Annotated in this window: 53 protein-coding genes, 6 tRNA genes, 1 pseudogene and 1 riboswitch; of the genes and pseudogenes, 23 read left to right on the top strand and 37 right to left on the bottom strand. The window is 63.5% G+C overall.

Annotation, left to right across the window (positions count from 1 at the left end):
* Positions 1–35: 35 nt before the first annotated feature.
* The gene (pheA, locus tag QMC81_00325; GenBank protein ID MDI6905916.1) at positions 36–1,202 is read right to left on the bottom strand and encodes a prephenate dehydratase; all 1,167 of its coding nucleotides are present in this window, start codon (positions 1,200–1,202) and stop codon (positions 36–38) included.
* A gap of 17 nt (positions 1,203–1,219) precedes the next feature.
* On the bottom strand, positions 1,220–2,086 hold the full coding sequence (gene aroF, locus QMC81_00320; GenBank protein MDI6905915.1) for a 3-deoxy-7-phosphoheptulonate synthase: 867 nt from the start codon (positions 2,084–2,086) through the stop codon (positions 1,220–1,222).
* Between the two features lie 669 nt (positions 2,087–2,755).
* Here aroF and QMC81_00315 point away from each other — a divergent pair.
* From QMC81_00315 to QMC81_00265, 11 genes are all read left to right on the top strand, one after another.
* Positions 2,756–3,019, top strand: coding sequence for a hypothetical protein (locus tag QMC81_00315; protein ID MDI6905914.1), 264 nt, complete (start codon positions 2,756–2,758; stop codon positions 3,017–3,019).
* A gap of 155 nt (positions 3,020–3,174) precedes the next feature.
* The gene (locus QMC81_00310) at positions 3,175–3,609 is read left to right on the top strand and encodes a hypothetical protein (protein MDI6905913.1); all 435 of its coding nucleotides are present in this window, start codon (positions 3,175–3,177) and stop codon (positions 3,607–3,609) included.
* Between the two features lie 92 nt (positions 3,610–3,701).
* Positions 3,702–5,048, top strand: coding sequence for a TrkH family potassium uptake protein (locus tag QMC81_00305; protein MDI6905912.1), 1,347 nt, complete (start codon positions 3,702–3,704; stop codon positions 5,046–5,048).
* Between the two features lie 342 nt (positions 5,049–5,390).
* The gene (locus QMC81_00300) at positions 5,391–7,259 is read left to right on the top strand and encodes a spore germination protein (GenBank protein MDI6905911.1); all 1,869 of its coding nucleotides are present in this window, start codon (positions 5,391–5,393) and stop codon (positions 7,257–7,259) included.
* Positions 7,252–8,364 carry a GerAB/ArcD/ProY family transporter gene (locus tag QMC81_00295; GenBank protein MDI6905910.1) on the top strand — a complete coding sequence of 371 codons (1,113 nt, stop codon included), beginning with the start codon at positions 7,252–7,254 and terminating at the stop codon, positions 8,362–8,364. The genes QMC81_00300 and QMC81_00295 overlap by 8 nt, the downstream gene beginning before the upstream one ends.
* A complete protein-coding gene (locus QMC81_00290; protein MDI6905909.1) occupies positions 8,345–9,598 on the top strand; it encodes a Ger(x)C family spore germination protein in 1,254 nt (417 codons plus the stop codon). The genes QMC81_00295 and QMC81_00290 overlap by 20 nt, the downstream gene beginning before the upstream one ends.
* A gap of 6 nt (positions 9,599–9,604) precedes the next feature.
* Entirely contained in the window at positions 9,605–9,784 is a 180-nt protein-coding gene (locus tag QMC81_00285) for a hypothetical protein (GenBank protein MDI6905908.1), read from the top strand.
* Between the two features lie 444 nt (positions 9,785–10,228).
* Positions 10,229–10,510 (top strand): MoaD/ThiS family protein, encoded by a 282-nt coding sequence (locus QMC81_00280; GenBank protein MDI6905907.1) that lies wholly within the window; start codon positions 10,229–10,231, stop codon positions 10,508–10,510.
* Between the two features lie 33 nt (positions 10,511–10,543).
* Positions 10,544–11,611 (top strand): hypothetical protein, encoded by a 1,068-nt coding sequence (locus QMC81_00275; protein MDI6905906.1) that lies wholly within the window; start codon positions 10,544–10,546, stop codon positions 11,609–11,611.
* Between the two features lie 157 nt (positions 11,612–11,768).
* A complete protein-coding gene (locus tag QMC81_00270; protein ID MDI6905905.1) occupies positions 11,769–13,706 on the top strand; it encodes a DUF294 nucleotidyltransferase-like domain-containing protein in 1,938 nt (645 codons plus the stop codon).
* Positions 13,707–13,802: 96 nt separating this feature from the next.
* Positions 13,803–14,414 (top strand): PilZ domain-containing protein, encoded by a 612-nt coding sequence (locus QMC81_00265; GenBank protein ID MDI6905904.1) that lies wholly within the window; start codon positions 13,803–13,805, stop codon positions 14,412–14,414.
* Between the two features lie 348 nt (positions 14,415–14,762).
* Here QMC81_00265 and QMC81_00260 read toward each other — a convergent pair.
* The 8 genes from QMC81_00260 to QMC81_00225 all read right to left on the bottom strand — a co-directional run bounded on the left by QMC81_00260 (position 14,763) and on the right by QMC81_00225 (position 20,487).
* Positions 14,763–14,851 (bottom strand) — tRNA-Leu (locus tag QMC81_00260).
* 110 nt (positions 14,852–14,961) lie between these two features.
* Complete coding sequence (locus QMC81_00255) at positions 14,962–15,993, bottom strand: cation diffusion facilitator family transporter (protein MDI6905903.1); 1,032 nt, start codon at positions 15,991–15,993, stop codon at positions 14,962–14,964.
* Between the two features lie 59 nt (positions 15,994–16,052).
* On the bottom strand, positions 16,053–16,376 hold the full coding sequence (locus QMC81_00250) for a metalloregulator ArsR/SmtB family transcription factor (protein ID MDI6905902.1): 324 nt from the start codon (positions 16,374–16,376) through the stop codon (positions 16,053–16,055).
* A 20-nt stretch (positions 16,377–16,396) separates the two neighbouring features.
* Positions 16,397–16,852 (bottom strand): DsrE/DsrF/DrsH-like family protein, encoded by a 456-nt coding sequence (locus QMC81_00245; GenBank protein ID MDI6905901.1) that lies wholly within the window; start codon positions 16,850–16,852, stop codon positions 16,397–16,399.
* 147 nt (positions 16,853–16,999) lie between these two features.
* Positions 17,000–17,338, bottom strand: coding sequence for a hypothetical protein (locus QMC81_00240; GenBank protein MDI6905900.1), 339 nt, complete (start codon positions 17,336–17,338; stop codon positions 17,000–17,002).
* A gap of 16 nt (positions 17,339–17,354) precedes the next feature.
* Positions 17,355–19,049, bottom strand: coding sequence for an NADH-ubiquinone oxidoreductase-F iron-sulfur binding region domain-containing protein (locus tag QMC81_00235; protein MDI6905899.1), 1,695 nt, complete (start codon positions 19,047–19,049; stop codon positions 17,355–17,357).
* Positions 18,988–19,578, bottom strand: a complete 591-nt coding sequence (locus tag QMC81_00230) for an NAD(P)H-dependent oxidoreductase subunit E (GenBank protein MDI6905898.1) — start codon at positions 19,576–19,578, stop codon at positions 18,988–18,990. Before QMC81_00230 ends, QMC81_00235 begins: the two co-directional genes overlap by 62 nt.
* Before the next feature lie 9 nt (positions 19,579–19,587).
* Entirely contained in the window at positions 19,588–20,487 is a 900-nt protein-coding gene (locus tag QMC81_00225; protein ID MDI6905897.1) for a mechanosensitive ion channel family protein, read from the bottom strand.
* A 96-nt stretch (positions 20,488–20,583) separates the two neighbouring features.
* Here QMC81_00225 and QMC81_00220 point away from each other — a divergent pair, with 96 nt between their 5' ends.
* Positions 20,584–21,309 carry a DUF4013 domain-containing protein gene (locus QMC81_00220; GenBank protein MDI6905896.1) on the top strand — a complete coding sequence of 242 codons (726 nt, stop codon included), beginning with the start codon at positions 20,584–20,586 and terminating at the stop codon, positions 21,307–21,309.
* Between the two features lie 324 nt (positions 21,310–21,633).
* Here QMC81_00220 and QMC81_00215 read toward each other — a convergent pair.
* From QMC81_00215 to QMC81_00205, 3 genes and pseudogenes are all read right to left on the bottom strand, one after another.
* Positions 21,634–22,341, bottom strand: a pseudogene (locus QMC81_00215) (amino acid ABC transporter ATP-binding protein).
* A 13-nt stretch (positions 22,342–22,354) separates the two neighbouring features.
* A complete protein-coding gene (locus QMC81_00210) occupies positions 22,355–22,990 on the bottom strand; it encodes an amino acid ABC transporter permease (protein ID MDI6905895.1) in 636 nt (211 codons plus the stop codon).
* A 97-nt stretch (positions 22,991–23,087) separates the two neighbouring features.
* A complete protein-coding gene (locus QMC81_00205) occupies positions 23,088–23,894 on the bottom strand; it encodes an ABC transporter substrate-binding protein (GenBank protein MDI6905894.1) in 807 nt (268 codons plus the stop codon).
* Positions 23,895–24,043: 149 nt separating this feature from the next.
* A riboswitch (cyclic di-AMP (ydaO/yuaA leader) is annotated at positions 24,044–24,195 on the bottom strand.
* Positions 24,196–24,460: 265 nt separating this feature from the next.
* Between QMC81_00205 and QMC81_00200 the strand changes: the two genes are divergently transcribed.
* Together QMC81_00200 and QMC81_00195 are read left to right on the top strand one after the other, a co-directional pair.
* Positions 24,461–25,681, top strand: a complete 1,221-nt coding sequence (locus tag QMC81_00200; GenBank protein ID MDI6905893.1) for an ATP-binding protein — start codon at positions 24,461–24,463, stop codon at positions 25,679–25,681.
* 49 nt (positions 25,682–25,730) lie between these two features.
* Positions 25,731–25,925: a hypothetical protein gene (locus QMC81_00195; protein ID MDI6905892.1), complete on the top strand. Its 195-nt coding sequence runs from the start codon at positions 25,731–25,733 to the stop codon at positions 25,923–25,925.
* A 20-nt stretch (positions 25,926–25,945) separates the two neighbouring features.
* On the opposite strand, the gene QMC81_00190 is transcribed toward QMC81_00195, so the two are convergent.
* Complete coding sequence (locus tag QMC81_00190; protein MDI6905891.1) at positions 25,946–28,717, bottom strand: cation-transporting P-type ATPase; 2,772 nt, start codon at positions 28,715–28,717, stop codon at positions 25,946–25,948.
* A gap of 174 nt (positions 28,718–28,891) precedes the next feature.
* On the opposite strand from QMC81_00190, the gene QMC81_00185 reads away from it, so the two are divergent.
* The 3 genes from QMC81_00185 (at position 28,892) to ppdK (ending at position 33,597) form a co-directional block, all read left to right on the top strand.
* The gene (locus tag QMC81_00185; protein MDI6905890.1) at positions 28,892–29,620 is read left to right on the top strand and encodes a sigma-70 family RNA polymerase sigma factor; all 729 of its coding nucleotides are present in this window, start codon (positions 28,892–28,894) and stop codon (positions 29,618–29,620) included.
* Positions 29,595–30,716 (top strand): anti-sigma factor domain-containing protein, encoded by a 1,122-nt coding sequence (locus QMC81_00180; GenBank protein MDI6905889.1) that lies wholly within the window; start codon positions 29,595–29,597, stop codon positions 30,714–30,716. Before QMC81_00185 ends, QMC81_00180 begins: the two co-directional genes overlap by 26 nt.
* A 211-nt stretch (positions 30,717–30,927) precedes the next feature.
* Positions 30,928–33,597, top strand: a complete 2,670-nt coding sequence (gene ppdK / locus QMC81_00175; protein ID MDI6905888.1) for a pyruvate, phosphate dikinase — start codon at positions 30,928–30,930, stop codon at positions 33,595–33,597.
* A 260-nt stretch (positions 33,598–33,857) separates the two neighbouring features.
* Here ppdK and QMC81_00170 read toward each other — a convergent pair whose 3' ends face one another.
* The 23 genes from QMC81_00170 to QMC81_00060 form a co-directional block, all read right to left on the bottom strand.
* Positions 33,858–34,937: an AIR synthase family protein gene (locus QMC81_00170; GenBank protein ID MDI6905887.1), complete on the bottom strand. Its 1,080-nt coding sequence runs from the start codon at positions 34,935–34,937 to the stop codon at positions 33,858–33,860.
* Between the two features lie 4 nt (positions 34,938–34,941).
* A complete protein-coding gene (locus tag QMC81_00165) occupies positions 34,942–35,379 on the bottom strand; it encodes an Rrf2 family transcriptional regulator (protein ID MDI6905886.1) in 438 nt (145 codons plus the stop codon).
* 61 nt (positions 35,380–35,440) lie between these two features.
* Entirely contained in the window at positions 35,441–36,226 is a 786-nt protein-coding gene (fdhD, locus tag QMC81_00160; protein MDI6905885.1) for a formate dehydrogenase accessory sulfurtransferase FdhD, read from the bottom strand.
* A 15-nt stretch (positions 36,227–36,241) separates the two neighbouring features.
* Positions 36,242–37,411, bottom strand: coding sequence for a SufD family Fe-S cluster assembly protein (locus tag QMC81_00155; GenBank protein ID MDI6905884.1), 1,170 nt, complete (start codon positions 37,409–37,411; stop codon positions 36,242–36,244).
* A complete protein-coding gene (locus QMC81_00150) occupies positions 37,408–38,184 on the bottom strand; it encodes an ABC transporter ATP-binding protein (protein MDI6905883.1) in 777 nt (258 codons plus the stop codon). Before QMC81_00150 ends, QMC81_00155 begins: the two co-directional genes overlap by 4 nt.
* Positions 38,185–38,436: 252 nt before the next feature.
* Positions 38,437–39,741, bottom strand: a complete 1,305-nt coding sequence (locus QMC81_00145; GenBank protein ID MDI6905882.1) for a double-cubane-cluster-containing anaerobic reductase — start codon at positions 39,739–39,741, stop codon at positions 38,437–38,439.
* 145 nt (positions 39,742–39,886) lie between these two features.
* Entirely contained in the window at positions 39,887–40,714 is an 828-nt protein-coding gene (gene cdaA, locus QMC81_00140) for a diadenylate cyclase CdaA (GenBank protein MDI6905881.1), read from the bottom strand.
* 169 nt (positions 40,715–40,883) lie between these two features.
* Positions 40,884–41,657, bottom strand: coding sequence for a copper amine oxidase N-terminal domain-containing protein (locus QMC81_00135; GenBank protein ID MDI6905880.1), 774 nt, complete (start codon positions 41,655–41,657; stop codon positions 40,884–40,886).
* Positions 41,658–42,608: 951 nt separating this feature from the next.
* Positions 42,609–42,684: transfer RNA gene (locus tag QMC81_00130), tRNA-Cys, on the bottom strand.
* A 72-nt stretch (positions 42,685–42,756) separates the two neighbouring features.
* On the bottom strand, positions 42,757–43,644 hold the full coding sequence (gene pstA / locus QMC81_00125) for a phosphate ABC transporter permease PstA (protein MDI6905879.1): 888 nt from the start codon (positions 43,642–43,644) through the stop codon (positions 42,757–42,759).
* Positions 43,641–44,600 carry a phosphate ABC transporter permease subunit PstC gene (pstC, locus tag QMC81_00120; protein MDI6905878.1) on the bottom strand — a complete coding sequence of 320 codons (960 nt, stop codon included), beginning with the start codon at positions 44,598–44,600 and terminating at the stop codon, positions 43,641–43,643. Before pstC ends, pstA begins: the two co-directional genes overlap by 4 nt.
* 47 nt (positions 44,601–44,647) lie before the next feature.
* Entirely contained in the window at positions 44,648–45,517 is an 870-nt protein-coding gene (locus tag QMC81_00115) for a phosphate ABC transporter substrate-binding protein (GenBank protein MDI6905877.1), read from the bottom strand.
* Between the two features lie 159 nt (positions 45,518–45,676).
* Entirely contained in the window at positions 45,677–46,945 is a 1,269-nt protein-coding gene (locus QMC81_00110; GenBank protein MDI6905876.1) for a 2-hydroxyacyl-CoA dehydratase family protein, read from the bottom strand.
* A 14-nt stretch (positions 46,946–46,959) separates the two neighbouring features.
* Complete coding sequence (locus QMC81_00105) at positions 46,960–47,904, bottom strand: 2-hydroxyacyl-CoA dehydratase family protein (protein MDI6905875.1); 945 nt, start codon at positions 47,902–47,904, stop codon at positions 46,960–46,962.
* 108 nt (positions 47,905–48,012) lie between these two features.
* Complete coding sequence (locus QMC81_00100; GenBank protein MDI6905874.1) at positions 48,013–48,225, bottom strand: hypothetical protein; 213 nt, start codon at positions 48,223–48,225, stop codon at positions 48,013–48,015.
* Between the two features lie 40 nt (positions 48,226–48,265).
* On the bottom strand, positions 48,266–48,964 hold the full coding sequence (locus tag QMC81_00095) for a response regulator transcription factor (GenBank protein MDI6905873.1): 699 nt from the start codon (positions 48,962–48,964) through the stop codon (positions 48,266–48,268).
* Between the two features lie 88 nt (positions 48,965–49,052).
* Positions 49,053–49,127 (bottom strand) — tRNA-Gly (locus tag QMC81_00090).
* A gap of 16 nt (positions 49,128–49,143) precedes the next feature.
* A tRNA-Phe gene (locus QMC81_00085) sits at positions 49,144–49,219 on the bottom strand.
* Between the two features lie 18 nt (positions 49,220–49,237).
* Positions 49,238–49,316 (bottom strand) — tRNA-Asp (locus QMC81_00080).
* Positions 49,317–49,355: 39 nt separating this feature from the next.
* A complete protein-coding gene (gene speB, locus QMC81_00075; GenBank protein MDI6905872.1) occupies positions 49,356–50,282 on the bottom strand; it encodes an agmatinase in 927 nt (308 codons plus the stop codon).
* Positions 50,275–51,123: a polyamine aminopropyltransferase gene (speE, locus tag QMC81_00070; GenBank protein ID MDI6905871.1), complete on the bottom strand. Its 849-nt coding sequence runs from the start codon at positions 51,121–51,123 to the stop codon at positions 50,275–50,277. The genes speB and speE overlap by 8 nt, the downstream gene beginning before the upstream one ends.
* Positions 51,124–51,151: 28 nt before the next feature.
* Entirely contained in the window at positions 51,152–51,619 is a 468-nt protein-coding gene (locus tag QMC81_00065; GenBank protein ID MDI6905870.1) for an arginine decarboxylase, pyruvoyl-dependent, read from the bottom strand.
* Between the two features lie 81 nt (positions 51,620–51,700).
* Positions 51,701–52,552, bottom strand: coding sequence for a TIM barrel protein (locus QMC81_00060; protein MDI6905869.1), 852 nt, complete (start codon positions 52,550–52,552; stop codon positions 51,701–51,703).
* A gap of 134 nt (positions 52,553–52,686) precedes the next feature.
* On the opposite strand from QMC81_00060, the gene QMC81_00055 reads away from it, so the two are divergent.
* From QMC81_00055 to QMC81_00030, 6 genes are all read left to right on the top strand, one after another.
* Positions 52,687–54,213 carry an ABC transporter substrate-binding protein gene (locus QMC81_00055; GenBank protein MDI6905868.1) on the top strand — a complete coding sequence of 509 codons (1,527 nt, stop codon included), beginning with the start codon at positions 52,687–52,689 and terminating at the stop codon, positions 54,211–54,213.
* A 107-nt stretch (positions 54,214–54,320) separates the two neighbouring features.
* On the top strand, positions 54,321–54,962 hold the full coding sequence (locus QMC81_00050) for a hypothetical protein (GenBank protein MDI6905867.1): 642 nt from the start codon (positions 54,321–54,323) through the stop codon (positions 54,960–54,962).
* Between the two features lie 111 nt (positions 54,963–55,073).
* Positions 55,074–55,328: a hypothetical protein gene (locus tag QMC81_00045; GenBank protein ID MDI6905866.1), complete on the top strand. Its 255-nt coding sequence runs from the start codon at positions 55,074–55,076 to the stop codon at positions 55,326–55,328.
* A gap of 137 nt (positions 55,329–55,465) precedes the next feature.
* On the top strand, positions 55,466–56,023 hold the full coding sequence (locus tag QMC81_00040; protein MDI6905865.1) for a nitroreductase family protein: 558 nt from the start codon (positions 55,466–55,468) through the stop codon (positions 56,021–56,023).
* Between the two features lie 234 nt (positions 56,024–56,257).
* Positions 56,258–56,938 carry a cell wall hydrolase gene (locus QMC81_00035; protein ID MDI6905864.1) on the top strand — a complete coding sequence of 227 codons (681 nt, stop codon included), beginning with the start codon at positions 56,258–56,260 and terminating at the stop codon, positions 56,936–56,938.
* Positions 56,939–56,982: 44 nt separating this feature from the next.
* Positions 56,983–57,057, top strand: a tRNA-Ala gene (locus QMC81_00030).
* Positions 57,058–57,671 lie beyond the last annotated feature (614 nt).

Raw genomic sequence — 57,671 nt, 5'->3', positions numbered from 1 at the left:
GTAGCACGGGGGAGATGAGCCTTGAAACCTGTAAGTTATGGGGCTCCTGGCGGATTGGGACAGGCCTGGAGGAATATGCCCCGCTGTGCGGTCTGTACCATGACCGAGTGGGTCAGGATGAGGCGAAAGACACCCTCCGTCGTCTCGGGGTCCAGGCCGTACCCGGCGGCCAGGCGGCGTACCCGGGCAATGACCTCCCGTTCCCGGCGCGGGTCGCGCACGGGTCCCCGCTTGAGCCGCCCGATTTCCCGCGCGAGGGCCGTCCGGCGTGCCAGAAGCTCAACCAGCCGGCCGTCAAGAGCATCGATGGATTCCCGCAAGGCGGGGATGCTCGGTACGGCCGCGTCCGGTGATGAACCCCGCTCAAACACATCGTATGAACCGAGGACGCGCAGGCTGGTGCAAAGGGCCCGTGCGCCGTCCAGCGCCTGGGCCAGGGCCCGCGCCTCCGGGCTCCCCTCGATATCGATCAAGAAAAGGTATTCCCCCAGGCGCGTGCGGGCCGGACGGGATTCGATGCGCGAGAGGTTTATCCCCCGCCGGGCGAACTCACCGAGAAGGTCGTAGAGCGCGCCGGGGCGGTCGGCAAGGGCGGTCACCAGTGAGGTCTTGCGGCCGCCGCCGGCTCCCGGCCCCCGCGCGAGGACAAGGAAACGGGTGGCATTGCGGGAGAGGTCGGCGATGTCGCCGGCCAGGACGGTCAGGCCGTGCAGCGCCGCGGCGCGGGGGGCGGCCACGGCCGCCAAGGCTTCTCCGGAGCGCGCCACCCGGGCCGCGGCCTGGGCCGTGCTCGCCGTCTCCTCCAGCACGGCGCCCGGAAGGTGACGGGCAAGCCAGCCGCGGCATTGACCCAGGGCCTGGGGGTGCGACAATACGCGGGTGACCTGCTCGAGCCGCACCCCGGGGCGGGCGGCCAGGGAGTGGCGGACGGGGAGCACCATCTCCGCCTGAATGCCCAGGTCGTCGGTCTCGTAAACCAGGAGATCCAGGGTGGCGGTCACCGCTCCCTCCCCGGCGTTCTCGGCCGGCAACACCGCCTCGTCAAGGTCGCCCGCGCGCAGGGCGCGGATAACGTCCTCCAGGGACGGCAGCGGCACCAGTTCGGCGGCCGGCCAGGCGCGCGCGCGCCCGCGGGCCGCCTCCTCGGAAAAGGTTCCCTCCGGACCCAAGTACCCGATCCGGACGGGCGGCTGATCTGTCATCAGGCGATCCCCCCCTCTCACAGCTCGCGCCCCACGGCGGGGCATACGGCGCGCACCTGGCGCACCATGTCCGCCAACGCCTCGGGCGTCAGGGACTGTTTTCCGTCGCAGAGCGCCTTCTCCGGCCGCGGGTGCATCTCCACGATCAGGCCGTCGGCGCCGGCGGCGACGGCCGCGCAGGACATCGGGGCTATCAGGTCCGGGTTGCCCGTGGCGTGGCTCGGGTCGGCGATCACCGGCAGGTGGCTGAGGCGCTTCACGAGAGCCACCGCGGAGAGGTCCAGGGTGTTCCGTGTGGCGGTCTCGAAGGTCCTGATACCCCGCTCGCAGAGCACCACCTGGTCGTTGCCCTCGGCGAGGATGTACTCGGCGGCCATCAGCCACTCCTTAACCGTCGCCGCCAGGCCGCGTTTCAAGAGCACGGGTTTTCCGGCCCGCCCGACGGCGCGCAGAAGGCGGAAGTTCTGCATGTTCCGGGAACCGATCTGAAGCATATCCACGTATTCGAGGGCCAGGGCCAGGCTTTCCTCGTCCACGACCTCGCTGACCGTAGGCAGCCCGGCCTCCCGCCCCGCTTCGGCCAGGAGTTCATACCCCCGCCGCTCCAGCCCCTGGAAACTGTAGGGCGACGTGCGCGGCTTGTAGGCGCCCCCGCGGAGCATCATCGCTCCCGCCTCGGCCGCGGCCCGCGCCGCATCCCGCATTTGCACCGGGTCTTCGACGGCACAGGGCCCGGCGATAACCACCACCCGGCGCTCACCGAAAGCCACCTGCGCCCCCACGCGGACGACGGACGCCGGCCGGTCCCCCCGCCCGGTCAGCGGGTATGGACCGGGGGTGATGGGCGCCGCCGCAGCGGCGGCCCCGGAAGTGATCACCTGCATGAAGCATCCCCTCCTCTGTGATTAAGGAATAAAAAGGCCCGGCTTTCCGTCGCCTGGGACGAAAGCCGGGCTTTAAGCTTCCGCGGTACCACCCAAATTGGCCGTAAAAGGCCCTCTCAACAGGATACGGGAAACCGTCCCCTCAAACAAAAAGCCTTCCGTCCTAAGGGACGAAAGGCATTGCGCCCTCCGCGGTACCACCCTGGTTGGTCGTAAGACCCGCTTCGGCAAGGTACGGGACGAATCCGATACCCCCTCCCGGGTAACGGCGGGAGATTCCGGCGCGACCTACTCAAAAGAAGTCAGAAGCAAGAGATCATTATCGAAAGAGGTGGAAAGAATCAGAGCATTCTGCTCTCCGACTTCCGGCCTCTGGCTTCTCTTTCAGCCGGCAACTCCGGGGAGAACTTCAGCCGGTCATGCCTGGACGCGCTCGCAGTCGGTGACGCACCCTCCCTGTGAGGCTGGGGCGGGCCTACTTTTCCCCTTCACGGTCTTTACCTTTTTGAAATTAGAAAAATGATACCAGAACGAGACCGTCCATGTCAAGGGTTTTTCCCGGTGCCGGCGGATGAAGTTGCCCCGGCAACAACGGCGCAACAATGGTATAATGAAAGGCGATACGCCTGTCCTAATTCTTCGCGGGGAACAGAGAGAGGAGGTTAGGCAATGCTCCTGGAGTGTCCGAAGTGCGGCTCGACAAAGGTGGTCAAGATCGGGCAGTACGGCAAGTTCCTGGGCTGGGGTTTCGGCGGGACCGTCTTCCTGGGACTGATCGGTATCGCTTACTTCATTTTTATGACGATCATCCCCCTCTGGTGGCTCCTCTGCCTGGGCTGGTACCTGAAACACCCCCTGCTGGAGTGCGACAAGTGCCACCTGGAGTGGGATCCCCACCGGCCGCCGTCGGTGGCCGGCGGCGCCCGTTCCTGAACGGGGATCCTAAAAAACGGCGGGAGAGACTTGGCGTTGGTTATCGACCGGCCACCCTTTGGGTGGCCGTTTCCTTCCCTCAACTGTGGATCTTTACCCGGCGATTCGTTATGATAGGGAATAAGGTTTTGCACTGTAAGAGGGGAGCGCACCCGGTGAAGGTTGAAGTCGACCTCGATCTCCTGAAAAGCCTTGTGGACCGCCTGGCCGTCCTGGAACAGGAATTAAAGGTCATCAAGACCCAGATCCATAACCTTTACAGCGAGGGAGGCAAGGAGATCCTGGTGGGGACCATCCGCTGGGTGGCTCCCCTGGCCGAGGTCGCACGCGCCGGGGGATTGGTCACACCCGTCGAACTTTCCTGGTTCTGCCGCAAGTACGGCAAGAACCCTAAGGGCGCCGCCGGTTACTTTACCGGAACGCGCCCGAGTTTGCGTTCCCTGGACGACGACAAGCGGGCCATCACCGAGGACGGCCGCGCCCGGGTGCTGCAGATGGAGATCGAGTACGGCCCGGACTGGCTGGAGCGGGTGCCTCTTGATCTGGTGGGGAACCCGGAAGTCGAGGGGGACACGGTAATCTACCTTTAGGCGCCGCCAGGGCATAATCGCCTCTCGCTCTAACCCATTCTAAGTAAGAATGAACGGTAACCGCTTTACCATCATCGCCGGGGGGCACAAACTTGACCGCAGGGTTGCGTAAAGGTCTTTTCCAGCGGCTCACCCCTCCCCAAATCGTCGCCCTCGGATTCGCCTCGGCCATCTTTGCCGGGAGCCTGCTCCTTTCCCTGCCCTGGGCCACCCGCCCAGGCGAAGAGACGACGTACCTGACAGCCCTCTTCACCGCGACATCGGCCGTTTGCGTCACCGGGCTGGTGGTCGTCGACACGGCGACGCACTGGTCCACCTTCGGCCAGGTGGTCATCCTTTCCCTGATCCAGATCGGCGGGCTGGGAATAATGACCATGGCCGCCTTGCTCTATATCCTCCTGGGCTATCGCATCGGCCTGCGGCAACGCATCCTGATCCGCGAAAGCCTGAACGTCAATGACATGGCCGGAGTAGTCCGCCTGGCACGCTACATCATCCTCTTAACCCTGGCCATCGAACTCTCCTTCGCCGTCATCCTGGGTCTACGCTGGACACTGGAATTCGGCTTCCCCAAAGGAGCCTGGTTCGGCCTGTTCCATGCCGTATCGGCCTTCAACAACGCCGGGTTTGACCTCTTCGGAGAGTTCCGTTCCCTGACCGCGTATGCGGCCGACCCGACGGTCAGCCTCTCGGTCGCCGCTCTTATCATCCTGGGCGGGCTGGGATTCCCGGTAATCCTGAACATCTACCAACGGCGAAGCTTCGCCGCCCTGATTCTCCACGCCAAGCTCGTACTCGTCACCACGGTGCTGCTGCTTGCCCTCGGCACCGTGCTCTTCCTGGCCCTGGAGCACGACCATGCCCTGGCGTCGCTTACCCCGGGCGCCCAAATCCTGGCTGCCTTCTTTCAGTCCGTCACCCCCAGGACGGCCGGGTTCAATACCGTCGACCTCACGAGCCTGAACGTGGCGACCCAGTTCCTCATTATCATCCTGATGTTCATCGGCGCCTCGCCGGCTTCCACCGGGGGTGGCATCAAGACTACGACCTTCGCCGCCATCGCCCTCTCGGTGGTCGCTTCCCTCCAGGGCAAAGAGAGCCCCGAGGTCTTCGGGCGGCGTCTTCCCCATCGCCAGGTAACCCGCGCCCTGACCCTGGCCGTTTTGGCCGCGACCCTGGTCATAACGGTAACCCTCCTGCTCACCGTCACCGAGCCCGGGAAGAACTTCCTCGCCCTGTTTTTTGAAACCGTCTCCGCGTTCGGCACCGTCGGCCTCTCCCTCGGGGTAACCCCCGACCTCTCCCCGGCCGGCCGTATCCTGATCATCCTCACTATGTTCCTGGGCCGCATCGGTCCGCTGACCGCCGCCTACGCCCTGGCCGAAAAGGCGCGGCGGGGCCTGTTGCGGATGCCGGAGGAGAAAATCCTGGTCGGCTAGGTCAGTCGTCGGGCGTCGGGCGTCAGACTCGAAGGGATTCACTGCGTGAATCCCTGATCCATTGGTTGTCGGGCGTCGGTCGTCCGGAGTGGATGGAAATCATGTGGTACAGAATAACACCAGGTCCGGGCGGGAGGTGACGCGCTATGAAGAGCTTGCTCGCCGGCCTGCTGATCCTGGCGGGCGTCGGCGGCCTGCTGGGCCTGGCCATCTATTATGTCGCCCTCAAGAAGATGTTCCGGATGTAGCTATCTCCGCCATTTATCCCCTCGCATATCCCCCCCCTGACTTCAAAAGCTAGACATGGATATAGAACGGGCGGGGGATTGCGCCTTGGGCCTTGTGCGATTTCTGCAGCGTACGCTGCTTTTCAAAGAGCCGGAGGAACCATCCGGCAGGTTCGAATCCGGGGGCGAAGACCGTCAAAGCTCCCGGACGCCCCCTTCACAGGATAACGGCAACGAAGACGCGCTGACCGGCAAGGGACGCCAACACCTCGCCGAGGCCGAACGATTAAACTCCATCATCCGTGAAAGGGCCCGCCTCTCGGACAGCCTGGACGCCAACAAGGAGGTCTTAAAGAACCTCTTCCGCGCCGAGGTCAATAACGACGCCATCCTGCGCGAGTTCAGCATCAACACCGACCCCCCCGTCCGGGCGATGATCATCTTCTACGACGGCCTGGTGAGCACCGTCGTCCAGGACCAGTTCATCCTGCAGCCGCTGATGCTCCTGGCCGGGTTGCGCCCCGCCCCGGAACAGCCCCGGAAGGGACCGGAGAAGCCGAGCTTCAAGATCCATCACCGCCGTCCCGGCGCGGAGGACGGCGACCGGGGAGGCAAGAAGGACAAGGAGGAGAAGAAGGACCGCGAGGTCGCCGCCGCTCCGCCGATCTTCCGCCAGGTCCTGGAGACCCTGCTGCCGGGGAACCAGGTCGCCCCCGCCGCGACCTTCGTGGACGTGGTGGCCGGCGTGATGAACGCCGACACCGCCCTGCTCATCGACGGCTGCGCCCAGGCGCTCCTCATCGAGACCAAGAACTGGGCGCACCGCAGCGTCTCCCCACCCCGCATCGAGGCCGTCATCCGCGGTCCCCAGGAGAGCTTCGTCGAGCATATCCGCACCAACACCACCCTGGTGCGCAAGATCCTGCGCGACCCGGCCCTGGTCACCGAGTTCGTCAAAATCGGGAAGATGAGCACCGCCCAGGCCGCAGTGATGTACATGGACTCCATCGCCAACCCGGAGATCGTGACTGAAGTCAAGCGCCGGCTGCAATCGGTCCGCTCCGACCTGGTGAGCGAGAGCGGGCTGATCGAGCAGCTCATCGAGGACGCCCCCTACGGGCTGGCGCCCCAGGTCCTGGCCACCGAGCGCCCGGACCGCGTCGCCGCGGCGCTGGTGGAAGGGCAGGTGGCCGTCCTGCCCGACGGCAACCCCTTCGCCCTGATCGTTCCGGCAACCTTCTTCTCCCTCTTCCAAGCGGCGGAGGACGCCTACGTCCGCTTTCCCTTCGGAACGATGCTGCGCCTGATCCGCTTCCTGGGCTTTCTGGTGGCGCTCCTGCTCCCGGGCGTCTATGTGGCCATCACCACCTTCCACCCGGAGTTCATTCCGACCGACCTGATGCTGGCCATGACCGGCGCCCGGGAGAGGGTGCCCTTCCCCACGGTGGTCGAACTTCTGCTCCTGGAGGTCTCCTTTGAGCTGATCCGCGAGGCCGGCATCCGCATCCCGGGCACCGTCGGCACGACCCTGGGTATCGTCGGCGCCCTGATCCTGGGCCAGGCCGCCGTCGCCGCGAACATCGTCAGCCCGATCCTGATCGTGGTCGTCGCCGTGACCGCGCTGGGAAGCTTCGCCATCCCCAACTACGGCCTGGGCCTGAGCATCCGCGCCCTGCGCTTTGCCTACATCCTGCTCGGCAGCATCCTGGGCCTCTTCGGGATTGTCGTCGGCCTCTTCCTCCACGTGGCGCTCCTGGCCAACATGCGCTCCTTCGGCGTCCCCTACCTGGCGCCGCTGGCCCCGGTCACGGCTTCCAGCCCGGACTACTTCTGGCGCGGGCCGGCCTGGGAACAGGAGAGCCGGCCCGACTACCTCGACCCCCTCCGCCGGGAGCGCCAGCCGCGGGTCAGCCGCGGCTGGCTGATACGTGACCGCCGGAAACCCCGGGGCGGCCCGGAAGGAGGAGGCGATCGCCGTGGCTAGGGAACCCCGCCTGGGCGTGCAGGAGGCGGTCACGGTCACCGTCATCTTCCTGATCGCGAAGCTGTTCCTCTCGCACCAGATCATCCTCTACCATGTGGGGACCACGGCGGCCTGGCTGCTGCCCGTCCTGCACACGCTGGTGGCCCTGGTCATCTTCCTCGCCCTGGCCTGGGTGCTGGACCACTTCCCCGGCCGCACCATCATCGAGGCCGGAGAGGCGCTGCTCGGCCCTTACGTCAACATGGCCGTCTCCGTCCTCTTCCTGATGATCATCCTGCTGCTCACCGGCCTGAACCTGCGGCAGTTCTCCGAGTGGCTGCTGACCGGTTTCCTGCCGGACACGCCGATCGGCGTGGTGGTCTTCTTTTACGTCGCCGCCATCGTGGTCGTGGTTTACCTGGGGTTCGACACCATCGCCCGCGTCGCCCGGGTTTACAGTCTTTTCCTGGGCCTCGGATTGGCCCTTTTATTCGCCATGACCACGCCCTACTGGAGCATCCAGAACATCATGCCCCTGGGCGGGTCCGGCCCCGGCCGCCTCCTGAGTGGCGGATTGGTGACCTCCGGCGTCGTGGCCGAGATCTTCCTGCTCTTCTTCCTCACCCCCTTCATCCCCCGGGGGGCGCTGCGGACCATCGGCTTCTGGAGTATCGGCCTGGCGGGTTGCGTATTGACCCTGGGCGTGCTGATCGTCAGCCTCTGTTTTCCCTATCCGGTCACCAGCGAGCTGTCTCTGCCGGTTTTCGAACTCTCCCGCCTGGTCCTGCTGGGGCGCTTCCTGCAGCGGGCCGAGGCCCTGTTCCTGCCGATGTGGGTCATGATGGCCCTGGTGCAACTCGCGGTGGCGCTCTGGGCGGTCACGGCGGTCCTCTCCCGCAGCCTGAGACTGCCCTGCAGCAAGGTCTTCATCCTGCCCGCGGCGGTCCTGGTCACGGCCGTCAGCTTTTACCCCGTCAACGTGGCCAGCGCCATCGAACTCGACAACGGTTTCCTGCGGCTGTGGAGCATGCCGGCCATCGGTCTCATCACCCTGGTGCTGACCCTCGCCACCTGGTGGCGCAATAGGAAGGGAGGGCTGCCGCGGGATGACGCGCAAAATCCGTAGACTGCTCGTCACGGTCCTGGCCGTCCTGCTGCTCGGCGGCTGCTGGAGCTACCGCGAACTGGACGAAACGGCCTGGGTTATGGCCCTGGGGATCGACAAGGGCCGGGAGAACCTGCTCACGGTCACGGCGCAGGTCGCCGTACCGAAGGCCATCGCCGGCGGGGCCGGGGGCGGCGGCGTGGGCGGTGGCGGAGGTGGCGGCGGCAATCAGACGGTCTCCACCGTCTCCATGGACGCCCCGACCCTGTTGAGCGCCCTGGAGCTGCTGAACGCCTTTTTCGACCGGCGGGCGGACCTCTCACACGCCAAGATCGTGGTCTTCTCAAGGGATCTCGCCGAGGAAGGGCTGGGGGATCTCCTGGCTCCCCTGGCACGCTTCCGCCAGTTCCGGCGGACGACCGCCATCCTGATCGCCCAGGAGCGGGCGGAGAAGCTGATCAAAGAGATCAACCCGATCCTGGAGGACAACCCGGTCAAGTTCTATGAACTGCTCACCGGCGGCTGGAAGTACACCGAGTTCATCCCTTACGACACCTTCTACGAACTCTACAACAACTCCAAGTCCTACGGCATCTCGCCGGTGGCCGTCCTGGCCGGGCTGCAGGAGAAGGAGAAGGGGCCGCCCGATCCGACCTACAAGCCGAAGGGCAGCTACATCGCCGGGCATATCCCGCGCACCGGCGGCGTAAAGCTGGAGCTGATGGGCGGCGCCGTTTTCCGGGGCGACCGCATGGCGGGGACGATCAACGGGGACGAACTGGGCATCGTCAAGATGCTGCGGGGGGATATGAAGCACACCATTATTTCGGCTAAGGACCCCCGGCATCCGCGCGAGTTCATCGTCGTCCGGGTCACCCCCCGGCAGGCGGCCGAGGTCCGGGTCGACCCCGCCGAGGTCCCCCGCGTCACGGCCGTCATCCGCCTGGAGGGGGACATCCTGAGTATCCAGAGCGGGGAGGAGTATGACAGCCCGGCGAGGATCCCGGAACTGGAGCGCGCGGTGGAAGCCATGCTGCAGCGTGACGCCGCCCGGGTGATCACCAGGGCGCAGCAGGACTTCCGCGCCGATATCTTCGGCTTTGGGGAAAAGGCGAAAAAGCACTTCCCCACCTGGCAGGCCTGGACCGGCTACGACTGGCATAACCGCTTTCCGGAGGCCGAAATCAGCGTGATCATCGACTTCAAGGTCCGCCGGATCGGGCTGCTGCACGAAACGGTACCGGTGAGGAGGTAGCTGCAAGTGATCTTCAAAACCTTGATCATGGTTGCCGTCCTGGCCATCGCTATCCGCACCGCCAGCTTCGGCCTCTGGGCCTGGCGGCGGGGCTATCGCCGCGGCGCGGTTGGCACATGGCTCATCGCCTGGCTGGACCTGGTGGCGCCGTTTCTCGTATGGTGGCACTATGCCCGTCTGACTTGAACTTGCAACGATTGTCATACTTTTTTAACAAAAGAACGTTAAAAGTTTAACAAGTAGAGAAGGAAAACTCATCCCTTTGTCGAAGTCTTTGTAACGAGAGGGAGTTCGAGGCCCAACGGCACCGAAATCTTGTCCACCCCCACAAGAAGCCAAGTAGCCTGTCAAGTCCGCTACGCCAAAAGATCGTCAAGGTGCCCTGACAGGCGGCTAGGTGTCCGGTTGCGGCCCCCTTCCCCAAGTTTTCCCCGCCGGTTTCCGAAGAGGATTCAAAACCCCCCTGACGAACTTTTTTTACGGAACGGGTATGAGAGCGCACGATACAAGGAGGCGCCGAATATGTGGGCGGTCATTCTGGTCATCCTCGGCCTGGGGGCGTTCGCCTTCTGGTACTTTTGCATGCCTTGAAGCCCCCGGCGCAACCGACGCTAGTCCGGCGTCACGCAGATGATGAACCCTATCGAAGTGCGGGCCTTTGGTGACTTACAGGGACTATTCAATGAAAGAGGCTGGCCTTTTCCGTTACTGGTGAACCTGCCGGAGCCGATGACGGCGGAGGAACTCGCCATAAAACTAAACATACCTCTCGACAAGATCGAGGCCGTCTTTCTCAACGGAAGGGCCGTGGGCGTAGATCATCCGATCCAGGCCGGTGACCGGGTGGCCTTCGTGCCGCCGGGCACTCCGGGGCCCTACCGCCTGCTCCTGGGGTTTACGGCCCGGACCTAAATAGAAGCCGCCGGCGCAACCCATACTAACCGTATGGCAAGGAAACATGGTCTTACGGCTTTTCAAATCGCCGCCGCCTACATCGCCGTGACCATCGGCGCCGGTTTCGCCTCCGGCCAGGAGGTGCTGCAGTTCTTCGCCTTCTTCGGCCCGGATTCGTTCTCCGCCGTGATCCTGGCCACCGTTCTCTTCATCTTCTTTGGCGCGGTCATCCTGCAGTTCGGTCACGAGTTGGGGGCCCGCTCCCACCTGGAGATCATCCGCCACGCCGGCGGGCCGCTCATGGGCGCGGCGATGGATGTCGTCGTGACCTTCTTCCTGTTCGGCGGCCTGGCAGCCATGCTCGCCGGCGCGGGCGCCACCGTCGGCCAGCAGTTCGGTCTCGCTCCCTGGACCGGCAGCGTAGCGATGCTGACCGTCACCCTGGGCACCGTCCTCCTGGGCCTCACCGGCATCCTTTGCTCCTTCAGCTTCCTCGTCCCGGTCCTGATCCTGGGGGTGGTCGCCCTGGCCGCCGTGATCCTTTTCCTGTATCCTCCGAGCCCGGCCCTGATCCAGCTCGCCCGCCAGCCCTGGGCGGCGGCCGTCCCGTCCTGGCCGGTCTCGGCACTGACCTACGTGTCCTACAACATCGTTATCGCCGTTGCCGTCCTGGGGCCTCTGGGCGCCCTCGCCGAGCGACGGCGCTTCCTGACCCGCGGCGCCATTGCCGGCGGGGTCGGCGTGGGGGTCGGGGTGCTGGCCATCAATCTCGTTCTCCTGAGTCTCCCTGACGCCGCCGCTTTTCCCATCCCCATGGCCTACGCCGCCGGGGTCGTCGCGCCGTTCGCCCAGGCGGCCTACGCCGGCGTCCTCCTGGCCGCGATCTACACCACCGCCGTCGGCGACCTCTTCGGCTTCACCTCCCGCTTCGCCGCTCCGGGAACCGGCCGTTTCCGCCTGATCGCCGCAGGAGCGGGTCTGGCCGCCCTGGGAGCCGGCCAACTCGGTTTCACCGTCCTGGTCCGTTTCCTTTACGCGGGGGTCGGCATCGCAGGATTCCTGCTCCTGGGCGCCCTCGTCTACGGCTACTTCCGTGCCCGCCTGCCCTTGGTGCACTGAGTCGGCCGGGCTGTATGCACGCTCCCGGCCCGCCCTCTTCACCACACCCCAAATCACCCCTTCCTTACAAAAGACCACGGTGAGGCTGAAGGAAAAGTAAACCCTCACGCCGAAAAGCGGTAGGAATTATTATCCTCCCAAGGGGGTGCATGCAAGAGTGGCCGTCAATGTAACCGTCCAGGAGGTCCTGCGGCGCCTGGCCCCGTTTCAAACGCTGGACCAGGCATTCCTCGACGAGGTCAGCGGCGAAATGTACTTTAAGACCTACGCCGAAGGGGAGTATGTCTTCCGGCAGGGGTCGCCGAGCCTGGGCGTCCTCTTCATCGTCGTGGAAGGCCTGGCGGAGGTCTCGGTAACCAACGAGCGCGGCGCGGAAAACGTAGTCGGCTACCGCCGGCTGAACGACTTCTTCGGGGAAACCGTCATCCTCTCCGGGGGAACATACTCCGGCTCGGTCCTGGCGAAGGAGCCTCTAACCTGCCTGTTGATTCCCCGCAGCGCCTTCGAGAAGCTGATCTACCACGATCCAAACGCGGCCGTCTATTTCAGCCGGGGTGTCATCGACCGCATGCGGGCGCTTTACGAGGAGATCGTGGCCGAGCAGTCGTACGAGGCCTACGGGCGCTCGGACGCGACCCTTTTCCGGCGGCAGGTCGGGGAAGTGATGTCCAGCCCGGTCATCACCTGCCGTCCATCGGATCCGGTGATGGGCGTCGCCCGGGTGATGAGCGAGAGCAACATCAGCGCCATCGTCGTTATCGACGATATCGGCCAGCCGGTCGGCCTGATCACGGAGAAGGACCTCGTCGCCAAGGCGGTGGCCACGTGCCTTGACGTCGCACACTCCCCCGCCGGGGAGGTCATGAACCGCAACCTGGTGACCCTGACGCCGCAGGCTTTTCTCCACCAGGCTCTGCTCGCCGTGATCAAGCAGGGCGTGAAACATCTGGCGGTCGTCGACCGGGGAATGCTCGTGGGCATCGTCACCCTCGTCGACCTGGTCAAGGCGCGCAGCACCGGCACGCTCTGGGTGGCTCACCGCATTGAGGCCCAGCACAGCCTGGCCGGCCTGGAGGAAACGGGCCGCGAGGTCGACCTTCTCCTGAGCGCGCTCGTCGCGGAAAAGGCGCCCGTACCCGCCCTGTTTGAGATCATGTCCGAGCTGCACGACCGCCTGACGCGACAGGTCATCGCCCTCTGCGAGCAGGAGATGGTTGACGAGGGCTACGGCCCGCCTCCTCAGCCTTACTGCTGGCTCAGCCTCGGAAGCGCCGGGCGGCGCGAGCAGACCCTGCGGACCGACCAGGACAACGCCGTCGTCTACGCCGACCCGCCGCCGGACCAGGCCGCGGCCGCCGCCGACTACTTCCACCGCCTGGGGGAAAAGGTCGTCGAAGGACTGGCACGCACCGGCTTTACGAAGTGCAAAGGGGATACAACGGCCTCCAACCCCAAGTGGTGCCGTCCGCTCGGGGATTGGTGCCGCGTGCTGGACGACTGGATCCGCCGGGTGGACCCCTCCGGCGTGCGGATGCTGACCATCTTCCTGGACTTTCGCCACGTATACGGCGAAGCCGCCCTGGCACAGGCGCTGTGGAAACAGGTTTTCCGGTCTTTCCAGGAGCCGACGCCGGCATCCCATCTCCTTACCCAGGACGAGGTCCGTTACAAGGCGCCGCTCGGGCTCCGTGGCAGTTTCATCACCGAAAAATCCGGCCCGCACCGGGACGAAATCAACCTCAAGAGTTCGGCCGCGGTGCACATCGTCAATTGCATCCGGATCTTCGCCATTAAGCACGGGATCACCAAAACATCCACCCTGGGCCGGCTGCAGGAACTGGTCGCTCAGGACGTCATCGACCGGGAGGACGCCGAGTTTATCCAGGCTTCCTACGAGACGATCATGATGTTCCGCATCCGGGAGAACCTGCGGAAATACCAGCAGGGGCTGGAGCCCGACGACTATATCAACCCCCACCGCCTCAGCAAGCGCGAGCAGGCCGCCCTCCGCGAGGCCCTTTCGGTCATCGGCCGCCTGCAAAAGCTGACCGCCAGCCACTTCAACGAGTTCTGGCGTGATTATCTCACTACATAAGGTTCAGTCCGGTAGCCCGGCGCCGAGCAGAAAACGGATGGTCAGGGTTAAGGTCCGGCGACAAAGGACAAGGAGAGTGGTCGGCTCGTGGCGACGATGGGAACGAAAGATGTCATCACCGAGAAACGCCGGGTCTGGCTGCAGACATCCTTCCAGGCGGCCCTGCCGGCGGTTGTCACCGCCGTGGAAGAAGACGTCTTCTGGACCACCCTTCCCCGGGAAGCGGGCCAGGTCCTGGTCCTGCAGGAGAACGACAGGGTGAGGATGGGCGTCTCCCTGAACGACGGCTTTTACACCGCCGAGACCGAGGTGAAGGCGGTGGGGGACGGCGGGGATAAGTTTTACGGCCTCGCCAAACCGGCAGAGCTGGTTCGGACGCAGCACCGGCAGTTTATGCGCCTGTCGACCGTAACCGACGCCCTCTTCACCGCCGGGGAACTGCAGGCGCGGACCGTGCTGGTCAACGTCTCGGCGGGGGGGCTGATGGTCTATCTGGTCCCCGACCTGCAAAGGATCATCCAGTCCGGCGGGAAGATGCGCGTCAAATTCAGTGTGGACAACGCCGCCTTCGACCTCCCGGTGCACAACGTATGGCAGAAGAGCTACGATCATGTCCCCTTCGCCGGCTTTCAGTTCCTGCAGATCCCGCCCGCCTTGCGGTTGAAAATGGCCGAGCTGTGTCTCCTGAAGCAGCCCCAGGGCCAGTAGAAGGAAACACCCCTGCAACTCTTCTGATACAAACCCCTAGCGCCCCTTCGCATGCCGAAGGGGCTATATTTCCAAGCGGCCCGGCCCGGGTGGAAAGCATGTGGCTTACAACAAGGCTGTCTTGGAGAGGAGCGGGTCGGGCATTACGTTATGGGACACCCCTGGGAGCGGCTCTTCGCCGACTACAACATACTTGCCGGGCACCTGTGGCTCTTGGTTCTGGTTTGGATCACGGTCGCTCCCTACATATTTACTCGTTTACGGCAATAGACTCTCTCGCGGGCAATAAAACAAAACCCCTTCGGCGACACCGAAGAGGAGTATAAGTCCGGGGTGTTTTATTATATATGGTGCCGGAGGGGGGGATCGAACCCCCACGGGCGTCGCCGCCCCCGGGATTTTAAGTCCCGTGCGTCTGCCTGTTCCGCCACTCCGGCTCTAAACTTAATTATACATCGGACACGGGGGCGGGCACAACCGGCCGGCGCGGGACGCGCTGTAAAAACCGGGCCGCGGATGAATCACCGGTACCCCCGCCGACGAGGCCCTACTCCGTACCGGCCGGGCGTCCCTTGGGAGCATCCACCGGACAGGTCCCCGCGGCCGCATCCTCCGGCAGGGCGGCGCAGAAAGCCGTCGGCCAGTTCCGGTTGCGGTTGTCGGCCATCACCGTCACCGAGGCATGCTTGATCTGGGGGAACCGTTTCTTGATCTCCTTCTTCACCGTAAACCCGAGGTCATCGGAGGTTTCCAGGGGCAGTTCCCCGTTGGCCTCGATGATGATCTCCAACAGGTAGGCGTTGGGGCCGATGGCCATGGTGCGCAGGGCATGGATGTCAGTGACCCCGGCCATCTCCATCACAAAGTCGCCAATGGCACGGGTCATCTCGGGTCCGATGGACTCCCCCGTGATGATGTCGGCGTTGTCTTTGGCCAGGTTGATCCCCACGTAGAAGAGGATCAGGCCGATGATAATCGAGGCCGCGCCGTCAAACCAGACCTGTCCGGTGAAGTGCACCAGGAGCACAGCGGCGGCGGCGATTAACAGGCCCAGGAGGGCGATGGAGTCCTCGAAAAAGATGAAGCGGGTCGACGGGGTGGCCCGTACCAGGGCGCGGGCCCCCTTGACCAGCAGGGCCGGCCCCGAAGCGGCGACCCCGGCCTCGGCGCAAAGGGCCTTCAAAGCCATGGTGAGCGAATAGCTTTCAAAAAGGATGCTGGCGCCGAGAACACCCAGGTTAAGGGCGACATACACCAGCGGCTCGGGATGCAGGATCTTGCTGACGCCGCCGTAAATGGAAAGGGCACCGCCGATCGTGATCATCCCCAGGGCCGCCAGGAAAGAAAAGAAGAAGACCCGCTTACCGTAACCGAAGTTGTAATGCTGGTCCCGGGGACGGTTCGCGCTCCGGACCCCGTACAGAAGAAAGAAGCTGTTCGCCCAGTCGGCGACGGAGTGTTTGAACTCGGCGGCCATGGCGCTTGAGCCGCTGAAGATCGCCGCGACCAGTTTGATCACCGCGATGGCGCCGTTGGCAACCAGGGCGGCCTTAATCGCCGACTCGCTGTTATGGGTCAAGAATGCCTCGCTCCCTCAAACCGTGGCCTGTCTCCGGATACACCCGATGCCTTTTCCTGTTATTTCGCCGGCGGCGGCGCCTTTCCTTCCGCGGCGTCCTCCCCGCCCCAAAGGGCCTCCGCCAGGCGGCGGACCCGCCGGTCGGCGACCCGGTAGCAGACCGCGGTCCCCTGGCGCTCCCCATCTACAATCCCGTGGGCGCGCAGGACGGCCAGGTGCTGGGAAACCGTGGACTGCGGCAGGCCCAGGCATTCCCTGATCCGGCCGACCCGGCAGGCGTCCTCCCTGAGAAGCCCATGCAGGATGCAGAGGCGCGCCGGGTGGGCCAGGGCCTTGAGCAGATCCGCGTCCCTGCGGTAACGCCGAATGTCTTCCCCGCTCACCGCATCAGCCTCCCCGGCAACTAAATGAATAGCTCGACGTCGGCATCCAGCGCCATCCGCATGTAGCCGGCGGCGTCGATGACCTCCACGCCTTCGATGAGGTCGTCCTTCGTCACCCCCATCATCTGCATGGTCATAAGGCAGCCGTAGAACCTGACCCCTTCCAGCCGGGCCATTTCCAGCAGCTCGGCCGGCGGCGGCACATTGGCCTTCTTCTCCGCCATGCTGAGCATCATCCGCGTCGCCAGGGCCGCCATGCCCGGGACCGCCCCGAGGAGACCCGGCATGTAGTACTTAACTTTCTTTATCCCGCCCCTGCGGATAACGTCCAGGCCGTTAAATGTGAAAAAGACCGCCGTTTCAGCCCCGGCCCGGACCCCCTGGAGGCCCAGGATAAGCGGTGGATAGACCCCGTCGAGGGTGTTGCGGGAACAGATTAGAAGCACCTTCTTGGTCTCCTTGGCCGCTTCAGCCATGCATACCCTCTCTCCCTTTATTTAAATATCTAGATGTTTAGAATATATGTTAATTGCGTAACACATGTCAATCAACCAACGATGGAAAAAAAGAAACCCTCCCGCAGCGGGGGAGGCCGACGCCGATCACTGTGCTAAAAGGGCAACCTATTTTTCTTTTCCGTCCTCCTCTCCTTTTGGGCCCTCTTGCAGCAGCCTGTGAATAAACTCCGTGGCCCGTTCGTTGTAGCCCAGCTCCACCCCAAGGGCTACGCAGCCGCCGAAGGCACGGCAAAGGATATGGCTCATCCTCTGAATGCGGGCGTCATAGCATCCCTCGGGAGGGGAAGCGGCCAGGCAGGGGATGAGGTGGCTTTCCACCAGTTCGCCGGCTGCCTTGGCCAGGTACTGGTGGAGCCCGGGGAATTGGCCGAACAGCTCGGCCGGCCCGGGGGCGTCGGCGACAATACGGTTATACTCTTCTACAAAGCTGGGGATCTCGCTCACGGACACGGCCTCCTTTTCAATGCACCCGCAGGTTGCAGACGCCTGCGGGGCAATAATGATCCTTGATGTGGGCCAGGTACTCGCCCCGGAAGTACCGGAGCGTGGAAAGGACCGGGTTGGCGGCCGTTTGCCCCAGCCCGCAGAGCGAGGCTTCCTGGACGTCCCCGGCCAGCGCATCCAGTTCGTCCAGGTCCTCCAGTGTCCCCGCGCCGGCCGTGATCCGTTCCAGGATCTCGACCATCTGGGCCGTTCCCACTCGGCAAGGGGTGCAGCGGCCGCAGGACTCGTCCCGGGCGAACTGCATGTAGAACTTCGCCAGGTCAACCATGCAGTCACGGTCATCGAGGACGATCAAGCCGCCGGATCCGACGATCGTACCGAGTTCACGGAATGATTCGTAGTCAATCGGGACATCCAGCCGGTCGGCCGGCACCGCCCCCCCGGACGGGCCGCCGGTCTGGACGGCCTTAATCCTGCGGCCGGGCGGAGGCCCGCCGCCGATGTCGTAGACCAGGGAACCCAGGGGCATCCCCATCGGCACCTCAACCAGGCCGGTGTTCCGGATTTTCCCGGCCAGGGAGAAGATCTTGGTCCCCTTGCTGCGCTCCGTGCCCATGGCGGCGTACCAGGCGGCGCCGCGGCGGATGATGGCCGGTACGTTGGCCAGGGTTTCAACGTTGTTAATCACCGTCGGCTTGCCGTAAAGCCCGGCCTGCGCCGGGAACGGGGGGCGCACCCGGGGCTCGCCCCGCAGGCCCATGGCAGAGTTTAAGAGGGCCGTTTCCTCGCCGCAGACGAAGGCCCCCGCCCCCAGCGCGATGTCGACGTCAAAGGAGAATTCCGAACCGAGGATGTCCTTGCCCAAAAGACCCAGCTTTCGCGCCTGGCGGATGGCGATCTCCAGCCGCTTGACGGCCAAAGGGTACTCGATACGGGCGTAGACGAACCCCTCGTCCGCGCCGACGGCGTAGGCGGCGATGGCCATCCCCTCCAGGACGGCGTGCGGGTTTCCTTCCAGGATGCTGCGGTCCATGAAGGCGCCCGGATCCCCCTCGTCAGCGTTGCAGACGATATACTTTTTGGGCCCGGGCTCGACCGCGGCGAAGGCCCATTTCCGCCCGGTGGGGAAGCCGGCCCCGCCCCGTCCCCGCAGCCCGGAGGCGGACACGGTCCGCGTGACCTCTTCCGGAGTCATGCCGGACAGGACGTGGGCCAGGGCGAAGTAACCGTCGCGGGCGATGTATTCCTCGATGTCCTCGGGGTCGATCAGACCGGAGTTCTCCAGCACCACCCGGTGCTGCCGGGCGAAGAACGGCACCTCGAAAAGGAAGCTCCTGGCCGTCTCCCCCTCCCTGTAAAGCAGCTCGGGCACCACCCGGCCCTTCTCCAGGTGCCGTTCCGCCAGGTGCCGGACCTGGTCCTCCTTCACCCCGCAATAAAGCACCGCGCCGGGGTGGACGACCACGATCGGCCCCGCCCCGCAAAAACCGAAACAGCCGGTGCGCGTGACCGTGACGTCCAGGCCGCGCTCCCGGACCTCTTGCCGCAGGGCGTTGTAGATCTCCACACTGCCCGAAGAAGCGCAACCGGTACCGGTGCAGACCAGGACCTGGGACGGCCGGGCAAGCTCTCCCGGCCGCAGCCGTTCCTCAATACGGGGGAGGTGTCGCGCGCGGATCCCTTCCAGGTCGGTCAGGCTGGTGAGGGACATCGGTCACCACCCCCTCTCGCTCGCCTTCCTCGGCCTCCCGCCGGTAGCGGTCCAGAAGGGGAGTGATCATGTCGGCGGTGAGGTTGCCGTGAACATCCTCGTTGACCGTGATTACCGGGGACAGGCCGCACGCCCCGAGGCATCGCGTGGAGCGCAGGGTGAAGAGACCGTCCGCCGTGGTGCCGTCGTCATCGACCCCCAGCAGTTCCTTAAACCGCTCAAAGATGTCCTGGGCACCCTTGACGTAACAAGCCGTTCCCCGACAGACGCTGATCGTATACCTTCCCCGGGGGGCGGTGACAAAACCGGCATAAAAAGTGGCCACGCCGTTGACGTGACCAATGGGCAGGCACATCCGGTCGGCGACATATACCTGCACCTCGGGGGTCAGGTAACCGAAGAGGTCTTGCGCCTTCTGCAGTACACGTACCAGGCCTCCCGGACGGGAACCGTAGCGCTCGATGAACTTGTCCAGGGCGCGGTACCGCATCTCCGCGGGGGAGGCTTTTCCCCTTTTACCCTCGGCCATTACTGCTTATCACCCATCCTCATTCTGCCTGCGCCCCGAGGGTTTTATGCAACGGTCCTCAAGCACCCGGCGAGGATAGGCGAGAGCGATCCCCCTTTCGCGGGCGCGCACCCAGATCTCTTCCCGGATCGCCCGCTGTACCGCCCAATAGGCTTCCGGGGTGGTCTTGGCGATTATCGTGAACTCACCGCCGCGCTCATCCCGGCTTATATCCGTCACCCCGTAGACCTGCGGCGGTTCAACGAATTCCCCGTTTTCGTCGCGCAGGAGACCGTCGGCATGGCGCTCGCGGATGACGGCGCAGACTTCGTCCAGAAGCTCGTGCACCCGCCGGGGATCCTCTTCAAAGGGGAAGGTCGCGGCGACGATGGCCCGCAGTTCCCGCCGGTTGTAGTTGCGCACCGTACGGATCTCCGAGTTGGCGATGTAGTACTTCTGACCGCCCCACTCCCTGATGGTCGTCATCCGTAGACCCACTTCCTCGACCGTGCCGGTCACGCCGTCGTTCAGTTGCACGTAATCACCGACGTGTAGCTGGTCTTCGAAGTTAATGAAAAAGCCGGTGACGACATCCTTAATGAGGCTCTGGGCCCCGAACCCCACCGCCAGGCCCAGGACCCCCGCGCCGGCGAGGATGGGGGCCAGGTCAAAGTCCGGCACGAAAACCTTGATCAAGAGCAGGGCGGCCACGGCATAGACCAGGTACCGGACCAGGGAGCTGACCAGGGTCACCAATGTCTCCCGTTTGCCGGGCTCCACCCGCGCCACGGCGAAGGCGCGCCTGATAATCCGGCCCCCAAGGTTCAGGAGCAGCCAGCCGCCGAAGAGGATCAGGAGGACCCGCGCCCCCCGGTCCAGGACCAGGGCGGGGCTCAGATTAGCCAGAAGAGTGGTAAGGTGGTTCAGCACTGTCTCGCCTCCGGTGAGGGAAGTTCACCCTATTTTAACAGAATCCGCCCTTTAAGGGCAAAAATTACCCTCCGGTAAGCGCCGGAAAGGTGAGATATGACCGGCCGATGGTACGTAACAATTACCAAGGCCAGGACCCTGGCGGCCATCGAAAGGAGGGAGAAGATGCTTGTTGAGAGGGCGTTCAAAATGCCCTTCGCGTTTCGGGGACTGGGACGGCTTGTACTGGGCGCCGTCCTGGGAGTCGTACCCGTTGTCAACCTTGTCAGCCTGGGCTACGCCGCCGAAGTCATGGAACGGGGGGTGAGGGGGCAGTCCGACCTGCCATCCTGGTCCGAGCCCGGCGCCAAGTTCGCCCGGGGACTGGGGTGGATGCTGGTTATCGTGGCCTACCTCGGGATTCCGGCGCTGGTCACGACCTTCGGCGGCCTCTGGGGAACCGTGGCCGCCACCACCTCCGCGTCCGGCCTGAACCCGTTCGCACTGGCCGGCCTGGGCGGGAACCTTCTCTGGGCGGTCGGGCTGGCCATGGCCCTGGGTTTTGTACTCCCCATGGCCCTGGCCCATTACGCTGCAACCGGGGACATCGCCGCCGCCTTTCGCCTGGGAACATTGATCCGCCACATCGTGCGCAACCCCGCCGGCTACCTTGGAGCGTACGTGTCCGCCATTTTTCTCTTTTTCGCTGTTTCCCTGCTCGCGCATTTGCCCACGGTCGGCCCGCCACTGGTGGTCCTCGGCGCCTTCTACAGCACCGTCATCCTGGCCGCCGTGTTCGGCGGGGTCTACCACCGGGCCCAGGTGGCCGCCAGACGCATTTAATCACCACAGATCGGGCCGGGCGCCCGGCCCCATTTCAATTGACAGGGGGTGAAGCCCGGGCGTCGCTTCAACATGTCTCCTGCCGGAGGTGGAGAGCCGTGAGAGCCCCCTCCACGAACCGCGCCGGCGGCGCGGGTGAATGAGTATAGCGGCCAAGGGAGCCCCCGGCGGGGGCTCCCGCCGTCTTTAACACAGTGTCCCGATCTACCCGGCGCTGGCCGTGGAGCCGATCCTCTCCGCCAGTGACGCGGCGCGCGGCGACGGAGCGCTCCACAACCGGCGCCCGGAACTCCGGTGGGCTTCCCTGGGCTCCCGCACGCGGCTGAGGAAGGACCGCGTGCGCTCGTGCTGCGGCGACTCGAAGACATGCTCGGGCCGCCCGACCTCGACGACCCGCCCTTCGTCCATGTAGACCACCCAGTCCCCGACTTCCCGGGCAAAGGCCATCTCATGGGTAACGACGATCATCGTCATGCCCTCGGCGGCCAGTTGCTTCATCACCGTCAACACCTCCCCCACCAGCTCGGGGTCCAGGGCGGAGGTCGGCTCGTCGAAGAGCATAACCTTGGGGCGCATAGCGAGGGCGCGGGCGATGGCCACCCGCTGTTTCTGCCCCCCCGAGAGCTGGGCGGGGTAGGCGCCGGCCTTGTCCGCCAGGCCCACTTTCTCCAGGAGGGCCATGGCCTCTTCGCGCGCCTGTCGCGGGTCGATGCGTTTAACCTGGACCGGGGCCTCCATCACGTTCCCCAGCACGGTAAAGTGAGGGAAAAGGTTAAAGAGCTGAAAGACCATTCCGACCTCGCGCCGGATAAGGTTCAGGTTGTCCTTTACCCGATCCACCTTTCTCCCTTCGATCCAGATCTCCCCGCTGTCGGCCTCCTCCAGGAAATTGAGGCACCGCAGGAGTGTGCTCTTGCCGGAACCGCTGGCGCCGATCAGCACCACCACTTCACTCCGCGCCACCTCCAGGTTGATATCATGCAAAACCCGCAGGGCACCGAAGTATTTGTTCAGGTTCTTGACTCTAATCAAAGGACGAGCCTCCTTATGCCTTATCCACCTGCAGCCGCCGCTCCAGGGCGTTGACCATCAGGGTGAAGATAATGACCAGCGCCAGGTAGTACAGGCCTCCCATGACATAGAACTCCATCGACCGGAAGGTTGAGGCCGCAAACCGCTGGGCGATGTGAAACAGCTCATCCATGGCGATGAAAGAAGCCAGGGATGAATCCTTGAGCCCGATAATGAACTGGTTCCCCAGGGGCGGAACGACGCGCCTGAAGGCCTGGGGCAGGATAATGCGCCGCATGGCGAGCGCGTAACTCATGCCCAGGGAACGGGCGGCCTCCATCTGGCCGCGGTTGATGGACTGGATGCCGGCGCGGAAGATCTCCGCGATGTATGCGCCGCTGTGTACGGCGAGCGCGATGGATGCCGACCAGAACTGCCCGAAGTCGACAATCTCAACCAGGCCGTAATAGACGAAGAAAATCTGGACAATCAGTGGGGTCCCCCTGATGATGCCGATATAAAAGTCGGCAAAGAGGTTTAAGACCCGTCGTTTGGAAATCTTAAGCATAGCGAAAAAGAGGCCGATGGCCACACCAATGGCCATTGAGGCCGCGGTCAAGGCCAGGGTGACCTGTAAGGCCTGCAGGAAATATGGTGCGTATTTGATCAGGTCTTCAAGGAACTGCAAATATCCATCTCCCTTCCGCCCCGGCTGGGGGCCGGCCCCCGGGGCCGGCCCTGCACCGGCGGATACAGTGGTGTTTTCTTTACTTACTGATGTCTTGCCCGAAGTACTTGTTACTGATCTTCAGGTAGGTCCCGTCGTCCTTGATGGCCTTCAAGGCGGCGTTCACCTTTTCCCGCAGGGCATCGTCGCCCTTACGGAAGGCGATACCGACTTCCTCGACGAACAGGAGATCCCCCACCATTTCGATGTTCTTCAGGCCGGTCTCGTCAATAGCCAGTTTGCCTACGAAGCGGTCGGTGATGACCGCATCCACACGCCCGGCGTTGAGGTCACGCAGCGCTGTCTCGTCGCTCTGGTAGTTGACGATGTTCTTGGAGTATTTCCGGGCCTCCTTATCGTAGGTGCTGTTGGTGAGCACACCGATTTTCGTATCCTGCTTCAAGTCGGCCGCGCTCTTGATCCCCGTTTCCTCCTTGCGGACGAAAAGCTGGGCCCCCGAAACGTAGTAGGGGTCCGAAAAGTCCACCTGCTGCTTGCGCTCCTCGGTGATCGTCATGCTGCCGAGGATCGCGTCGTAGCGTTTCGCCTGCAGGCCGTTGATCAGGCTGTCCCAGGGCGCCGTCACCGGTTTGGGCTCCATTCCCATCTTTTCGCAAAGGGCCCTGCCGATCTCCACATCGAAGCCGGTCAGGTTGTTTTTCTCGTCGTAGAAGTTAAAGGGCCGGTACTGCCCGGAGCAGGCCCAGTTGAAGGCCTCCTTGGCCGGTTCACCCGCCGCCGGAGTGTCTTCCTCTTTTACGGAACCGGTTAGGGAACCGGTGCAACCCGCCACGATAAGCGTTATGGAAGCCAACACCATAAGGACCACTAGCATCTTTCTGGCCACCTGGATACCTCCTTTTCCCATTCGGCACTGATCGTCCGCGACGGCCTTTGCTTCCACCTCCCCCGGCCGCAGCGAAGCACAAAGCCCCAAGGGAAATTCCCCTGGGGCAAACAGCCAAAACAAAAGACCACGGCCGGCAGACGGCCGCCGACTCCTCTTTCGACGCTTGCGAAGTTAGCTGACGGGTTCGGGTCGAAGAGTAACCCTACCCAGGCGGGCCCTGACCCGCCCGGCGATTCACCCCAAAGGGAACCGGTTCCTCCGCTCCCCGGTCGCACCGGGGATTCAGCGCTGGGGGTATGAAGTTGTGTAGGTACTATAAACAATCGCCGCTCTCTCTGTCAACCTCGCTCTGGCCTCCTATGTCTTGATCCGCCGGAGCATACCCGCGTGGCGGGCGATATGCTGCCATCCCCGCCCTTTTAAAGATGGACGTCAAACCCGGGTTTAAGGTTTTCGACAGCGATGGATGTCGTTTGGTGGGGGAATAAGGCGATCGATACAGCCTTTTGTATCCTTCCTTTCGTAAATAGAATAAAGAAGATGGGTTTTGCGGGGGTGTCACTTTGCCTTCCAACACGGGGATTGCTAAACAAATAATGATCGTCTGGCGCGACGCGATACCCGCGTTTGAACCGGCGCTTCACGAGGCGGGGGAAATGACTGCAGGATCTGATACCAGCGCACTGGAACCCATGCTGACCTCTGCCAACCTCAAGCGCCTGCTGGACACCATGGGCCAGGCGGTTTTCGCGGTGGATCGCAACGGGGGCCTTTTCGTGTGGAATTTCGCCGCGGAGAAGCTGTTCGGCCAACCGCGCTCGTCCGTTCTCCACCGGGATATCCGCCAGGTCCTTACCCCCGGCGACTTCCTGCACACCCTCCTGCAGTCGCTGGATCACGGTGTCGAATTTTCTGGGGTGGAGGTTAAGGCCCTCTGCCGGGGCAAGCCGGTCACTTTGCTGGTGGATATCCGCGTCCTGCGGAACCAGAACCACCAGCCCATCGGGAGGCTCTGCGTCCTCACCGACCTCACCGAAATGCGCGATCAGGAACGCCGCCTGCGGCACTACGAACGGCTGGGCGTAACGAGCAAAATCATTGCCGGCTTCGCCCACGAGGTCCGTAATCCGATAGCGGCTATCCGCGGCTTCGTTCAACTCCTCCTGGAGGGCCGGGCCACGCAGGACCCCTCCACTTACCTGAACCTGATCCTCGAAGAGGTAGACCGGGTCAACGACCTGATTCGCGGCTTCATCAGCCTGAGCAGGAACGACGGCGCAGGGATGACGGCGGTCGACCCCGACGGCCTGGTGGAGGACGTCGTTGCCCTGATGCAAGGCTACACCTTTCTTAACGGCATTGACCTGCAGACCGACCTCCAGGCGACGGGGACCGCCATCCAGGGCGACCCGGATCAACTCAAACAGGTGCTTGTAAACCTGATCAAGAACGCGATTGACGCGACCCCGCCCGGGGGGACGGTGGTTATCGCCACCCGCCGGGATGACCGGACCCTGTACATCGAAGTACGGGATAACGGCCACGGTATCAAGCCCGCCGTGATGCCCAAGATCTTCGACCTGTACTTTACGACCCACGGCGGAACGGGCCTCGGTCTTCCTATTTCGCGCAGCATTGTCCACCAGCATGGGGGAAACCTCACCGTTGAAAGCAGGGATGGCATCGGAACGACGGTCAGGCTGACCTTGCCCCTACCCGCCCCTGAGGATGTTCCCACCCCCGGCCGGCGGCCGGATAGCGACTCCGCACCCGGGCCAAACTAAGGCCGAAATCGCGCGATCAAGGAGAAAGGGAGGGAGCGCTTTGGCGGCGGTGGACAACGAAGATACCGGGGATGCCGGAGATGCCGGGAGCATCGTGCAGCCCTACTCGGCAGAGGACAGCTTCGACGCCGGCACGGTCAGTGCCGTGGTGCCTTTCCACGACCCGGAGCGGCCGGTCTATCTGCTCGGCCCGGGCATCCGGGCGGGCCGGCGCGGGTCCCGGTTCCACATCCGCTCCGGCTGAAACAGCTTAAGGCAAAGGCGTCAGACTTTCCTTTTTCCCGTCACAACAGTCCAGTCTTCGCGGCCCCGCGGCGCGTCTTCGGCGCCCGGGGCCCGTCCTTTCCGACGCACCGCCTGTCGCCGGCCCAGGATCACCCGCTTCAGCGCCCAGACCGCAGCCACGGGGCCGATGACACCCCCTGCCACCACCAGCCATTCTCCTCCTGTGAGAGGTACCGTATCCAGAACAAGGTTCAAGCCCGGCAGGTACACCGCGAGGATCTGCAACCCCAGGGTCATGCCCAGAGCGCCGAGCATAAAGGGGTTGGCCAGGAGGGAACCTTCCACCCCAAAACGGTCGTGCCGCCGTACGTTGAAGACGTGCGCGACCTGTACCAGGGCGATGGTAACAAACGCCACCGTTCTCGCCGTGGCGATATCCCCGCCGGAGGCGAGGACATAGTAGTAGGCTCCAAGGGTGCCGATGGCGAGGAACAGCCCCTGGGCGGAGATGAGGCCGAAGAAAGGGGTGTCTACAAGCTCGGCACGGGGACTGCGGGGCGGCCGCCGCATGACACCCGGCTCAGCCGGTTCCCAGCCCAGGGCGAGAGCCGGGAAGACATCGGTGAGCATGTTAAGCCAGAGGATCTGGAGCACAACAAGGGGTATCGGCAGCCCGGCGACGATGGCGATAAAGATTACGAGGATCTCGGAAAGGTTGCAGGAGAAAAGATAATGGATGAACTTCTGGATGTTGTCGAAAATCACACGCCCCTGCTTTACGGCGCGGATAATCGTGGCGAAGTTGTCGTCGGCCAGGACCATGTCCGCCGCCTCCCTGGCCACCGCCGTCCCCTGGATACCCATCGCCACCCCTATATCGGCCCGCCGCAAGGCCGGGGCGTCATTGACCCCGTCCCCGGTCATGGCCACCACTTCCCCCCGATCTTGCAGCGCCCGGACCAGGGCCAGCTTGTGCTCCGGGGAAACGCGGGCAAAAACCGCCGTCTGCGCAACCAGTGAACGCAATTCGTCAGGTGTGGCCCGCCCCAGGTCGCGCCCGTGCACCACCGCCTGGTCGTCCCCGCCCAGGCCGATGCGGCGGGCAATGGCCTTCGCCGTGGCCGGCTGGTCGCCGGTGATCATTATCGTCCGTACTCCCGCCCGGCGCGCCTCGGCGATTGCCGCGGGCACCTCCTTCCGCGGGGGGTCCGCCAGGCCGACCAGGCCGAGCAAGACCAGGCCATGGTACGGTGTCTCCTCCGAAGTAGTTGCCCCCGGCCGGTAGGCCAGGGCCAGAACCCGCAGGCCCTCGGAGGCCAGCGCGTCGTTGGCCGCCTGAACCCGCGCGCGTGCATCCTCCCCCAGCGGATCGTCCCGGCCGTCCACGCGCAGATGCGTCGCCACCTCCAGAATCGCCGCCGGGGCACCTTTGGCGAAGACCGCCGTCGACCCGTCCGGGAGGTCATAGTACACCGCCATCCGCTTTTCCTCGGATGAGAACGGGATCTCCCGCCGGCGAACGAACCCCAGGTCCTCGGCCTCCTCCCGGCTGAAGCCGGCCTTTCTCGCCGCCACCACCAGGGCCCCCTCGGTGGGGTCGCCGATCACCTTCCACTCCCCGGTCCGCTCGTCGCGCCCTATCGCCGCCCGGTTGGCCAGCGCCCCCGCCTGCAACAGGAGGGAGAGGTCGCCCTGGGGAGCAACGGTGACTTCGTCCTGCCGGAACTCCCCCTCCGGCACGTAGCCGAGGCCCGTGACCACCGTCTCCCGTCCCCCCTGCCAGATCCGTTCCACGGTCATCTGGTTTTCGGTCAGGGTGCCGGTCTTGTCGGTGCAGATCACGGTCGTCGACCCCAGGGTTTCGACCGCCGGCAGGCGCCGGATGATGGCCTGCTGGCGCGCCATGCGCCGCATGCCGATGGCCAGGGTGATGGTCGCCACGGCCGGCAGGCCTTCGGGCACGGCGGCGACGGCGAGGGCGATGGCCGTGGTCAACATGAGGGCCGGCGGTTTTCCGGTGAGGACCCCGACCACCCCGACCACCAGGGCGATCCCCAGGCTGGCCAGGGCCAGGGTACGGCCCAAACGGCCCATCCGTTTCTCAAGGGGGGTGTGCTCATCTTCCGTCTCCTCCAGCAGAGCGGAGATGCGGCCGATCTCCGTCCGTTCCCCGGTCGCGACGACCACCGCCCGCCCTGTTCCCCGGGCGACGCTGGTTCCGGAGAACACCATGTTTATCCGGTCCCCCGGGGGTGCCCCAGGCTCATCCAGGGGAGCGGTATCCTTTTCCACCGGCTCCGATTCCCCGGTCAACGAAGCCTCGACGGTGGCCAGGTTCTCGGCGCTCACCAGGCGGGCGTCGGCCGGAACGCGGTCCCCCTCCTCAAAGACGATCAGGTCGCCGGGCACCAGCATCGCGGCGTCCACCTCGTGCAGCCGGCCGTCGCGGATGACCCTCGCCCGCACGGTGACCATCCGCCGCAGGACGTCCATCGCCTTGGCCGCCCGGAACTCCATAATGAAGCCTGTTACAGCGTTCAGCAGGATGACCACGGCAATCGCCCCGGCCTCCAGCAGATCACCCAGAGCCGCCGAAACGGCCGCGGCGGCAATCAAGAGCAGGACGATGACGCTCTTAAACTGGGCCAGAAAGATGACCCACGCCGAGGGCCCCTTTCTCTCCGGTAAACGGTTGGGGCCGTATTGGGCCAGGCGCGCCTGAACCTGGGTCTGCGTCAGCCCCTCCGCCAGGTCGGTCCCCAGGTGCGCGCCCACCCGGGCCGCCGTCTCCCTGTGCCAGTCGTTGTTCAAGGTCTTCACCATCCTGCTCCTAGCCTGTTAATGTTGACCCTCAGGTTATACGAATTTTGCCTACCCACCTAAAGCCCGCTTTCCTTTGCGAAGCCATAAAAAAGGAAGTTACGAGCCCCCGGCGAAGAGGAAGGAAGACCACCGTGAATCAAACACTAAAAGGAGTATACCCAGGTGCCTCAGACCGGGGTCGGACTGAACGAACTGCTCTTACAGGCCCGCGCGGGCAATGCCGAAGCACGCGAAACCATTCTCGGCCGGCTCAAGCCTTTTGCCGCCCAGGTCGCCGCCCGTGTCACGGGACGGCATCTGGCCTGGGAGAACGATGACGAACTCGGGGTGGCCCTTTGCGCCCTCAACGAGGCCATCGACGCCTACGACCCCGCGGCAGGGGCCGGGTTCCAGTCTTTTGCCGCGCAGGTCATTCGCCGGCGCCTGATCGACCACCACCGGCGGGAGATGCGTCACCGCCAGGGTATGGTCAGCCTGGAGGAACTCAGCGTAGATCCCGCCGAACCGGTGCCCGCCGAACCCGGCGACCTGCCCCTGGCCGTCGAGGCCCTGCGGCGGCAGTTGGGGCTTTACGGTCTGGACTTTGCCGACCTGGTGGCCGCCTCGCCCAAACACCGCGATACCCGCGAGGCGTTGATCCGCGCCGCCCGCAGCGTGGCGGGCGACCCGGACCTGCGACAGGTCCTGGAGACGCAACGGCGGCTGCCCCTGCGGGAGTTGGCTGCGAAAACCGGGCTGAGCCGGCGGGTGCTCGAGCGCGGCCGGCGGTATATCGTCGCCTTGGCGCTCGTCCTATCCCGGCCGGAGCTTTACCCCCTGCGTACCTTCGCCGGGTTGAACCGGGATCCGTCGGGCGGAAAGGAAGGTGAAACGACCGATGGTCGACCGTAAGGCGGTGGTCATGGAAGTAAAGGGACGATCAATGATCGTCATGACCGGCGAGGGAGACTTCGTCCGGCTGCCTCGTACCGGCGCGGCCCAACCGGGCGCGGTCGTTTCCCTCCCGTCGCGGCGCCGCCGGCCCTGGCCGGCGGCTCTAGCCGCGGTCGCCGCCCTTTTGTTATGCCTTTCCGCCGTCCTCTACGGCCCGGCGGTCATCCAGCCGGCCGCCGCCCACGTCGACCTGGAACTCGGCGGCAGCCTCAGCCTCACCCTGGACCGCGACGGACACCTGCGCCGGGTTGAGGCCCTGGATGAGGCCGGGAGGGCCATTCTGAGGGCCAGCAACGTGGGTTCCCGCCCAAGCCTGGAGCAGGCCCTGGCGCGCCTCGTCGAAGGCGCGGTGACGGCCGATACCCTGAAACCCGGCGATCCCGCCCTTGTGATGGCGACCCTGGTACCGGCGGCCGGCGATGACCCGCCGGTGGATGTCACGGACATCCGGGCATGGATTACGGCGTCCCTTGCCGGCCGGGGCCTCGACGGCCGGGTCCTGGTGCTGCCCGCCACGCCCGATCAGTACCGGGAGGCCCACCGCCAGGGCCTGTCCACGGGCCGCTGGCTGGTGGCCCAGCACGGGCGCAAGCAGGGGACCACCCTCTCCAAGGACGACCTGGAAAAGGCCAGCCTGCCCGCGATCCTCGACCGGCACCGGCTGAAGGCCGAAGACCTGTTCCCGGGCGCCTGTTCAGCGGTCCAAGGCGACAAACCCGCTGTTCCGCCCGGCAGGGACGGGAAGGATGCCGCCCCGGGGGGACCGGCCGGCAAAGAGGCCGGCAAACCTGATGGGCCGCAGGGCAATCACCCCCGTTCAGGCGATGCTCCCCCGAAGGCAAACGGTAAAACCACCGATGACACGCCCGGAACGGACAAGGGCCGCGAGGACCGTGGCCGGGCTGCTCCCGACGGCGCCCCGCCTGGACAGGCGGGCAAGGAAAGCGGTTTGGCGCCGTCACCGCCCGCACCGGCCCGGGACGGCACCCAGGGAGACAATACCGGCCACGGAGCGAAAGACCCTGCGAAAAATGGCAAAGGCCCGCGTAATTAACATTATACGCCAATCCCCGGACAATCTGTAGCGCCCCCAAAACAGTATGACAAAATCTCAAATAGTGTGGCCCAATGCAGCAGGAGTTCCCCTATGTGATGAAGAATTCCTTACCCCATCCACCCCAAAGCAGGCATCAGGGCCCGGCCCGGTGCGTACCGTGAACATAAGAAACTGATCAGGGGTATATCCAAGGAAGGGGAGAGGAGCCATAACCACCAAATACGTCTACCTGTTCGCGGAGGGCAACGCCAAGATGAAGGACCTCCTGGGGGGGAAAGGGGCGAACCTGGCCGAGATGACCAACATCGGCCTCCCGGTGCCGCCCGGCTTCATCATCACCACCCAGGCCTGCAAGGATTTCTACGCCCAGGGCCGGCGCTTCCCGGAAGGCATGGAGGAACAGGTGCGGGAAAAGGTCACCGCCCTGGAGGCCGCCCTCGGCAAGCGTTTCGGCGACCCGGAGAACCCCCTGCTGGTCTCCGTCCGCTCCGGCGCCCCGGTTTCCATGCCGGGCATGATGGACACCGTCCTGAACCTGGGCCTCAACGACCGGACGGTAGAGACCCTGGCGCGCAACACCGGCGACGAGCGGTTCGCCATGGACTGCTACCGCCGCTTTATCCACATGTTCGGCGATGTCGTCATGGGGGTCGAGCACTACCAGTTCGAGAGCATTCTACAGGCCCAGAAAGACCGCGCCGGCGTCCGCTACGACCACGAGTTGTCGGCCGCCGACTGGCGCGAGGTCATCGCCCGCTACAAGAAGCTTATCCAGGACACGACCGGGCGTTCCTTCCCCCAGGACCCGATGGAACAGCTCTTCATGGCCATCTATGCCGTCTTCAACTCCTGGAACAACCAGCGCGCCATAGTCTACCGCAAGACATACAGGATTCCCGAGAGCTGGGGCACTGCCGTAAATGTTCAAGTGATGGTCTTCGGCAACATGGGGAACGATTCCGGGTCGGGGGTGGCCTTTACCCGCAACCCGTCAACCGGCGAAAAGCGCCTCTACGGCGAGTTCCTGACCAACGCCCAGGGCGAGGACGTGGTCGCCGGCATCCGCACGCCGCAGTCGATCGATGATCTGGCGCGGGAAATGCCGGAGGTCTATGCCCAGTTCGCCGCCGTCTGCGACCTGCTGGACCGGCACTACCGGGACATGCAGGACGTCGAGTTCACCGTGGAGCGCGGCAAGCTCTACATCCTGCAAACGCGCAACGGCAAGCGCACCGCCCAGGCCGCCATCCGCATCGCCGTGGAGATGGTCGGTGAGGGCCTGATTTCCCGGGAGGAGGCCGTTCTGCGGGTCGAACCCGAGCAACTGGACCAGCTCCTGCACCGCCGTATCGACCCCAACGCCAAGCTCGACGTTATCGCCACCGGCCTGCCGGCTTCTCCGGGCTCCGCGTCGGGCACGGTCGTCTTCGACGCCGACCAGGCCGAGAAGCTCGGACGCGAGGGGCGGAAGGTCATCCTGGTGCGCACCGAGACCACGCCCGACGACATCCACGGGATCGTGGCCGCCCAGGGCGTCCTCACCTCCCGCGGCGGGATGACCAGCCATGCCGCGGTCGTCGCCCGCGGCATGGGTAAGCCCTGCGTGTGCGGCTGCGAGGCCGTGCGCATCAGCGCCGAGGCCTGTGAATTCCAGGTCGGAAACCTGACCGTCCGGGAGGGGGACGTCATCTCCATCGACGGCGGCACCGGCCGGGTTATCCTGGGCGAGGTGCCGATGATCGACCCCGAACTCTCACCGGCCTTTAGGCAACTCCTGGAATGGGCCGACGAGATCCGCACGCTCGGGGTGCGGGCGAACGCCGATACCCCCGCCGACGCCGCCAAGGCCAGGGAGTTCGGCGCCGAGGGCATCGGCCTCTGCCGCACCGAGCACATGTTCATGGCCCCCGACCGCCTGCCGATCGTCCAGGCCATGATCCTCGCCGAGGACCCAGAGGAGAAACAGCGCTCCCTCGACCGGCTTCTGCCGGTGCAGGAGGATGACTTTTACGGCATCCTGAAGGCCATGGCCGGGCTGCCGGTCTGCATCCGGCTGCTTGACCCGCCCCTGCACGAGTTCCTCCCCAACGCCGAAGACCTGGCGGTTGAGATCACACGCCTCAGGCTGACCGGAAAGGCGGAGGAGATCCCGGCCAAAGAGGAACTCCTGCGGAAGGTGCGCGCTCTGGCGGAGTTCAACCCCATGCTGGGCCATCGCGGCTGCCGCCTGGGAATCACTTTCCCCGCGGTTTACGCCATGCAGGCGCGGGCCATCTTCCAGGCCACGGCGCGCCTCGTCCGGGAGGGCGTGGACGTCACCCCGGAGGTGGAAATCCCGCTCGTTCTGGGGCGGCGGGAACTGGCCTTCCTGAAGAACCTGGTCGACGACGTGGCCGCCGCCGTCAAGCAGGAAACGGGCGTGGAGTTTCATTATACCGTCGGGACAATGATCGAACTCCCGCGAGCCGCCCTGCTGGCCGACGAGATCGCCCGGGAGGCATCCTTCTTCTCCTTCGGCACCAACGACCTGACCCAAACGACCCTGGGCTTTTCCCGCGACGACGCCGAGGGCAAGTTCCTGCCGCATTACCTTGATAAGAAAATCCTTTCCGACAACCCCTTCGCCGTCCTCGATCAGAAGGGTGTCGGCAAACTGATGCGCATGGGCGTCGAACTCGGGCGCAGCACCAAGCCCGACATCCTGATCGGCATCTGCGGCGAGCACGGAGGCGAACCGCGCTCGATCGACTTCTGCCACCGGATCGGCCTGAACTACGTCAGCTGCTCACCCTATCGCGTCCCCATCGCCCGGCTGGCCGCCGCCCAGGCGCAGGTGCGGAACGCCGGCCGTGTCGCCCAGGACTGGGGCACCAAGTAGGCGCCGGTTACCGTTCAGTGTAGCGGCTACCAAGCTCGTCAGCGCTTGGCCCCACCAATCAGCAAAGCCAAGGATTCTGTTTTCCTGTAACAAACGGGAGTCCCGAAGGACTCCCGTTTTACCGTTATTGTACCGATCAAAACCAACTCGACGTCGGTCGCTTGAGTTGAGTAGTAAGGCAATACGGGCATACCTGCATAAGGTCATTGCCAAGAAGAGAGATTACTTCGCCGCAGTGGAGGCAGAGAACAATCCAACCGTCATCCCCGGCATTCCGTCACCACCCTCCCCTGTTCTCCCAAGGCCTTATCGAACGCCTGCCAAAACGGGTCGACCACGGGGTGTTCCAGTTCTCTCACCCTTGTCCCGTCAATGACGGCCATCCCTTTCTCCGGCTCGGTCAACTCGCCCACTACGGAGGATGTGATCCCCTTACGAGAGAGGGCCTCGACGATGGCCCGGGCCGCATACTCCCGGCAGGCGATGATCAACGTGCCCTCGCTGATGGCTATATAGGGATCAATCCCAAAGAAACGGCAAATCTCAATCGCCGCCGGCTCAATTACGATGCGCTCTTTGTCTACCCGTAGTCCCAAGCCCGCGGCCTGGGCCAATTCGTACAGCCCGCCAAGCACCCCGCATTCAGTTGCGTCGTGCATGGCGCTGACCCCGTCGTCGCGCAGCCCAACCCCCACCGCGGTAAAGGCATCCTCGACAACGGACATTTTGAAGAAGAGATCTGAAGCCATATTTCTGAAGCCGTGGCTGTATTTTCGCTCCAGAATATCCGGGAAAACCGTGGCCAGGATACCCGCCGCCTCAATGGCCGGCCCCTTGGTGACGATCACCATATCGCCCGGCCTCGCCAGCCGCGGGGTAACGTATTCGTCCTTACCACCGATGCCGATTACAGTCGCCCCGCCGACCATCGGGTAATGGCATCCCTCATAGCGCCCCGTATGGCCGCAAATGATGGAGACGCCGTACTTTACGCATTCACAGTGGATAGTATCCCAGAGGACCGCCAAATCGTCTTCGCCCATTTCCATCGGCAGATTGAGATCAATAGACAAGAACCTTGGGCGTAGTCCACAGGTTACGGCATCGGAGAGGAGAATGTGCACGGCGAACCAGGCGGCCTTTTCCCAGCCGAACGCCGGCACCACAAAGACGGGGTCGGAAGTGAAGGAGACCGCCCGATCTCCAATCTCCACGATTCCCACGTCAACGCCGCTCTGAGGTCCCACAAGCACGTCTCCGGCCGGGGCCCCCAAACGCGGGTAGATCAGGTCTCTAAAGACATCCGGCGAGATCTTGCCAATGGTGGGCAAACCAGGCATCACTCTACCCCGCCCTTTCCGGTTGCTGGTTCCTGCGCAACTCACGTTCCAGGAGGTCCTGCAGCGTCTTTGACGCCAGCACACCCTTGATCGCGGCATTGATCTCCCGCCAGAGTTCACGGGTGACACAGTCTTCTGTCCGGCTGCAGACCATGCTATCGGTAAGACAGTCGGTCAAGCTGACGGCCCCTCCCAGGGCTTCGAACACAGCGCTGACCTTAATCTCGGACGGGTCCTTTCCCAGGGTAAACCCCCCGCGAGCGCCGCGCATGCTACGTACGATACCCGCCCCCTTTAAGGGGAGGATAAGCTGTTCAAGATACTGTTCCGAAATCCCTTGCCGCTTCGCCACATCACGCAGGCGAACCGGCTCCTGCGTGCCATGGCACGCGATGTCCAGCAGCGCGCGCATCCCGTAACGCACCCTTGTGTTAAGCTTCATCGCTCACCATCCCGCTTGTCGTTTTCAAATTACCACCAAAACCGGTCATGCTCGCTTTTGGTCATGCGGTTACGCGCCAGGCATGAGAGTAGACATTCATTCTCTTCCCCCTCACGAACCCGGCAAGCGTAACCCCAAGATCACAGGCCGTCTTGACAGCCAGCGTGGTCGGCGCTGACCGGGAGACTATAATGGGCACTCCCATCCGGGCTGCCTTAATTACCAGGTCGGAAGAGATTCTGCCGCTCGTCAGTAGCAGCTTATCGGATGTACATATGTCCCCTAAAACACAGGCCCCGAAGACCTTGTCAACAGCGCTGTGCCGGCTTATGTCTTCCATGAAAACAAGAGGTTCGTTGCCGTCCGACAGGGCCGCGCTATGCACGCCGCCCGTCTCGCGATAAATGTCAGAAAGCTGATGAAACGCCCGCACAGCCAGCAGGACTTGTTCAAACGATACACGAATATTGCTTTCCACGCCCTTGGGCAGGTCGATGCCGCGGCAGACAAGGGCCGTTCCTTTCCCGCAGCCGGAAACAACCTGTGTTTTCCCGCCGGAGGGGTCCACCGTAAATGACACGTCGGCCACCAGCTTGATACGTATGGGTATCTGCCCTTCACCAACGGTAATCTCTCGGATCATTTCTTTACCGCTGACCATCCCCTCGGACAACAGATAGCCTGCCCCCAGGCACCGGAGATACGAAGGGCTGCAGGCCATTGTGGCTATTTCCTGCCCGTTGAGGACGATCGTAGCCGCTGACTCCACCGCCAAAGCATCGATAAACTCGTGTCTTTCTCCCCCATCCAGCCTTTGGATGCGGAGGCTTTCGACGCCTTCCACCATGCCCTCGTCACCCCGCTACACGATGCTCTCCCGGCCGGCCGCGATGGCCCGGTCGATCTCGTCCTGTAACTCCCGCGGCAGTCCCTCGATCCGTACGTTCAAGAAACCGCGGACGATCGTCGCCGTGGCCTCTTCTTCGTTCAGCCCGCGGGCCGTCAGGTATTCGATCTCCTCCGGCGCGATCTTCCCGACCGCCGCCTCGTGGGACATTTCGGCCCCCGCCACCCTGGCCTCCAACTCCGGGATGGCGTGAATGAGGCCCCGCTCGGCAAGGATCAGGCCGCGACATTCCAGGTGGGCCTTCACCCCTGCCACCTCGCCGACCAGGCGCCCGCGGCTGATGACGTCCCCCCCGGTCGTGATGGCCCGCGCGATTGACTCCGCCCGCGTGTCCGGGGCGCGTAGCACGACGCCCGCGCCGACGTCCATCAAGCTCCCGGGCGGCGCCGCCAGGATCGAGTGGAAGCGGGCGGTGGCCCCCGGCCCGTCCAGATAGGCCATGGGGTACATCTGCAAGGTGTCCACCGCCTGCAGGCAGACGTAGTTGGACAAGAAGACCCCGCCGGCCTCCACCAGGGCGGCGCTCCGTGGCCGTACCTGCATCTTCTCTCCCCAGTTGTGGATCATGGTAAAGGTCAGCTTGGCGCCCCTCTTGACATAGAACTCCGAGATGCCGATGTGCATCCCCGTCCGCACGTCGTGGGCACTGGCGCAACCCGAAACCAGGTTCAGTTCGGCGCCCTCCTCCACAACCACGATATTATGGACGGCCTGCGTAATCCCGTCCGCGGCGATGTACAGGCAGGCCTGAAGGGGGCAGGTCACTTTCATACCGGGCAGGGCACGGATGAAGTAGCCGTGCCGGGCATAGTCGCGGGCATAGGCGTTATACTCATCCCTGTCGGCCTGAACCAGCCGCCACCGGTATTCCACCAGCCAGGGGTAACGCTCGGCCGCCTCCGTCGTGCTCATAACATCCAGCCCGTCCTGCTTGACGTGACAGTGGACGACCGAATGGTCCATCTGGATATACGTGCCGATACGTCCCTCTTCGGTTACGTCCACCCCGGTGCTTAGCATCCGCCGGGAATCTTCTGGGCGTAAAACGCGCGGGTCGTCCAAGTAGACCCGCCGCGGCGCCTCGCTCTTGAAGGCATGCGGGCTGATACGCTCGTCTTTCCTCATGGTCTCTCCCCGTCCCTCTGCATAAAAGTGGGCGTGTCAGAGCGAATACAGGCGCCGTACCCCCCTCGCCGGATGCAGTTAAGTAATTCGAGCGGGTTTCCGCTGCACCCCAGCCGGCCTTCAAACATCACATGCCCGATATCGGCATTCACATACTGCAGGATGTGCCCGGTATGGGTGATGAGAAGGCCCGATTTGTTATGCCGCCGGCCGCCCTTGCCGCACTCTCCGGGTATTTTACGATCCAGCAGGCGGTTGATTGTCGTACCGATAAGGTTGATATTCTCCAGGTCCACTCCCGACTCCGGTTCGTCCAGGAGGACCAGATCCGGGTCTTGAGCGATCAGTTGCAGAAGTTCTGAGCGCTTCATCTCCCCACCGGAAAACCCGTGGTTGACCTCGCGCTCCATAAAGGCCCTAAAATTCAACTCCGTGGGCAGGTCACGCAATACCTCGCGGCCCCGCGCACAGATCCGGACCATATCGCGCATTGACAGGCCCCGGATCGTCGGCGGCCGCTGGAGGGACAGCCCGATTCCCCGCAGTGCCCTTTCGTGCACCGGCAGGCGCGTAACGTCCTCGCCCTTGAAAAGAATCCGCCCGTCCAGAACCTTGTAGCGCGGAAAGCCCATCAGGGTCCCAAGGAGCGTTGACTTGCCGGAACCGTTGGGCCCAAAGAGGACGTGTGTTTCCCCCATCCGGACCTCCAGGTTGACATCCCGGAGGATGATGCGTTCGCCTACCGCCACAGTCAAACCCTCAACCTTTAACATCAACAGACCTCCCATTATTTGACCGGCAGGTACAGACCTTGGGGCAATGGTGGATAAAGGTTACTAGAATGATCAGGTTACTCGGATTATACCGGTTAAAAAATGGCTCCGTCAAGTATAAACATCTCTTAGAATGCAGGATAAAGGGGCGCCCTCTCCGGGCGCCCCTTTATCCTGTATCTTTTTCTCCTTTACCACCGTGCAGGTCCCCTGCTCCCATACGCGGGTGAGACCCATACGGGGAATATTTCCTCAGATGGCCTTATCGGCCCGGCCTCTCCCGGCGAGGAGCATCTCCAGGAAGGCCTCGACCCGCGTCCGGATCTGCCCGGCGTCCTGCTGCCCATAATCCGTTTCTATCTTCAAGGACGGGATACCCGCCCGGCGCAAGGCCTTCTCCACCTGGTGAGACTCCACGGCGTAAGGATCGCAGAAAGACAGAATGTAACTGACTACCCCGTCCGCCCCGCGTTCCCGTGCCATATCTACCAGTTTTTCCATCCGGCGGATGTTGGGGGTAAAGCAGGCGCAGTCCGGCTCCAGGTGCCGGTCGGCGATGGCGGCCAGCATCTCCTCCAGCCCGGCCCCTTCGGATTCTTCGGTAAGGGCCTCGAAGTAGCGGGAGCCGGTACACATCTCCTCGCCCACGATCACCGCCCCCGCGGATTCAATGACATAAGGCACCTTCCAGTTCGGGACGGCCATGGGGGTTCCCGTAACCACGAGGCGCGGCGCCCCGGCCGGAGCGACCCCGACCCCCTCCCGCACGCGCTCCTCGAGTTCGTCGCAGAGGGCGTTGACCTGGCCGGTGAACCGTTCCACGTCATCGTAAAAGGCGATCTGGTTGATGAGCAGGGCGTCGCGGCCCGAGATGGGGGCCGGGTCGGCCTTGCGCAGGGCGTCGAGCCGCTGCAGGGCACGCCGCTTGCCATTCACGCGGCGCATGGTCTCGGCCAGCGCGTCTCGCGTAATTTTGCGCCCGGTCAGTTCCTCCAGCCTGCCGGCCAGCGCCCGCACCTCCTCCAGCCAGAGGGCGCGACCCGCCGGGCCTTTTTTCTGCGGGGTCTCCATGACGTAGACCGGCGCGAAATCCGCCAGCACCTCAAAGGCCTTCTTCTTACCGTCACAGGTGGTCTCCCCGACCAGCAGGTCGCAGGACTCCATGTACGGGCAGACGCGGGCCAGCTTGAAACCCATAAAAGACTTGATCAGCGGGCAGATGTTGCGCGGCAGGACGGCCTCGGCCTGCGCCGTACCGATGTCAATGCCGGAACAAAGGCCCACGCAGACGCCCCCGGCGGCAAGGATCAATTCCTCCGGGACGAAGACGCAGAAGGTGCCGACGACCTTGCCCCCGCCCCGGCGGAACTCTTGCAGTTCCTGCACCCGCAGGCCATGGATCTCGTTCACCACGAAGTCAAAGTATTCCATCCCCCGGGGACGGTTCGCCTGTGTAAGGTAAACGTCGTAATACGTCGGAGGCAGAGCTTTAAGGAGCTGCTCGTGCGCTTCGAGATCCAGGCCCAGTTCGTCCCACATCTTCGTATAATCGGCCATCGTCACCCTCACTCCCCCTAGGCTTTTGCCTTAATGTTATATGCTTTGGGGTTATTGGTCCAATTCCTTTTTGTTATTATTACGGAAATTAAAAACCCGAGCCCAAAGAGCCCGGGGGAAGGGTAAAAAGTAACGGTCACTGAATTTACGCCCCGAGGGTCTTTGCCTGATCCGCCTCCGGGGTCTTTTCCTGCGTCCCGCGGTTCGCCTGATTGCCTGCCATCAGCCGGCTTTCGAGAAGCTGTTCCAATCCCGGGGGATCCAGGTAGCGGAGAAGCTTGCCCTCCTCCGCCACGGAAACCGCCCCCGTCTCCTCCGAAACCACGACGACCACGGCGTCCGAAAGCTCGCTAAGCCCGACGGCGGCCCGGTGGCGCGTTCCCAGTTCCTTGGATAGGTACTTGTTGCTGCTCAACGGCAGGTAGCAGCCGGCCGCCAGGACACGGTTGTCCCGGACAATAACCGCCCCGTCGTGCAGCGGCGTATTCGGCTCAAAGATCTGCAGTAAAAGGGAGTGTGAAAGCAGAGCGTCCAACTGTGTCCCGGTTTCGACGTATTCCTTCAGTCCGGTGGCCCGCTCAACGGCGATCAGGGCCCCGATGCGCTTTTCGGACATTTCCTGCACCGCGCGGATGATCTCGCTGATCACCAGACGCACGTGTTCCTGCCCGTGCAGCAGGCGCCGGCCGAAGGGACTGTCCCGCCCGAGGCGCTCCAGCATACTCCGGAGTTCCGGCTGGAAGACGACCACCACGGCGACGACGGCCATAACCTGAAGCTGCTGCAGCACCCACTTCATTATAGTCAGGTTAAAGCCCCAGGCCAGGGCGGCCAGGAGCCCGATGACGAATATCCCTTTGATCAATTGCACGGCGCGGGTGCCCCGGAGGTAAGTGAAGATCTTGTAGGCGATGAGGCTGACGAGGGTGGCGTCAACAACATAGCGCAGGATGTCGAGCCAATTAAAGGACACGGTCGGCAAACCTCATCACCCCCTTTGTCCGTCGTTCTTCTTGTGCATTCGACATCTCAAAGTGCAGTTCCTTTAATAATGAACAATAACGAACGTTCAATGAACAAAACGGGCGGCCTCTTTGCTGAAGCCGCCCAAAGCGGGTTCCCCAGTTACGTCTTCCGGTGCGCTACTCCTCTCCCTCAACCTGATCCTGGTTTTCGCCCTCATCGTTTTCCTGATCTTGTTCCTCATCCCCGGACTGATCCTCGTCTTCAACTTCGCCCTCTTGGTCCTCTTCCTCTACCGCTTCATCTTCGTCCTCGTCCTCATCCACCGTCACGTCGCCGGTGGAACTGTCGTATCCCACCTCGTAGCCCAGGGCCTGCGCGATGAAGCGTAAAGGAACCACTACCCGTCCTTGCTCGGCCTTGGCCGGCACGTCGAGGTCATAGACGGCCCCGTTGACCGTGGCCTTCAGGTCGTCAACGGCGATTTTCAATACGGTATCGCCGAGGGTGACCGTAACGGTCCGGGCCTCCGGATCCCAATCCACCTGTCCCCCGAGCGCGACGGTGACCGCCCGTACGGGAATCAGCACCCTGCCGTCCTTGATAACCGGAGGGACATCCCCGAACTTGTGCTCCTTACTGTTTACCAGCAGGCGGTGGCCCCAGCCGTTGCCCTGGCCCTTGCCGAGACGCTCCCGCTCCTGCTCCTGGTACTGCAAGGTCTCGTCCCCCGCCCCATCATCAATGACCGTTTCGTCCTCATCCAGCTGACCGGTCCGGTCGCGCAGGCGATCCTTATCCCGGTCACGGTCCGGTATGCCGTCATAGGGCGGGACATATTCCTTATTCTTCGATGCGGGGACCCCCGGGGCCCCCGGAGCGGCCGCGGCCGGGCCGGCCAGGGCCAGGATGAAAAGCCCCGCCAAGACTAAAACTAAAAACCGCTTCACCATTTTCTTTTCCCCTCCTTAAAATCTGGTTACTTTGTTTTTCGGAGGGGAATTTGTCTTTTTTGGGGGTAACGCGGAGAAATAAGCGAAAAGTCCCATTGGAAACGGGACCCTTCCGGGACGATCTCTTAACCCCTTGCCCGCGTTTCACCTGTGTCCGGGTCGCCGGCCTTCCCCTTCCCCATTCGCGCGACGAACATCGATCCGCAGTACGGGCAACGGAGTTGCACGGCCACGGAGCCACGAAGCCAATAGGTGGGCAGCGGGTGCCCGCACAGGCACCTCACCTTCCTTGAATGCCCCGGAACCATCAGTGTCAACATGTGAATCCCTCCGTTTCCCGTCCTGATGATTACAGAGGATACCCCCTCCCGGCCCGTCCAGGAAAGACCCGTTCTCTAAAAGGGCGATGGGACGGGTGAACGGTTCCTCCGGCCGCCGACCGGTCAACGCCCATCGAGTGAATGTCCCCTCAACGGCAGGAGGGCCGCCACGGGTTGCGGCCGGCCTTTGTATGCTCCGTTTAAAATTTTTTTGGAAAAAGGTATTGACATCAGACTTTAACCATGCGAGAATGTTATCACAAGCACAAGATCGGAAGCCGGAGGGCTCCCTGAGAACCGATAGGTGATCCGGAACGTCCAAAGGCGACAAAAGGTAACCAAAAGGGTGCAATAAAGCACCCGGAGGCAATGCCTCAAAGTACCTGAAGGCAACCCGAAAGGAACCTGTGGAGGCCGAAAGGTGGCCCAAAGCCAACCCGGAGGTAACCCCAAAGGAACCGTAAGGGAAGCCCAAAGGTAACCGGTCTTGGTGCTGAAAACAGGCAGGCCGGTGCGGGAATGAGCCCAAATTCTTGCTAAGGTCTGCCTGGTTTGTAAGCAAGATCCCCTACCTCAGGTAGGGGATCTTATTATATGGGCAACGCAAAACCCTTGCCATTACTAGCTTTTATGGAGGCGGCATCCGGAGTCGAACCGGAGAATAACGGTTTTGCAGACCGTCGCCTTAACCACTTGGCTATGCCGCCTTATAGTTACATATCAAATTATAGCGTAATCCGCGGTGGCCTGCAAGGCGCAGTTTTGCGCGCCGGGCCGCCCTACGTCCCCTGCAGGCGTCGCGACACGGCCCGCGCCAGGGCGCGGGCGGCAACGTTAAAGGTGATAACGACGAAAACCAGGAGGGCGGATGCGCCGTCGGCCACGCGTCGGATATCCGGGATGACAGCCTCGGAATTAACCTTCCAGATGTGCACCGCCAGGGTTTCCGCCGGGCGGAAGGGGTTTAAGGGGCTGCCGGGGTGGAACAGGTTCCACCACTGTGACCAGTCAAGGGCCGGGCTGGACATGCCGGCGGTGAAAAGCAGGGCCGCCGCCTCACCGAAGACCCGGCCCGCGGCGATAATGATGCCCGTGATGAGGCCCGGTAACGCCGAGGGGAGGATGACGAAGCAGATCGTCTGCCAGCGGTCGGCTCCGAGGGCGAGGCTGGCCTCGCGCAGCTCGTGCGGCACGCTGCGCAGGGCCTCTTCCGAGATACGCACCACCAGAGGGAGGTTGATCACCGTGAGGGCCAGGGCGCCGGAAAGCAAGGTGTAACCCCAACCGGTCATGTTGACAAAGATCAAAAGTCCGAAGAGGCCGACCACGATGGACGGGAGGGATGTCAGGGCTTCGATGCTCAAGCGGACGGTATCGGTGATCTTCCCGGGGTGGGAGTATTCTGCCATGTAGATCCCGGCGAGAAGCCCGATGGGCACGGTAAGCAGCATGGTCAGCACGAGCATATAGAAGGAGTTGAACAGCTGCGGCCCCACCCCGCCGCCGGACCGGAATGTCTCCGGGGGAGCGGTGATGAAGTGCCAGTCCAGGGCTCCGGCGCCATGGTACAGGATGTAGCCCAGGAGGCCGCCCAAAACGCAGATGACCAGTCCCGCTCCGGCCCAGAAGCTGGCGGTGGCCAGGCGGTCCTTGACCTTGTTGTTCACCGCAGGGCCTCCCTTCGGGTGAAGAAGCGAATAAGCAGGATGAAGGCAAACGACATCGCCAGCAGTACCATCGCCATCGACCAGAGCGCGCTGTTCCAGAGCGAGCCCTGCACCGTGTTGCCCATGTCCATGGTGATCCCGCTGGTCAGGGTGATCAGCGGGTCCAGGATCGAATGGGGCAGTTCCCTCTTGTTGCCGATGACCATCTGGACCGCCAGGGCTTCGCCGAAGGCCCGCGCCAGGCCCAGGACCACGCCGGTCATTATCCCGGAGAGCCCCGCCGGGAGAAGAACCAGTCTGATGGCCTGCCAACGCGTGGAACCGAGGGCCAGGGCGGCCTCCTTGTATTCCCGCGGCAGGCCCCGCAGGACGTCCGTGGCCACGCTGGTGATGGTGGGCAGGATCATCACTGAAAGGACCAGGAAGCCGGCCAGGACGCTGAAACCGGTGCCGCCAAGGTTACCCCGTATAAAGGGCACCAGCAGGCTCAGTCCGATATAGCCGTAAACGACCGAAGGGATACCGGCCAGGAGTTCAACCGTAGGTTGCAGCAGGCGCAGACCCCACTTGGCAGAAATCTCCGTCATGAAGACGGCACAGGTTACGCCGAGAGGGGCGCTGACCAGGACCGCCAGCACTGAAATGATCACCGATCCGACGATGAAGCTCAGGGCGCCGATCAGCGGCCCCCCGTCCTCCAGCGGACGGTCGGGCCACCATTGGGTACTGAAAAAGAACTGTAACGGGTCCGCGCCGTGCACGAAGAAGGTGGCTAGGCCCTTACTGCCGATAAAGAGCGCGATGGCCGCCGTGAGGACAATGACCAGGGCGGCGCAGGCGGCCGTGGCGGCAAAGCCCAGCCGCGCGCGGAGCCGCCGACGTCGAAGACCTGGCGAGTCAGGGGCTGCGGGCGATTCCTGTTCAAGGCCGTTGACACGGCCCGGCACGTCCGACACGTTCTCTCCTCCCACCCTTGGCGATCAACAATTGCAGGGATGATGCCTTAATCCGCGCTACGCTCCACCTTCATGGCTCCGATGGGAATGAAGCCGAACTTCTCAACCAGGCCGGCCTGCACCTCTTCGCCGGACATGTAGTCGAGGAAGACCTTGACCGCCCCCTGTGGTTCACCCTTGGTGTACATATGCTCGTATGACCAGAAGGGGTACCTGCCGCTCGCGATGCTTTCAAGACCCGCATCCACGCCGTCGATCTTCAGGGCCTTGACCATGCTGCTGTCTACGTAGGGCAGGGCCAGGTAGCTGATCGCGCCCGGGGTTTCGGAGACGACCTTGCGCACGGTCCCGGACGACTCCTGCTCGGCGTCACCCGGAGCCTCTTCCAGGCCGTCCATAACGTATTTCTTAAAGGTCGCCCGGGTGCCGGAGCCTTTTGCCCTATTTATGAGAACGATCTTCCGGTCGTCCCCGCCGACCTCGCTCCAGTTCTTGATCTTGCCGGTAAAGATGTCTTTGATCTGCTGCCTCGTCAGGTTGTCCACCTTGTTCTCCGGGTGGGTGATCAGGGCGAAGCCGGTGACACATACCTTGTGGTCCACCAACTGGCCGGCGTCGATGCCGTCCTTTTCCTCGGCGAAAATGTCGGAGTTGCCGATGTCCGCCCCGCCGCCGAAGACCTGGCTCAGGCCGGTGCCGCTCCCGCCGCCCTGGACGGAGATCCGGATACCCGGGTTCTTCGCCATAAACAGGTACGCCGCCTCTTCAACGAGGGGTTGCAGGGCGGTGGAGCCGACCGCCGTGACATTGCCGGAAAGACCCCCCGTGCCGGATTTCGGGCCGCAACCGGCCACTGCCAGGGCCATGGCCAGGACGGCGGCGGCCAGCACGCCAAGCCATTTAGATCCGTGCGTCATGCGAAGGTCTCCTCCCTCCCCTTCATCGCCGCAAAGAAGAAGGGCTTAATACCGGAGCTTGTCATGTATGGCCAAGGTAACAATACCGCAAACATGTTAAGTGCCGATTATTCTCTTATTAAGAAAACGTTAAAAAATTGCGGCCGGGATTTTCACAGGTTAACCCATCCCGTTGGCCAAAAACATTTCAATGAACCCCTCAAGGCGCGTGCAGGCCGGCCCTTCCGCGAAGTTAGAGCGGTCCACGCAGTCTCCTTCCAGAATGAGTACCGGTAAGCCGGAGTCGCGCAAGGTGTCCCGCATGACAAGCGCTCCCCCGTTGCCCTGCCGGCAGCCCCAGTGATTAAAATGGACTATGCCCCGGGCTCTATACGTCTTGGCCAGGTAACGCAGGGTTGCGACCCGCCGCGTGACCGGACCGACCCCGAAGTGGCTGAGAACCTTCGCCGCCAGACTCCAAAAAGGCCTTGCCGGGTCCAGGGCCGGCCAGTAAACGTGGTTCATCTCCTCAAAGGCCACCGCCACGCCCGGGAATGCCGCGAGGCGCTCAAGAAGGGGGTTGGGGAAATAGGGCTTCAGGTGCAGCCACAAAAGGCGAACTCGTTCGGGGTGTTCATCCGCCGCGGAAGGACGGCGCTCCCTTAACTCCCCGGCCAGGGTCGCAAAAACGGTGGCCGTCTGGGGGTGGCCGAACCCCACAAAAAGCAGGTAAAGGAAGTCCAGGTTTGGGCCGGTGCCCAAAGGGGCGGGAGCGGCCTGCCGGGCCGCGTTGACCTGGCGCAAGGCCTCCCGCGCCCGGTTGGATGCGGCGAAGGCCTTTCGAAGGCGCTCCGGGTCCAGGTCTTTTCCGGTGTGCTTCCGCAGGAAACGGATCAGCTCCTCCAGCTGCGCCGCCACGTAGGTCTGGGTTGCGGGCGTCCAGGAAACAGGCACGTCCACTACAAAGAAGGACCGGCCGTAGTAGTCCGCCAGATAGCGAAAAAGCTGTGGGGCCCCATCGCAAAGGTGGGTTGTGGCCAGCAGGAAATCCGGCGGGGGGAAGTAGCCCCCCAGGGCACACCCGGCGGTAACACGGTGAAATGAGCAAGTATCCCTGGCCACCCCTGCCCGGTCCGCCAGATCCAGCGCGGCCTCCGCCACGCCCAAAGAGGCCGCCGCGGCCGATGCGGTCTCCGGGGCAAAGGGGACGATGCCCATCGCGTAGAGCAGTTCGGTCGGGAAGAAGGCGCTCGTCCATGCCACCGGGTTCTTCCGGCGGTAGGCGGCCGCGGTAAGATCCAGGCCGAAAGCCGCCGCCATCCTCGTCGCTTTCCAAGTATACGTCTTGCGGCATACGACCAACTCCCTGGCGAGACGGTACGTGACAGGCGAGGCGAGCGCGTGGCGCCTGAGGTCCTCGCCCAGTAAGGTCCGCAGTTTTGTTACCAAGCCGCCCCCCTCTCTCATAGCAGCATCTCCAGGAAGGCCTCAACGCGGGTGCGTAAACGGCCCAGGTCGCGAGTGCCCAGTTCGGTTTCCAGGTGCAATACCGGCACGCCCTTTTCCCGCAGGGCTTCCCGGACCCACAGGTAGTCATAATGGCTGAGGTCGCAGAACTTCAAGGTATGGTAAATCAAGCCCCGCAGGTCGTGCGTTTCCACCAGCTTCAGCAGCTCCCGCCGGCGCCCATCCCCCCGCGTCACGAACCGGGGGCAGGGAGGCGAGCGGCGCAGGTGGCTCCGGGCAAGAACGGCAAAGGGATCTTCCCCATCCCGTTCCGCGGCCAGGGCTTCTTCCAGGACCGCCCCCCGGCCGGACCGGTAGCGCCGGCCGCCGCAAAGATCATCCGTAACCACCGCCCCTCCGGCCTCCTCAACCAGGGCCGCCAGACCGGGGGGCGGCAAGGAACCGGCCAGGGCGACCCGCGGTCCTGCCTTCCGCATCCCCCGGACGCCGGGCGCCCCAGGGCCTTCTGCCGCAAGAAGGGCATTGCCCTGTTCACGGATGGTCGCCCATAAGCGTTCCGTAGTGACCGAACGTCCCGACCGTGTGCCGAGAAAGGCCGCCAGGACCCGCAGTTCCGCGGCCAGCCGCGTCGTCGCCGCGGGGCCGTCCCGGCGGGGCATATCGAGAAGAAAGACAAACGGCTCTTCGGTAAAGCGGTGGGCGAGGGCGTTATAAAGGTGTAACATGGCGTGACAGGAGTTGACGATGATGACTCCGTTGAGGGGCGGAAAAGCGCCCTGTTCAAGGCCGGTGACGAGGCAACGCACAAGGGGGCAGAGAGTAGACGGCAAAAGCGGAGTGTTTCCCTCGATACCATCGGGGGGGACCAGCCGGTAAGGCTCACACCCCGCGGCGGCGATGATCTCTTCAGGGGTATAAACGCAGTACCAACCTACCCGCACGGGCAAAAAGGAGTGCCTCCTCGTTGTGCAAGTAATTTTAGCATATTTCCTGTAATTGGCACTGTCAAATTCAAAGGCCCCGGGCACGGCATGAAAAAAGAGGCCTGATTAGCCTCTGTCTTCTTCATGCTGCCCCGAGCGTTCCATAATGTGATCCAGGTAGGACCGCGGACCCCGGCGTTCCTCGGCCTTGATCCGCTCCTCCACCTGGCGCAGGCGGTTCAAGACCTCTTCGCGGCTCTCCCCTGTCCCGTGGAGTTGTTCCAACAGCCGCCGCCGCTCCCGGAGCATTTCGGCCATTGCGCTCCTGTAACGCTGCACCCATTTATCACCTCCTCTATCTTATATCTTACCCCGCGGCCTAACCTTTCATGCGGTAGCCGAGGCCACGGACCGTCTCGATATACCGGGGGTGTGCCGGGTCTTCCTCAATCTTGCGCCGCAAGTAACGGACGTGCACATCCACGGTACGGGTTCCATCGACGGCGTCATAACCCCAGATACGCTCCAGTAATTGGTCCCGGGTGAACACCTGCCCGGGGTGGGAGGCCATGAGGAGCAGGAGATTAAACTCCTTACGGGAGAGCCGCACCGGCTCGCCCCGAACCTCGACCTCGAAGCGGGACGGCCTGATTACCAGGTCCGCGATACGGATCTCGCTCTCCGGCCGCCTCTCCGCCGGCAGCGCCGCCGCTGTCCGGCGCCGCAGCTGCGCCTTCACCCGGGCCAACAGTTCCCGGGGACTGAAGGGCTTCGTGACGTAGTCGTCGGCGCCGAGTTCAAATCCCAGGACCTTGTCCAGTTCCTGATCCCGGGCCGTAAGCATGATCACCGGCACGCCGGTCAACTGAGGATCGCTCCGCAACTCCCGGCAGACCTGGTACCCGTCCATTTCCGGGAGCATAAGGTCGAGAATGACCAGGTCCGGCTTGAGCCCGCGGGCCATTTCCAGCCCCTGCAACCCATCGGCCGCGAGGGCCGTCTCAAAACCCTCCTTCTCAAGGTTGAACCTGACCAGTTCCAGGATGTGGGGTTCATCGTCAATGACCAATATCAGCAAAAGCCAGCACCACTTCAACTAATTTATGCTTAAAGTTTATCACAGATTCAAAAACCCTTTGCCTCTCGGCAAAGGGTTTTTTATCTTATGGAGCGGAAGACGGGATTCGAACCCGCGACCCTCGCCTTGGCAAGGCGATGCTCTACCGCTGAGCCACTTCCGCGTATGAACTTCCGAACTGGTGCCAAGGGACGGAATCGAACCGCCGACACGGGGATTTTCAGTCCCCTGCTCTACCTACTGAGCTACCTTGGCATATTGTAACCTTATTTATGGCGGAGCCGACGGGATTTGAACCCGCGATCTCTGGCTTGACAGGCCAGTATGTTAAACCAGGCTACACCACGGCTCCGCGGCGACATTCTCAGTATATAAAAAACGGGCGCGCGTGTCAACTCCTGTTGACGTTCTTGCGCTCGGCCAGGCGGCTGTCGACGACCTTGATCTTCGCGCGGCCGGCACGGCCCAGGCAGAGGATGGCCTCCCGCAGAAACTTGGCGGCCAGGAGCGCGGTAAGGTTGGCGCGGTCAAAAGCCGGGTTGACCTCGACCAGGTCCATGCCGATGACGTTCATGTCATACAGGTAGTAGGCCGCCTGGATGAACTCCCGCGCGTCGATTCCGCCGGGCTCAGGCGTTCCCACCCCCGGGGCAAAGGCCGGGTCTACGACGTCGATGTCCACGGTGACGTAGACCGGGCGCCCCTTGATGGCCTGCAGGATCTCGTCCAGGGCGGGGATCACGTCGTAACAATACATCAGGGTGTTGTCCCTGGCGAAGGCGACCTCATCCCTCGTCGCGGAGCGGATCCCCAACTGGACGACGTTCTCCTCACCCACGATCTCCGCCACCCGGCGCATCACGGTGGCATGGGACAGGGTGGCGCCTTCATAGCTGTCGAGGAGGTCGGCATGGGCGTCAAACTGGACAACGATCAGGTCGGGGTAGCGCCGCGCCGCGGCCTTCACGGCGGGCAGGGTAAGGAGGTGTTCGCCGCCAAGGAGAAGGGGGAGTTTGCCGTCGCCCATGACGGCATCGACCGCATCCTCAATACGGCCCAGGCTCGCCGCCAAGTCGCCGGCGGGCAGGACAAGGTCCCCGGCATCATACACGGGGACACTGTTCAACTCCCGCCCCAATTCCAGGCTGTAATCCTCCAGGCTCTGGGACATAACCCTGATGGCCGTGGGGCCGTCCCGCGTGCCCGGCCGAAAGGTGACCGTAATGTCCAGCGGCGCGCCGACCATCACCACCGAAGCCGGGTTGTATTCGGAGATGGCGGCGATGAAACCGTGGTCCTTGCGAATGTAGTTATGCACCCTTCTTGGCCTGCTCCTCAATTTCGTTTAGGACGAACCGCGGCAGGGCGAAGGCGGCCTTGTGGATCTCCGGCGTATAGTACCGGGTGCCAAGGTCCGGGATCTGCTCCACCTCAACCGCCAGGGGATCGTACTTCTTTGAACCGAGGGAAAAACTCCACGCCGCGCTGGGGTAGCTGGGCACCAAGGTCCAGTAACCCCGGGCGACGGGGAAGATACCCCGCAGGTCGTTCAGGATGCGGGCGAACATACCGGTATGGAAGTACGGCGATTCCGTCTGGGCGACGAAGATCCCGTCGGGCCGCAGCGCCTCATACACCGCCTGGTAGAACTCCCGGCTGAAGAGGCCCACCGAGGGACCGATCGGATCGGTCGAGTCGCAAAGAATCACGTCAAAGGTGTCCTTGCGCTCGGACACATACCTGATGCCGTCCCCGATAAAAACCTCGGCCTTAGGGTGTTCGAAGCCTACGGCAAGTTCGGGGAGATACTGCTTGGATACCTCCACCACGCGCTCGTCGATCTCACACAGGGTCGCCCGCTCCACGGCTTTATGCTTTACCACTTCGCGCATTAATCCGCCGTCACCGCCGCCGATGATCAAAACACGGCGCGGCGCCGGGTGAGCGTTCAGCGGGACATGGGCCAGCATTTCGTGGTACGCAAACTCGTCGGCAATGGCCGTCTGAACCACCCCGTCCAAAACGAGCATGCGCCCAAACTGGACGGTGTCGACCACTGCCAGATCCTGAAAGGGCGTCTTCTCCACGTGCAGCGTCTGTCGGATCCGACAGCTCAGCAAGAGGTTTTCGTTCTGCTGTTCACTGTACCAGATAGGCAATGGCCGGTCCCCCTTTGCTGTTTATCGCCTAATACCAGAGCGGCACGGCGGCCAGGCAGCACCCGATCCGCACCACGCGGTGTTCGCAGGCGGCGATCTTCTTTTCGACAAGCTTCATCCCCCGCCGGCTGAAGGCCTCCTCCAGCATGCGGTCGATCTTCTCGTAGGCCTCTTCACGGCTGCACTTCCCCGAGAATTCCATAATCACCCCGAAGGTATCCTCGGATAATCCTACTCCGACCGCGGCGGCGATGAGTTCCCCCGGGGTCTCGCTGATGATCGATCCGTAGGCGGTCGGCACCAGCACCCCCGGCGGCAGTTCCAGGCCGGGATCGTATACCGCCCCCGGCGGCAGGATGCTCGAGACCCGGATCAGGTTTACATTGCCGATACGCCCGGCCAAAAGCGCGTTATCAAAAGCGTTCAGACGGCTTTCCCCTTCGGCGCAAGCAGCCGTAAGGAAGTATTTTTGCGGCACCGGCAGCAAGGCAGCCATCCCCTCTCCGCAGCGGCGGGATTCGTCGCACGCAGATAATTTTATAGAACAGGATACGAAATGTAAATGGTTTTTGCTAATTTAAGATTTTTCCACCAGCTGCCGGAACATTTTCTGGTATGCCAGCGCATCCTCCGCCTGGGTGCCGTCGGACTCGCAGATCAGGACCGGAGACATCCCGCGGGCGACGATTTCCTCGGCCAGCGGGGGGAAATCGGGCCCGAAACCTTCCTCTTTCAACGTGCGGTGGCGGCGCTCCCCGGACTCCGTGAACTCCACCGGACTGAAATGGATGTGCAGCCGCCGCAGGCGTTCCGTTCCAACGGCCGCGGCCACCCGGTCGAGGACGGCGGCGAAGGCCGCACGATCGGTGAGCATTCCCCCGGTGATGGCATGGACGTGTGCAAAGTCGATGGCGGGCAGCATACGCTCGTCCAGGTCACACAGGGCCAGGACCTCGTCCAGCAGGCCGAGAGAACTCAGCTTCCCCAGGGTTTCGGGACAGATGAAGATACCATCCAGGCCCTCCTCCCCGGCCTCGGCCAGCACCTCACGCAGGGCTTCCCTGGCCCGGGCCAGGGCCCGGGCGCGGTCCGCTCCGGCACTCCCCGCATGAAACACCACCCGCGTCGCTCCCATCCACCGCGCCGCCCGCAGCGAATCCAGGAGATAACGCTTGCTCTTGGCGATATGCTCCGGTTTTTCACTCCCGAAGTTAATGTAGTACGGCGCATGGATACTGAGGGCGATATCGTGTGCGACGGCTTGCCGCCCGATGGCCCGCGCGGTGACCTCGCCGACGTTCACGCCCCGCACACACTGATACTCGTAGGCGTCCAATCCCAGTTTCCGGAGCCATCCCGGGGCATCGACCGAAGACTTATGGCCCTGTTCATAAAACGAAGCGGCGTTCCCCGCCGGACCGAAACGCATCCCCATCCCCACTCCTCTTTTTTCTAGCAATGACCCGTAACCTGGGCCTTTAACCATTACATGCTTGGAACCAAGCAGGATTTAGTAATTAGCATCAAGAATATCCATTTATTAGCACAGCAGGGAGGCCGGGAATGGTTTTCCGCTTACCGTTCCGCCTGTCTTTGGGGTTCGTCCTTCTCTTACTGGCCGGGATCCTCTTGCTGGCCGTTCAAGCGCGCCGGGAGCCGGCCCCGCCTTCCGGCCGCATTGTCTGGGGCCTGGCCGCCGCACCCCGGGCCATCAACCCCGCGCTGGCTTTGGACGATCCGTCCCGCCGCGTTCTGGGTAATGTCTTCGAGGGTCTGGTCCGTTTCCGGCCCGGGAGCCCGGGTGAAATCGAGCCCGCCCTGGCACGCCGCTGGGATGTTTCCGACGACGGCCTGACCTGGACCTTTGAGATCCGCCCCGGCGTTCGGTTCCACGGCGGCGTCCCATGCGACGCCGCCGCCGTGGTCCATGCCATCGAGGCCCAGCGGAGAGAACGTTCGCCGTACGCCGGCTTCATCTACGCTCCGGTCGACACGGTCGAGGCCCTGGACGAGCGGCGGGTTCGCTTCCGCCTACGCTATCCCTATGCGCCCTTCATCCGCAACCTGGCCATGCTGCAGGCCGCCGTTACAGGCGACCCCGGAGCGGACGGCATCCCCGCCGGAACCGGCCCATACCAAATCACCGCTTGGACCGCAAGCCGCATAACCCTTCAGCGGGTACCGCACTACTGGGGACCACAGCCGCGGACACGGGAACTCCGGTTCGTTGTTATCCCCAGGCGCGAACAGCGCCTCGCGGAGCTGGCCTCCGGGTGCATCGACGCCGCCGATGACCCCGGCGTGGCCGGCGCCCCTACGGGGGCGCCGTACCGGATACTGGCCGCGCCGGGCCAGAACCTGTGTTACATGGGATTCTATACGAACAAGCCGCCCTTTGGCAATCCATCCCTGCGCCGTGCCGTCGCGGAGGCGCTGGACGTTTCCGCCCTGGTCGCCGAGGTATTTCCGGATGGACTGGCTCTTCCCGCATCCGGGCTGCTGCCGCCCGGCATCCTCGGTTCCGGCGGGGGAACCGGGCCCATGGAGGCAGCTGAACGGCCAACGCCCGCAGGAACCGCTTCGGGGCTCTCCTTCACCCTGGTCACCTACCGGGACGCCAGGCCCTATGCGCCGACCGGCGGGACCGCCCTCGCCCGGGCCGTCGCTGAACGGCTTGCTATGGCCGGTATCCGCGTACAGGTACGCAGTTACCCCTGGGAGGCCTTCAAAGAAGCCCTCCGGCGTCAGGAGGGGGACGCTTTTCTCTATGGGTGGGTGGGAGACAACGGAGATCCGGATAACTTCCTTTATAATCTGCTGGCCACGTCACAGATCCCGTGCGGCCAGAACATCAGCCGTTACAGCAACCCCCGGGCGGACCTGCTCCTGGCCCGCGCACAGAGGGAACAAGACGAGAAGCGGCGCTCTGAGCTTTACCGGCAGGCGCAGCAGATCATCCTTGCCGACACCCCCTGGATTCCCCTCACCCACGGGGTCGAATCCGTGGCCTTGAGTCGTAACCTTCAAGGCCTGGCCACCCCCTCCCCGGGCTTCCCCCTGGGTGCCGTTTACCGCCAGTCAAACCGTTAACTGCCACTAATAAACTTGGCAGCCCTGTGAATAATAAGGGAAAATGACAAAGGAGGTTCTTCACCATGCCCTATCGTTTCCAGCAGCTCCAGCAGCAGATCAATAACTTGCGCCAAGACCTGAACAACATTGCCAACATGGCTACCAACCTGGCCCGCGACGAGCAGTCGAACGCGGCCAAGCTGGCCCAGATGCAGCAGATGGAGGCCACCGCCGCCCAGCAACTGCAGCGCATCAACCAGATGGCCGGCGCCCTCAACCAGAGCCTGAACCAGATCTCCAGCCTGGCGCAGCAGTACTCCGCCACCGGCCAGCAGCCTTACCAGGCCTTCGGCGGCGCCCAGTGGGGCCAGAACATCCCCGGCGCCAACCTGTACAGCGGTTACGGCGCCCAGCTCGGCACCGGGTTCACCGGCCAGCCGTCCTGGAACGTAGGCCAGTACGGCACAAGCTTCCAGCCGTCCTGGTCGGCGCAGGGTAGCAGCTTCCAGCCCTCCTGGAACGTCGGCTCACAGCAGTTCGGCTTCGGCGGCAACATCGGCACCGCCGGCAACTTCGGCAACCTCGGCAATGTCAATGCTTTCAACGCCATGAACCAGGCCAACCTGGGCCAAAACCCGGGTAACATTAACCGGTCCTGGGGTCTCTCCGGCAGCAACATCCAAATGCCGTCCGCTTCTTATGGCGCCAACCTCTTTGGTACCGGCTATGGCGCTAATCTCTACGGTGCCGGCAACTTGAACTTCTAGTTCACGAGCAGCCAGGTGTCGGGGGCCCCTAAAGGGGCCCCTTTTTATGGCGCCGCCCTATTCCCATTTAATGGCAGGCACGCTATAATACCCTTGTGGGGGGTGAAAAGCGTGCCCAAGGTGTTGCGCGAAGGCACATCTTACAGCCAACGCGAGGTTATCGAAACCCTTGTCGACTTTTCCCATTTCAAGGACCGGGTAGAGAAGAAGTTCCGTGACCTGGCGCAGGAGTTAGCCGGGAAGGCCAACGAGCACGAGCTGTGGGTCCACCTTTACCTGATCTCCAGCGATTACGCCGAAGAAGCGCTGATCCGGCAAAAAAAGGCAAGCCAGCAACCGGATCAAGCGGCGCAAAAGATCGGCTAAGGCCTTGTTCCGGGGTAGCCCCGCCCCCGCTTCATCCCTCGCGGTCGCGCGGGGGTCGCCGGGCATTTGTCCGGGCTTCCCTGACCATGTTATAGGTGGATTAAGCATTAATGAAGGGAGGCATACCGGTGGAATTGATGGAGGCCATTCGGGAACGGCGCACAACGTACTACTACAAGCCCCTCCCGGTAAGTGAAGAGGTGCTTATGGGCCTTCTGGAAGCGGCCACGTGGGCGCCGTCCCTGCGTAACGCCCAACCCTGGGAGTTCATCCTCGTGGGGCCGCAGGGCAGGGCCGCCCTGCGGGATCTTTACCAGGCCTTTGTCCGGGAAAGGATACTGCCCAGCCCCATTTTCCCGGAGTTTAAGAAGAAGATCATCAGCGATTTCATGGTGGACTTCGGCGGCGCACCCGTTGTCATGGCCGTCGTCTCCCGCCCCCCCGAGATGGCCGTGGACCACGAGGAGTATCTGATGGGCACGGCGGCTGCAGTGCAGAATATTATGCTCGCCGCTCACGACTGCGGGCTGGGATCGGCTTGGCTCTCCATCGGGCGGCTGCCGGCTGCCCGGGAGATCCTCGCCCTTCCGGAGGGTTACACCGTCATCGCCACGCTGGTCCTGGGGTACCCCGAGCGGGTCGGTCCCCCGCCGCCGCGCGAGCCGGCCGCGGGAAAGCTGAGGAGAATTCCGTAAATACCGCCAGGATAAGACTGTTGAAGGCCGAAGGATGGCATCCTCCGGCCTTCATCTTTCGCACGCCAGAAATTACCTTCTCCCGCCCGGGCAGGTGGTGCTGACCTTACAGCCCCAAGGGTTTATGGTATCCCGCCGCCAACCCCCCGGCATCTCCTGCCATTGACCTCTTTATCTGCCCTTCGTTATACTGGCTAGCGCCGTCCCCTGCACACCGAAAGGAGTGAGAGAACGGTGGCTGACCTGAAGAAAACCTGTCGTCAACTTCAGCGCCTATGGTCTGACTTCCGCCGCCGGTGGGCCTTAACACGTGCACAAAGCCGGTCAACATCAGGAATCCAGCGCCTTTGGCCGGACCTGTGCCGCTGGTGGTCGCGCTTCGGGTACCGCCGGCTGGCCGTCTCGGGCCTGCTCTTCGTTCTGGCGATTGCTCTGCAGGCACAGGTAATCCTCGCGGCCGAGAGCAACGTGCGTCAGACCGAGAAGGAGAGGGCGGCCATACATTCCGCCGCCGCATCCCGCGGCGGGGAGACGGCCGGAACAGCCGTCGGCTACAAGGCAAGCCGTGGAGACGTGATCCTGATGGCCCGGGTTATCGAGGGCGAGGCGGCCGACGAGCCCTACCGGGGCAAGGTCGCCGTGGGCGCGGTGATCGTCAACCGTACCGAGGACCCCCGCTTCCCGCGCACCATCCGGGGTGTGGTCTACCAGCCGAACGCCTTTGAGGCTGTTGACAACGGCCAGATTTGGCGTCCGCTGAGCACCGAATCTGTACGCGCCGCCGAAGACGCTCTGGCCGGCCGCGACCCGACCAAGGGGGCCGTCTACTACTGGAACCCCTACAAGCGGGTCAACCCGTGGGTGTGGTCGCGCCCGGTCCACATGCAGATCGGAAACCATGTCTTCGCCCGCTGACTGCCTTGCATGCGCGCCGGCGATATGCTACAATGAACCTTGCCGGGCCTGTAGCTCAGAGGGAGAGCGCTTGACTCGCATTCAAGAGGTCGTGGGTTCGATTCCCACCAGGTCCACCATAGCAAGATTAATGAAGGCTTCCAGGGATATCCCCGGAAGCCTTTTGTTGTCGATGACTCGGCGGCCAAGCCAATCGGCAAGGGTGCTCCCGCCAGCTTGGCCCCTTTCGGTCGCAGGAGGTGCCAGTACATCAGCCTGATCAGTCTGATCAGCGGCAAGGGCGGCGCCGGGTGGCGCCGCCCCGTGGCTGGTCCGCCGTGGCCGAAGGCCCGGCTGTCCGGCCTTGAAAGACGGGGAACAGTGGCGAAAGCCACGGCTCCCCGTCCGGAAACCCTTTCCATCTCACCCCTTTTGTGATAGCATAGCTTCGTAGACCACCCGAGGGAGGCCCGTCCGTGGAAAAGGTTTTACAGCAGATTCTGGCTGAACTGAAGGAGATGCGCCAGGGCCAGGATGCCCTATGTGCGGACGTGACCGGCCTGCAAGAAGGGCAGGCCCGCCTGGAGAAGGGCCAGGACGCCCTACGTGCGGACGTGACCGGCCTGCAAGAAGGGCAGGCCCGCCTGGAGAAGGGCCAGGACGCCCTACGTGCGGACGTGACCGGCCTGCAGGAAGGGCAGGCCCGCCTGGAGAAGGGCCAGGACGCCCTACGTGCGGACGTGACCGGCCTGCA

This window comes from Thermoanaerobacterales bacterium (genome assembly GCA_030019475.1).
Taxonomy (GTDB): Bacteria; Bacillota; Desulfotomaculia; order Desulfotomaculales; family JASEER01; genus JASEER01.
This window is presented reverse-complemented; position numbering and strand designations above follow the sequence as displayed.

Bases quoted from the DNA above. Each gene is read 5' to 3' on its own strand.
- pheA (MDI6905916.1), bottom strand. From the start codon at position 1,202: ATGACAGATCAGCCGCCCGTCCGGATCGGGTACTTGGGTCCGGAGGGA.
- aroF (MDI6905915.1), bottom strand. From the start codon at position 2,086: ATGCAGGTGATCACTTCCGGGGCCGCCGCTGCGGCGGCGCCCATCACC.
- QMC81_00315 (MDI6905914.1), top strand. From the start codon at position 2,756: ATGCTCCTGGAGTGTCCGAAGTGCGGCTCGACAAAGGTGGTCAAGATC.
- QMC81_00290 (MDI6905909.1), top strand. From the start codon at position 8,345: ATGACGCGCAAAATCCGTAGACTGCTCGTCACGGTCCTGGCCGTCCTG.
- QMC81_00280 (MDI6905907.1), top strand. From the start codon at position 10,229: ATGATGAACCCTATCGAAGTGCGGGCCTTTGGTGACTTACAGGGACTA.
- QMC81_00275 (MDI6905906.1), top strand. From the start codon at position 10,544: ATGGCAAGGAAACATGGTCTTACGGCTTTTCAAATCGCCGCCGCCTAC.
- QMC81_00265 (MDI6905904.1), top strand. From the start codon at position 13,803: ATGGGAACGAAAGATGTCATCACCGAGAAACGCCGGGTCTGGCTGCAG.
- QMC81_00245 (MDI6905901.1), bottom strand. From the start codon at position 16,852: ATGGCTGAAGCGGCCAAGGAGACCAAGAAGGTGCTTCTAATCTGTTCC.
- QMC81_00235 (MDI6905899.1), bottom strand. From the start codon at position 19,049: ATGTCCCTCACCAGCCTGACCGACCTGGAAGGGATCCGCGCGCGACAC.
- QMC81_00230 (MDI6905898.1), bottom strand. From the start codon at position 19,578: ATGGCCGAGGGTAAAAGGGGAAAAGCCTCCCCCGCGGAGATGCGGTAC.
- QMC81_00220 (MDI6905896.1), top strand. From the start codon at position 20,584: ATGACCGGCCGATGGTACGTAACAATTACCAAGGCCAGGACCCTGGCG.
- QMC81_00170 (MDI6905887.1), bottom strand. From the start codon at position 34,937: ATGCCTGGTTTGCCCACCATTGGCAAGATCTCGCCGGATGTCTTTAGA.
- QMC81_00165 (MDI6905886.1), bottom strand. From the start codon at position 35,379: ATGAAGCTTAACACAAGGGTGCGTTACGGGATGCGCGCGCTGCTGGAC.
- fdhD (MDI6905885.1), bottom strand. From the start codon at position 36,226: ATGGTGGAAGGCGTCGAAAGCCTCCGCATCCAAAGGCTGGATGGGGGA.
- QMC81_00155 (MDI6905884.1), bottom strand. From the start codon at position 37,411: ATGAGGAAAGACGAGCGTATCAGCCCGCATGCCTTCAAGAGCGAGGCG.
- QMC81_00150 (MDI6905883.1), bottom strand. From the start codon at position 38,184: ATGTTAAAGGTTGAGGGTTTGACTGTGGCGGTAGGCGAACGCATCATC.
- QMC81_00145 (MDI6905882.1), bottom strand. From the start codon at position 39,741: ATGGCCGATTATACGAAGATGTGGGACGAACTGGGCCTGGATCTCGAA.
- QMC81_00135 (MDI6905880.1), bottom strand. From the start codon at position 41,657: ATGGTGAAGCGGTTTTTAGTTTTAGTCTTGGCGGGGCTTTTCATCCTG.
- QMC81_00115 (MDI6905877.1), bottom strand. From the start codon at position 45,517: ATGACGCACGGATCTAAATGGCTTGGCGTGCTGGCCGCCGCCGTCCTG.
- QMC81_00065 (MDI6905870.1), bottom strand. From the start codon at position 51,619: ATGGCTGCCTTGCTGCCGGTGCCGCAAAAATACTTCCTTACGGCTGCT.
- QMC81_00060 (MDI6905869.1), bottom strand. From the start codon at position 52,552: ATGCGTTTCGGTCCGGCGGGGAACGCCGCTTCGTTTTATGAACAGGGC.
- QMC81_00055 (MDI6905868.1), top strand. From the start codon at position 52,687: ATGGTTTTCCGCTTACCGTTCCGCCTGTCTTTGGGGTTCGTCCTTCTC.
- QMC81_00040 (MDI6905865.1), top strand. From the start codon at position 55,466: ATGGAGGCCATTCGGGAACGGCGCACAACGTACTACTACAAGCCCCTC.